Origin of the sequence: Marinisporobacter balticus (assembly GCF_004345705.1) — a bacterium.
In the GTDB taxonomy this organism is placed as follows: Bacteria; Bacillota; Clostridia; order Peptostreptococcales; family Thermotaleaceae; genus Marinisporobacter; species Marinisporobacter balticus.
Window position 1 is genome coordinate 1 of sequence record NZ_SLWV01000029.1, and the last position, 47,306, is coordinate 47,306.

Here is a 47,306-nt window from a genome sequence, read left to right on the forward strand (position 1 = left end):
TATTAATAGTGACCAAGGTAGCCAGTTTACAAGTCATGAATATACTTCACTTTTAAAAGAAAATGATATTCTCATAAGCATGGATGGAAAAGGACATTGGGCTGATAATGTTATTGTGGAAAGATTCTTTAGAACTTTGAAATATGATGCTATTTATATTTATCATTATGGCACACCCAAAGTGCTTAGCGCTGGTATTAATAGATTTATGAAATTATACAATGAGGAACATCCTTACCAAGCACATGATTATCAAACACCTTATAAAGTTTATTATAGATTTAAAAAAGTAACTTAACAAGCTGTATTTCCCTGATCCACAATTTTAGCTTCTTGTGTTCCTAAAGTGAAGGCCTAGGCCTAAAGCTGAGAGAGTGACGTCTCTTTCCTTGACTTTGTAACATATCCAGCTACAGGCTAGCTAAAGGGAATTACTACTAAATGTTGTTTTAATAAGCCCATTGAGCAAATGTGAAAATATGGTTCATTAAGAATTTTAAAATAGTTGTCTTGACAAAGGGACCACTATAGAATTTACGCTTACCTTTATAAAATAAATAAGGCACAATTTGCTATTTATCAGCAGATCGTGCCTTATTTCGTATTTTACGCTATTTGTTCCATCGCTTACTCGATATATTTTAGTTCCTTTTTATTAATTTATAAAGCTTTAGCAAATCACTTTACTTGAATTTTGTCAACAACAGGTGTATTTTTACCATCATTTGTATATAGCCCAAAACAATATTGATACCTTATCGCATTTTCTGTGTTAACTTTTTCTTCATTTTTTACTTCTATCCAATCTGTCCAATTTTCATTTTGTTTTCTTGTTCTTATCCAAGTCTTAATATTCGTATTTGATGGTTTTTTTTCTTTCCATTTTAAAGTTACTGTTTTTGTTTCTTCATTTAAAACCATTTCATTTGATGTATACCATCCGTGAGGTATTTTCATTTCATAATTTTTTTGACTATATAAAATATCACTTTTCTCTTCATTAGTGATTGATGGAATAAACACAACAGCTCCATTTTTCATGTTTTCTACCTGCATATATAACTTTAAATTAGCCTTATCTAGTCCATCTAATGCTTCTTTACTAATACAATATTCTATTTTTTTCTTATTTTCACTTAGTTTATAAATTATAGTAGATTCTTCATTTTCTATCCATCTTCCTCTATCATCATTCCAAACAAAGAACTTATCATTTTCTACTTTAAAATTCACCCCTGATGATTTCTCCCATTGATCTTGCTTATAGCCTTTTTTATAGTCACCGTATACATCAATGAACATAATATATTTATTTCCATCCTCTTTATCAAATTTTATTTCTTCCTCTGATTCAAAGGCTACATACATATTTTTACGATCATCTGTAATAGATATTTTCTTTATCGTATTATTTGCATAAGTTCCCCATTTATGTTCAGAACCCCAAAAGCTTATACCATCGTGTTCTACATCTTCATAAAATGGCTCCCCCTCGTCGTCTTCCCAAGTTACTGTTTCAACATAAGAAGGTACGCCTTCTAATTTAATTTTAACTTTAAATGCAACAAAATTTATTTTTTTATAATCATTTGATTTAGAAATATCGATCCAGTCCGTCCACTCTCCATTATACTTTTTATACTGGATATAATAATCTATACTTCCTTCTCCTCCACCATCCCAATTAATTTCTTTCATAATCACCTTATTTTCATCATCATCTGCTGAAATAACAGGACTAATCCAAGTTCCAACACCTTTTTCTATTAACTTAAGGACACCATATCCATCGTCATCTATGATTTCAATATTGTTAAATTGTCCGTCACTGTAGTTTTCAGGATCTATATACCAAGATTCATTTTTGATCTCCTCTACTTGTTTCGGACTTTCATAACAGACATCCACATTCGTCCAATCGTCAAAATTCCCATCAATTTGTATCGCTTTATCATACCAATAAGCTGGTTCCTCTCTTTCTAAATCATAAGTATGTCGATATAGATCTACCGTAGCAACTGCTCCTGTAAAATAACCTTTGTTTTCACCTTCTCTTTTTAATAATAACCCTATTGGATTATCCATTTTCTCCGTGTTATACACAATTTGCATATTCGGATGTACATAATCATATGCATAATAGTTCCATATTTTTGATGTCAAATACGTATACATATTTTTATTTTCGTCGCCTTCGTCTCCAAAGGTATGCGTTAATACTTTTACGGCATTTCCTTTTTCATCTACTTTTTCTAACAAATAGTCTCTTTTTGCATTGTTGTAATTCCATATATGCGGGTTACTTTCTTCTTCTTCATTATTCTTAGACATATCCCAGTAATCATATGTATAACCAAAAGTTAGAAGTATATCCTTTATTTTTAAATCACTAGCACCATTGAATGTCATTCTTAATTTTAAATATTTGGAGTTTTGATCAATACCATTCCAATATCTAGGTCTACCTTTATAAGCATCAGACAATTTTTCCCATGTGGTTTCATTAAATGGTAATGCTTCTCCAATCCAAGCTTCTACCTTACAAGTCTCATCTGTAGCTCCTGATCCAAACCATTCAAAATATCCCCAATCATATCTACTCTTTTGGTCTTGTGGAAGCACCATTTTATCCATATCTATTGTAATATCAATTGCACCATTAGCACCATCTACAATAGATTCTCCATCAAATTTACAACTCCCTTCTAAATGCCAATCTGAAAGCATCAAACCGTAATTTAAAACGCCATTTTCGTTTATTTCTCTACCAGTTTTGATACTGCTCCACTTTAAAGCATTACTTTCCCAATAAGTCAAATAATCCTCCCACAAATAGTAATCTCCAAGTTCTGCATAGGCTCTACTTCCATTGACAACAGTTTCAAATCCTATATGTTTCGTATATTCTGTCACTTCTTTTAATCTATCATAAAATATTTTCACTTTGTCTGGTTGACTATAAGCATTTCGTTCCCAATAAGCTATATCACATTCATCTAAAAATATACCATCCGCTAACCCTCTACTTTTTAGCAGATCGATTTCTCTTTTAATATTGTTCATAGCTACATCCGTATCTTGAAAGTTACTTCCAAAAGCTATATATTGAAATATTTTACAACCTTGTGCTCTTACTTTTGATACATTTTCAAAATCTGTATCTGAAACAATCATAAAATCATATTTGGAATAATCAGAGATTTTACTCATGTCCAATCTTCCATAATAAATTAAAAAATTATTGACAGGATTATATTTTTTATCTAGTGAAAGTTGTCCATTCGTATTGATAATGCCTGCGCTTTTGCTATGTTCTGCTACATATTCTTTCGGAATTTCAACCCTTTCTTCTTCCACAGATAAAGGATCTATATTTGGCTCTGTTGCATAACAACTCGTCAATTGAAAAACAAGAAGAATTAAAGAGCTTATTATCAAAATTGTCTTTTTATTCCGCTTCATTATTTATCTTCCTCTCCATTCATAATTTTTTATAAAGCAAAATGTCAGCGCTTTCATTCAATATTTTTCTCCTTTTGAAGCGCTGACATTGTTTTTTAACCAATGAGCATTTAATTTCTGTTAATATTATAATATATTTTGATTCTAAGGTAATTTTAATAGTGTCCCTACAAATATATTATTAATATCATCAATATTATTTAATTTTTTTATTTCTTCAATCTTCTCTTGTGTACCATAAAACTTCATACTAACAGAGAATAATGTTTCTCCTGGTTTTAATTTATAAGTTAAAGGGACTTCAATTTTTTGCTTTATAGGTCCTCGTGAAGTATTAGGAAGCTTTAATCTAGTACCAACGCGTAAATTACTTACATCCTTAATATTATTTAATCTTCTTATTGCTTCTACCATTCCATTATATCCATAGAATTTCCTGCTAATCAAGAATAATGTATCTCCTGGTCTTACCTTATATCTCATATATATAATTTTAGGTTTAATATTATTTTCAACAACATTTTCATTTTTATTTATTTCTTCTTTCGGTATAGTCTGTGATACTTCATTTTTTGTTTCCTCTGTATCTTTAGTTCCTTCTAATTCAAGCTCTGACTCGGATACTTCGCTTATATTATCTGTATCTAATTGTTTTATTCCATAATATTTTTGTCCATATTCATCTCTTTCTATATCATATGCTATTTGCGTATTTCCTTTTTTATCTCTTGCGATCACACGCCAATAGCAAATGGTATTTTTAATATCTTCAACTTCAACCACAACCTTTAAATCTTTGATATCTTTGATCTGCTTTATTATATTAGAAAAATTTCTATCATAGCTTAATTCAAAATCATAATATAACTGATCTCCTTGAATATCATATGCTTTATTCCACTTAAAAATATATCTATTCTTATTACGCTTTGGCTCTAACAAGCAAAATGGCATTGGATTTTCTAATAATTCATAATACTGAAATTTGTTTCTTTCTGTCATGTTAGAAATATCTTCATATTCCCTTTTATATTCATCTAACGTAACCGGTAAATATTTAAGGTCAGATAATTTTGTAATATTCGATAACAAAATATCATAATAACTATCTAAAAATTTTTGTGTTTGTTCTTTATTTATAATACCCGACAATTCTTCAATTTTTTTATTCAATGCTTCCACATTTTCCTTCTCTTCAAAAAATCTTCTATGCAATACATTATCCCAATATACAGACAAACCTTTTTGCCATTTAGGTCTATTTTCTTCAAAATTCCACGCTTGATCATAATCCCATGGCATAAAATACCATTTTTGTCCATTTAGAGGACTATATAGAAAAAAATTCTTTGAAGAAGTTTTATAATTGTCAAATAAAATATTTACGGCTATCCATGTTAAATAATTTTCTTTATCAAAATATTCATCTACAACTCCATTAATATCTTTACTATAATCATTTACAGCCTCTAGCATGTTGATCAATTTTTTATGATCTTCATTGCCATTAATTTCTAAAACTTTTTCAAATTTTTTCTTAGCATATCGATTATCTTTTTTATCCATTATAACATCTGGATATCTTGAAAAGTTAAAACTTTCCGCTTCATATAACTGCCCATTAAGATCTAATTCATGGTTTTTCAAAAACAATTTATTGGGTTGTTCTATCTGCGTAAACAAACCATAATCTTCAAATTTCATTTCTTGTTTTTTCTTTGTTAAATCCTTTACATACAATGTTACAAATCTCGTTCTAAAGCTTGTTATATTCGGTATCATCTTAAAATAATCAAAGGATAATTTATTGCGTATTCTAAGCGAATCAAAATAATATTTGTTTAAATTAATAATATTTTGGTTGTGCCATAAGCCTTCTCTATCAAATAATCTTATTTTAAATGAACTTTGAGGTGCTTCTTCAGATTCTTTTCCTCTTATTTCGATAGATGCATTCGGTTCTCTCGTAATAATAGCATGTTCCAATAAGTTTTTTTCTCCACTTTCGAAAAAAATTTCCTTTTTTCCTTTGTCACTCTTATTTACAATCGTAACATATAGCTTCTCTGCTTCTACTTGTTCATCCTCTTCATATATATAGTCCGCATCTTTTATACCCATATTTTTAAGTGGATTTTTCCAATTCTCTGCATCATAGCTTTCCTCAAAAACAGCTTTGCTATTATATTCTACATAGAGATAAACTCCCAAAACTAGCATTGTAAAAGTTATAATAGCAATAATGCCCATTTTCATCCAACGCTTCATAAAGTCTACCTCCATTTCAATAAATTATTCTGCATAATCTCCATTATATTTTACTAATATCGCACTATCTACCCCTTCTATAGATGATAATGTTTCTACAAAAGAAGTATTCTCTCCTACTCTTTTCAACTCTAACGTTAGTTCAATCTTTTGATTTGAAACAGTTTTTGACTTTAATACATATTGTAATTTGTTTAAAATAGGTAATATACTCTCCTTTACACGATCTTCATACTTAATAATGAGTAAATATGTGCTATGCTGAAATTTTTTACTTGACATGACGATCAAAACCATTCCTATGAATAATGACCCCCCTACTGAAACAGTATATATTCCTGCCCCTGATGCGATTCCTGTTGCAATTGCCCAAAACATAAAAACAATATCCTTAGGATCTTTTATAGCAGCTCTAAATCTAACAATACTTAGCGCACCTACCATACCTAATGACAATACGATGTTTGAACTAATTGTCATAATCACGAGTGACGTGATCAGTGATAATAACACAAGTGATGTGTTAAAACTATGACTATATACAACACCTTCAAAGGTAATTTTATAAATATAAAATATAAACAATGAAACCAATAGCGTAATCGATAGGCCTATTAAAATATTAATCATCGACAAATCTGAGAAATTTGCTAATTTTAGTACGCTCTTTTTTATAATATCTTGAAATCCTAAATTATTCATTCTTTCCTCCTATGATAAGTTTTCTTTATTTATAATGATCAATCATTTTTTTACACATTACATATTTAGATGCTGCTGAAATATTATGATGATCTATTTGCAGTAGATTCCTAACATGATTTGGCAAAAAAGAATCATATTTAACCTCCATAATCATGATTGGTTTATCGAAGATCGTCTTCATTGCAATATTTTTATCAAATATATCAAAAGAATTGATCCCTACACTTAAATTTTTATCAAAAGTAATCCTTACATTGCCAGCCTCTAAAATATATGCTTCTCTTTCATAATCTACGATCACTACAGGTTTTAATAACTTCGTTTTAATTTCAACATAAAATTCTTCAAGCATTCTACGATTCGATTGTATTAAAAATTCATTTTTTCCTTCTAATAGCTTATAAAATTCATTTTTAGTAATATTGATTGTGTCTTTGTTAATATACATTCCATACTTACTTTTTTTTTCTAATTTTATGGATTGATCCGTAATATTATATATACGAATTCTATATTTTTTTCTTTTAAATACGCCTAATTCTTTTTCATTAAAAGCACTATTATACACATCATCAAAATACAAGCTCCGTATATGATATCCATCATCTATAAGCCCATGTTGATCTCTTTTTAAACTACCTAAAAGCCGTTCTTTTAAATATCTATATTCATGCATATTTATAAAATATTTCAATTCATGTCTTAATGATTTTTCACCGTATTTCATTTTATCTCCTTTTTCATAAACAATAAAATTTATTCTTTATGAACAATTAATTTCTTCGTTCCTGTTATAATGTCCTCCTCAAAATGATTGTCAAATGCTTCCTGCCAATTTCCCTTTGTATCATAAGCGATTACTTTCCAATAATACTGACCATTTTCTAAATTTTTAACATTGCAACTTGTATTTTCTAAATTTTTAAAGGTTGCGACAATATTTTTAAATTGATTGTCTTTGCTTAATAAAAAATCATAAGCTATTTCATCGTCATCAATGTCATAAGATGCTTCCCATGTGAAAGTATATCCTTCATTTTCATATATCGGTTCTCCAAGATAAAATGGCATTGGATTCTCAAGCGATTTATAATAATATACTTTATTTTGCTCTGTTATAGAAGAAAGTCCATCATATTCACGCTTGTATTGTGAAATTGTATTTTTTAGATAGTTTCTATCTGGTGCTACTAAAACATTTTCTTTTACAACTTTATAATAGTTTTCTAAAAATTTTTTAGTATTTTCCTCATTAATAATACTTGATAAGTCTTCAATTTTTTTACTAAGTTCATTCACATTATTTCTGTCTTTAAACAATCTATTAAATAAGACCATCCCCCAATAATTAGATACTCCTCTTTGCCACTTTCCTCTATAAGGTGTATTTGTCCACGCCTTATCATAATCCCATGGAATAAAAAACCATTTATTTGCATTCAAAGGACTATACAATAAAAAGTTTCGACTAATCGTATCATAATTATCAAACAAAATATTGACAGCAAGCCAAGTCATCAAATTATCTCTATCAAAATATTGGTCTACTACTTCATTTATATCTCTCCCATAATCATTTACAGCATCTAGCATTTCTATTAGCTTTTCATGATGATCATTTCCCCTGATCTCTAATATCTCCTCAAATTTATTGCTATCATAGGTAATATCTTCTTTTGTTTTTATATGATCAGCATATCTATAAAATTCAAAGTTTTCTATTTTATAAAGGTTTGCATTTTGATCTAAATTGTGTCTTTTTAAAAACTTTTTATTCGGTTGTTCAATAAAAGTATAGAGTCCATAATCTTCAAATCTTTCAACTGATTTTTTTGATGATAAATCCTTAATATACAATCTAACAAACCTCGTTCTTAAACTCACAAAATCGTCTAACAACTCAAAATAATCATAAGACAATTTATTCTTTATTCTCAAAGAATCTGGATAATGTTTGTTAAAATTAATGGTATGAAAATCAATCCACTTTTCAGTATCTTTAAATAATTTTATCTTGTATGATTTCTGTGGGTACATACGCGCCGTTTGTCCCCTTAATTCCATCGTAGCATTCGCTTGGTCATATGCATTCCCATTACTAGGTTCATGTGCTTCAAAAATAATTTTAGCTACTTTATCAAAAGCATCAGATGTATAATCATAGTCCATATTTTTACCACTATTATTTAATTCTTCAAAATTCACAGTTTCTTTATTTTTGGGTGGCAATACCGTAATATAAATTTTATCTACATGCGTATCATGATCTTCTTTGTATAAATCTTTATTATCCGTAAGTTTAATATCATTGAGTGGATTATCCCATTGTTCTTTTTCATATTCTTGTTTTTCTAAGTACTCTTTATCTAATTCTTTTTGTGTAATCTCGTTTCCTTTTTCTATCGATACCCCTGCAAACATAATCATTGATATCAATATAAAGAAAGCTAAGCTAAGGCCCCACGGAATATTTCTCATCTGAAACTAGCCTCCTATTTTATTCATTTTATCAATAAAATGACTCAGCTTCCCTTCATCAGCTTCTTTAAACCCAGTCTGAATACAAAAAACATGGTATTCAATATCGTTAAAATATTTTTCAAGCTCCATAATAGCAAATACCAAAGACACTAACCCTGACATAAAGAAACCTAAGCCATAGCTATTTTGCCCTATATACATACTCATTAGTGTAAATACAAAGCTAGTCATAACAAAACTTAGTGTCACGAAACATGCTGCTTTCTTATGATCATAGTAAAGCAGTATTGTCATAATTACAAACATAATGATGACACAATAATATCCTAAAACTAAAATGCTATAAATATTTATCATATTTGAAGTAAATCCTATAAACGGCAATAATTTAATTCCTACAATTAAAAAACCAATAGTAAATACTAGTTGTATCTTCATAATATAAACAACTTCTCTATATACAGCTTTTATCATCTGTCTTTTTGCTACTTCAATATCTTCATATGCACCTCGATGATTTATTAATGCAAAATAATTTTTGTATTTTTCATAAAAGCCCGTTTCAACCTTTACAACAAATATGATCATCGTTGGAATACTACTTAAAAATGCATATGCTGCAGGTATATCATATAATGGTGTATAAACATAAGTCCCTTCTATGATTCGATTGATTTCAGGCATCATCCAAAATGCAAAATTATGCACATATAAACCCATTGTAAAAAATAAATTCGTTAAAAATATCAAATAAAATCTTTCGAAATATTTTATAAAATTAAAATATAATAAACTTTTTTCTCTAAAATACTTTTGAATTTCATTTGCTAATATAATGATTACAACTAAAATACACAAATCAAAACCAATCACTACAGATAAAATTTCATCTACACCTTTGTATTTTATAAGTATATATCCTGTTATAAGTCCTAATATTGTTCCATATAAAAAACTAAAAGCAACTTTTTTAAATTCTTTAATAGCTGATACATATACCCCTAATATCATCTCAACTGTAAGCCCTACAAACAAAATATAAGAAAAAATTTTATATACAATATCAATAGGTGATCGATAATAGAATAAAATTCCTATAATACCACAAATGATAATAATGGTTGTGAGTGACCCATAAAGTGCAGGTAAAATATCTTCTTTTTTTTGCATATATAATCGATCTGATAAATAACGTGATAGCATCATACAATAACCACTAGATATAATCACCGCAAAAATAAATGCATACATAATCGTTACTTGTAATAGTTCTCTTTTATTCGTTTCTATCCCTATATATTTTAACAGAAATTGTAACATCGTTATCACCAAAACACTAATAATAATAGGTCCTACAGTAACAAATGTAGAGTATAAATATGCTCTTATCGTAGAAAGTAATCCTTTATCTTTAAAAAGTTTCTTCAACTCAAATCCTATTCCTGCCACAATTATTCACTTCCAAGCTTCTGATATAGATTTTTATAGTGCATTATAAAATCTTCTTTTCTATATAAATCTGAAATTCGATCGTACCCATTTTGTCCCATATTCAGCCTTAGATTTTCATCATTGCATAATTTTATGATAGATTTTGCTATACTGTTATAATCCATTACATACTCTACAAACCCAGCATTTCCATAACCATCATCTCTACCATATAATAAATCCTGACAATCTCCTACATTTGTAGAAACATGAGGCTTTCTTGCTGCCATACCCTCCATAAGTGCAATAGGCTGTCCTTCACTTATACTGGTTAATACAAGCATATCCATTTTTCCAATATACTCTGTTATATTGATCGCACCTGTAAAATGTACATCTTCTAAATTCATATATTTTGCCATTTGCAAACATTCTTCATAGTACTCTGGATCTTCTTCAGTAGGTCCCATTATATAAAATACAGCTTCTTTGATTTCCTTTTTAACAAAGCTAAAACTTCGTAGCATCGTCTTTATATCTTTTATTGGAACCACTCTAATAATCGCTCCAATGTTAATAATACTTTTATCTTCTTTAGTAGGTAAATCATAAAATCTTTTAATATCAACACCATTTGGTATAATACAAATTTTTTCTTCTTTTGCACCTAATTCTATTTGTAATTGTTTATTGTTATTGAATAAAGATGTTATAACATCTGCGTTATCGTAAGCACAATGAGACAAATTATAAAAATATTTAATCCACATATCTTTATAATATCCCTTTACCCAGTCAGCTCTGATAATTTCTTCTTCTCTTTCTCTTGTATATATCCCATGTTCTGATAATATGTAGGGTTTATTAAATAAATATTTTCCATAACTTGCTAATACGCCAGCATATCCAGTAGAAACGCTATGATATATATCCGCTTCTGGTAAATTCTGCATCAACAAATAAAACAAACATAAATACATTGAACGGATTGTCCAAATAAATTCTGTAAAAGGTGTATATGGATATTTTTCGATGTATGTATTTTTGATAATATCAAATACATTTTTGCTCATAAAAAAATCTGCTATATTTTTAAAACTTTTCTCTTTAAAAATTTTAAAAATATCATTCCAAGAAAATTGTTCTCCATTCATAAGCTCTTTTATCGCTTGATACTGTTTTTCTTCCAGCTTATATCTTTTTCCTTTTTCTTTTCCCCTAAGTTCTATTTCATCTAGAAAAACATCCTTGATTTCTACAATATTTTGAGGTAATTGATATCTATATTGACCTTTATTCTTAGATTCTGCACTAATCGCATAGATAATAAATTCATGTTCCGGACAAGATCTAGCTAATGTATCAATCCAGCTAGATACCCCTCCTAAAACATAGGGATAACTACCTTCTGCAAATATGCAAATACGCATTTTATCACCTTCTATAGTTTATTTTACATATCGATTCATTTACCTTTACTAAATAAATATTTTCATCTATTTTCTCTATATCACAATCTTCAAGAGATTCTATCTCTTTTTCAGTCCTTAGAATGAAGTACGCTTCATCATAAAAATTATTACAATAAATCTTCATATAATGATCTCTCATTTCATATTTAGGTTCACATTTTAAATACTTCATCATTGCATTTGCACCATCCGACGCAGTCATTGCTCTTAACCATCTATAATTATTGAATAAATCCTTATTGAGTTGCGTATAGCTTTTAAAAAGTTCTCTCCATCCTTTACCGTGATTTCTATTATCATCTAATACATCGTCTGGGTGAATAAAATGAGAAAAACATCCATAAGCTGTGATGCCATTTAATATGCCCCACCTATTTTCATCTGAATTTTCACCTCCAGAAGTAAGTCTTGGCAATTCAATCATGCCATCAGCGGATACTTGAAATTCTTGTACATACGAATCAGGATCTCCATCTCCATTATTTACTGATGATACGATCTTAATATCTGTGTTTGATTCTAAAAGTGCTTTCTTCCCTTCTGGATATAATATATTCGAAGGGGGAACATACACGCGAAACGCATAATTTGGAAAAGCCTTTTTCGCTAATTTGTTTACCTCTTGTATAGATTTTATCATCACATCTTTATTTCCCCAGGGTTTATAGCCAAGTTCTTGATCAATAAACGCTTGCGTTGATAATGGCTGATGATTATAGCCATGTATTCCTATTTCTCCACCTGCATTCAGTAATTCTCTACCATAATAAACGAGATCCTTCATATTTAAATGAAAGCCATCTGGTGTTATATTTTCAACATCATCATCATAAGTTCCAATAATAACGCCTGTATATTTCAAATTATATTTATATGATAATTCCAACATATCTGGCCACCAAACATCTCTAAAAAACTCTGGTACTGTCCCATCAAATTCATTTTGAATATTTTTATTTTTCCCGAGTGGAAAAGGTGCTGGAAAATCATCTATAATACTAATTTTCGTATTCATAATTGGATAAATATAATCTTCTTCAAGTAAACTAAGGGCTCCTGCTATAAAGCCTTTACTCGTTTTATCATCTAACATCGTGCCATTAAAATAGACAATATTTCCTTGTCCATAAGGTTTTTTCCACAACAATTGTGTACCTTCTATAGACTCTGCATATCGCTTACAATCATTTGTTAATGTCACTGTTAAAGATGCGTTTTCCATTAATCTTCTTTCAGTTATTTCAAATCCTTTCCCTTTAATCATCACATTATCTAATAAACGAATCCCACTTGCATCCACATATTCTCCAGAGTCGAGAATCCCTAATTTCCTACTAATACTTGAAAAACTACCTACATCTTCTAACTTATAAGGAAAAAAAACATTGCCTCCTTCTAAGATATATTTCATAAGATTATCAATATCTTTGAGTCTATTGATATCTTCTATTACCATTATAACCGCATTGTATTCATGATTAATCTGTGAAACATCTTCTACATCTATAAGATCATACTCTTTTTTTGTATAATCAAGTATATTTTGAATATATCTTTTTGAATCCATCAAATATTCTTTTTTTGAATCATATATAACCAAATATTTACGTGAAGGAATATTTTCAAATATCTGCTGATCCATTTGTTTTCCTGATTCTTTATCGTAATCCATAATCGTTATATTTTTATTTGAGTTTAGCTTCATAAGAAATTCTGATCCTGTAATTGAAATTGAAGCTGCCAGAATACTAACAAATAACAATATGAAAAATATCGTTTTTTTATACGCCATTTAACTAGCCCCCAACCAAAATCTAATTATTTCAAGCCCTTTATTAGAAAGTTTTATTGAAGATTTCAATAAATTTTCAAAACATTTTTTGAAATTTTCTTTGTCTTTTATCAAAAAATAATATCTTAAATTCACCATATAAGCATCTTCTGTTTTATAATTTTCAATAAATTCTTCACAATATTTTCTTGCTCTTTCTAAATCTTTTATCTTAAATAAAATATCAATAATCTTTTTATAATATTTATCTTTATCTTCAGTTATTTTTAAAATATTTTCTATTACCTGAATATGTATACCCATAATTATTTTATATTCATATTCGTCTTCATCTAATAAATTACTGTTTATATATTCATCAAGGAACTGAGAATATTCTTTTGATAATTTCTCATCCGTTTTATTTTTTTCATACGCTACAGAAAATTGTTGCAGTTTTAAATCAAATTCTCTCTTTATTTTGTCTATTGCAGATGCTGCATAATGTGATGTTTCAACATCTTCATCTCTCAATGCTATTTTAAAAATATTAATATATCCACTAGAATCTCTTTTCATAGCATCTAATAATTGATGTCTTTTTATTTTTGTATCATTCATAAGCAATGTTTCCTCAAGCGGAACAATTCTAGTATCTCGCTCTATACTAAATCTATCTGTAAACAGTATATGAAACCTTTCTTCCTCATCCTCATCTTCAATGCTTTTGACTTTTCTATTTCTTAATAAGTATAGTATTAAAACCATCAAATGCCCACCTATAGGAAAAAATAGCGCAATCATAAAATTACAAAATCTTTCTTGTTTATTTATTCTATTCATTCCTAAAAAAAACATAAAACCACTTATCAATAAATGTATTTTAAGAAGCAATACCATCATATTCATCCTTTTCTATCGTTTTTGCATGAATATTCATTTTTTCAAACCTTTCAATAAGAAATTTAGACTCTTCTAATTTTGTATTCGATGCCAATACAAATAACTCATCTTTGCTATTTACCCCTACATAATCTAACTCTCTTATTGCATTTTTCAGGTTCTCCCCTATCATTTTACTTCTCCATTGCTTCTCTATGATCTTTAATAATATAAATTGCGTATTATTTTTTTGTTTTGCAACAATTTTACTTTGGAGTAATTTATCAAAATGTGCATGTTTTAAAACAGATGTTCCATCAATATATTTTTCAGCATCAATTGCTTGATCATACTCGTAAGCGCGTATAAGCGATGATGTGATCAAACCCGTGATAACTTTAAAAAGATTTTGTTTATATAAGGCCATAGACTCAAATTCCATAGTATAAATTGCTATTATTGCTACGACTGTATCGTTCACAACAATTGGTGCCATCATCATTGGCAATTCTTCTTTTAAGTTCCTGTTAATAAATATTTCTTTTGTATCTATCAATTTTTTTATTTCAATATAATCGCTTACCTTTATTGATTTAGAAATATTTATATTGCTATCTTTAGAGTTTGATATCAGTCTTAAATAATAGGCGCCTTTAGAAACTGAAAAAATAAATACATCCTTCACTTTCATAATTTCTTCGATCACACCTACCGTTTCACTAAATACTTTTTCCGGTTCTAATGCATCTAATTTGCTTGTAATCTTATATATTTTTCCAAAGCTATCTTCTGCATTTAAAATCTGTTCTTGTAATTCTTTTCTGACTATTTTACTTTCATTATGCATTTCATAAAGAAAATTAAATTTTTCTTTTATTTCTTCTATTTCATCTTGTTTATTTTCTATTTCAACCATTCTATTATCTATAGCATAGCCTAATACAGTTCCTACGAATATATATAAACTAAAATGAATCAACGTATTTGTGTTATAAATGAGAGAGATCATATCATGTCCTATATCTTTATTCTCAAAAATAAATAATAAACAGGATAGGACGATAGATAAAGCTACCTGTTTTGATCTATACACAGTTCCTATAACAATGATATACGCTAATTTAAGATCTACGGAAATTTCTCGGCCTTGTGTTTTAGCATATTCTGATAAAAGTGCTATGATAACAAAGCTTAATATATTTTCAATATATGGCAAGAGTCTTTTGAATAAGTTCTTTTTTTTTTCTCATCTTTTTCTAGATTTTCATGTTCCTTATTATAATGATTTTTATCTTTTGCTAAATTCTTTTCCTTGAAATATTCCTCGTACCATTTATATGTTTTAAAAATCCCTTTATTTAAAGTATACAGCGGTGTCCAATTTAATTCTTTTTTTGCTCTTTTGTTAGATAGTCTCGAGTGTAATATATCTCCTTTTCTTAATTGTTCATGTCTAAAATCTGTATCACCATGCACATTTTTTATTGCATCTATTAAATTTATTAGACTATATTGCGTATCTACAGATACATTAATCACATCACTATAAGAATAATCACAAGATTTGTATATGGCATCTACAACATCCTCAACATATATAAAATCTCTTGTTTGTTCACCCGTACCATATATACACAATTCTTTTTCTAAAAAAAGATTGTTCATAAAAACAGCAACAACACCCCCTTCACCTTTTACTGATTGTCTTGGTCCATATACATTGGAAAACCTAAGACAAACAGTTTCTAATCCATATGTGTTTTTCCATAATTTGCAGTAATTTTCTCCTGTTAATTTACTTACCCCATAAGGAGATATCGGATTAAGCGATGTATCCTCTATTAAAGGTATCTCTTCATTACTTCCATATACTGCAGCCGATGATGCCAATATAAATTTTTTCACATCATACTTGCTTGATAGTTCTAACATATTGATTAAGCCCAAAATATTTGCCGTAGCATCAAAAGATGGTTTTTCTACTGACGCCACTGCATCAATATGCGCTGCTAAATGTATAACTACATCAAACTTAACATTTGAAAAAACTTCTTGGCACTTACTATCTATTACATCTAATTCATAAAACTTATGCTTTATTTTCACATGATCTTTATCTCCTGTTGAAAGATTATCAATTATATAAATTTCATATCCTTCTTTATAAAATCTCTCAGTAACATGAGATCCTATAAATCCGTATCCCCCTGTGATAAGAACTTTCATTTTATTTCCTCCTATGCATTCATCCCTTAAAATATCAACCTATGTATAGTAGTCATATCATTATTGGTTTTTATTATAAATTTTGTTTTATATTATATTATATGATATTATAGGATATTTTGTCTAGTATTGTCGATGATCGACTTAATTTCAGGTTATCCTAGTCGCCTTTTTAAATCTATTTCTTTCCTTCACATCTATATATTTCAAGTCCCTGCCCCATAAATTTTTCTTCATACTCCGTAGTAATATTTTCTTCAAATTCACTTTCTTTCAGATTGAGAGAAATATTTTTTAGTTTGAGATCTACATTGCAAAATTCATTTAATGAAAACTCAAAGAGCTTTTCATTATCAGTTTTAAAATGAATTTCTCCTTCATTGGTAAGGATGTTTTTATAAATATCTAAAAATCGGTGATGTGTAAGTCTTCTCTTTGCCCATCTTTTTTTAGGCCATGGGTCACAAAAGTTGATAAATATCCTTTTGAGTTCTCCATCATCAAAATATTCTCTTAATTTGTTCGCATCTGCCCATATAAAAAGAATATTCTCTACACTCTTTTCATATGCCTTTTCAACAGCTTTTAATAATACTTCTTCCTTCATTTCTATTCCTATAAAATTAATATCTTTATATTTTTGTGCAAGGGTTGTCAAAAACTTTCCTCTACCCATGCCTAACTCTAAATAGATAGGATTTTCATTATCAAATTTTTTCCCCCATCTTCCCTTAAATTCTATAGGATTTTGAATTACATAATCTGTATAACTCAGTAGCTTTTTATCTGCTCCTTTTTTCTTTCTTCTTCTCATGTTCCTCTCCTTATTATAAAATATTTAAAATCAACAATGCTTTTATATTTTCATTTCAGAAATTTTTCATTGCATCTTTTCTCAAAACAGATTGAATATCTCTTGACATAAATCAAATCCTTATTAGCCTCTACAATCTATTATACATAAAATAAACAAGATATAAACCCTATCTATTTGTAAAAAAACAGATAGGTGAATCTATTGATTCACCTATCTATTAAGATGCAGTTTCTTCTTTTTTCTTTTTTGTTGTTCTTTTTTTGCTTTCAGAAAGTACTAAAGTCGGTTCAGTTGCATTTTCAACAGTATCCTTCGTAATTACACATTTTTTAATGTCCGTTCTTGATGGAATATCATACATAACATCTAGCATAATTCCTTCAGCGATCCCTCTTAAGCCTCTTGCCCCCGTTTTTCTTTCAATTGCTTTTTCCGCAATAGCCTTGAGTGCTTCTTCATCTATTTCTAATTCTACACCATCCATTTCAAAAAGCTTTTTATATTGTTTTACCAAAGCGTTTTTCGGTTCGCTTAGTATTCTTAACAAAGCTTCCTTATCTAGTTGATGTAGTGTCACTACAACTGGTAATCTTCCAACAAACTCTGGAATAAGTCCATAGCGTAACAAATCCTCTGGTCGAATTTTATCCAGTAACGTGCCCAAATCTTTTACTACTTTACTTTGAATATCTGCTCCAAAGCCCATGGCTTTTTGTCCTATTCTTTTTTGAATTACTTTTTCTACACCGTCAAAAGCACCCCCACAAATAAACAATACGTTCGTGGTATCAATTTGAATAAATTCTTGGTGTGGATGTTTTCTTCCTCCTTGTGGAGGAACACTCGCTACAGTACCTTCTAAAATTTTAAGAAGGGCTTGTTGTACCCCTTCACCGCTTACATCTCTAGTGATAGAAGGATTATCAGATTTTCTAGCAATCTTATCAATCTCATCTATATAGATGATCCCTTTTTCTGCTCTCTCCACATCATAATCTGCTGCTTGAATAAGCTTTAGCAAAATATTTTCCACATCTTCTCCTACATATCCTGCTTCTGTTAAAGATGTAGCATCAGCAATTGCAAAAGGTACATTTAATATTTTTGCCAAGGTTTGTGCAAGTAATGTTTTCCCTGACCCTGTTGGTCCAAGCATCAAAATATTACTTTTCTGAAGTTCAACATCATCGTTTTTTCCTTGATGATTAATTCTTTTATAGTGATTGTACACTGCAACAGCTAATGCTTTTTTTGCCTTATCTTGCCCAATAACATATTCTTCTAAAACCTTTTTTATTTCTTGTGGCTTTGGCAAATCTGTCATCTCTAGTTCAATGGTTTCATCAAATTCTTCTTGAATAATCTCTTGACATAGTTCGATACACTCGTCACAAATATATACACTAGGACCAGCAATCAATCTTCTTACTTGATCTTGAGATTTACCACAAAAAGAGCATTTTAACTGTTTCTTTTCATCAAATCTTGACATCCTTTCACCTCTCTTTCTTATTTCCTAGAAGTGATCACCTTGTCTATCAAACCATACGCTACAGCATCATCTGCTTCCATGAAATTATCTCGATCTGTATCTTTTTCGATTCTTTCTAGTGGTTGGCCTGTTCTCTCACTTAGGATTTTATTAAGTGTACTACGCGTTTTTAAAATTCTTTCAGCATGAATACGGATATCTTCAGCTTGCCCTCTCGTACCACCCAAAGGCTGATGAATCATGATCTCTGCATTGGGTAGTGCATATCTTTTTCCCTTTGCACCAGCTGCAAGTAAAAAAGCACCCATGCTCGCAGCCATACCAATACATATTGTAGAAACATCGGGCTTTATATGCTGCATTGTATCATAAATTGCCATTCCAGCAGTAACACTTCCCCCTGGACTATTGATATAGATCATAATATCCTTATCTGGATCTTCAGCTTCTAAAAATAAAAGCTGTGCTACAACAAGACTAGCAGTATGATCGCTCACTTCATCTCCTAAGAATATAATTCTATCTTTTAAAAGCCTAGAATAGATATCATAGGATCTTTCTCCTCGATTGGTTTGTTCCACAACCATTGGAATTAACGCCATAATATAATCCCTCCCACCCTTATAATTTATGCAATTTTTGCATTTTCTACTAAGAAATTTATTGTCTTTCTGTCTTTGATACTCGCTTTGATATTTTCATAATCAAAAGTTCTTAATGTCTTTTTGAATTTCTCTAATTCCATTTTGTATTGTATTGCGTAAGTTTCTAATTCAATATCTACTTCATCTTCAGTTACTTCAATATTTTCAAGATTCCCAATTGTTTCAAGAGTTAATTGCGTCTTCACTCTATTGTATGCATCTTCTTTCATTTGCTCTCTCATATCTTCCATTTTTGTTTCTGTATATTGTAGATATGTATCTAAATTTAGCCCTTGATATTGTAACTGATGCCCAAATTCATTTAACATATCATCTATTTGATGTTCTACCATGATTTCTGGTATATCAATTTGTACATTTTCCGTTACTTTTTTGATTACATCATTCTTTATCTCTTGTTCTGCCTTATTTTTTGCAGCTTCTTCTTGTTTATTTTTAATCTCTTCTCTTAGTGCATCTAATGTATCATGCTCGCTTACATCCTTTGCAAACTCATCATCAAGTTCTGGCATTTCTTTTTCTTTTACTTCATGTACTTTTACTTTAAATACAGCATCTTTTCCAGCTAATTCTTTTGAGTGATATTCTTCTGGGAAAGTTACTTTTACTTCTACTTTTTCTCCTATTTTTACGTCAATTAATTGCTCTTCAAATCCTGGAATAAATTGACCTGATCCAATTACTAGTGTTTGCTTTTCTGCAGTACCACCTTCAAATTGTTCAACTCCTACAAAACCTGCATAGTCCATAATTACTGTATCTCCTGATTTTACAGGTCTTTCTACAGCGATCAATCTTGCATTTCTCTCTCTTAAACTTTCAATTTCCTTTTCTACATCCTCGTCAGTAACATTATACTCTTTTTTTTCCACTTCTATACCTTTATAATCTCCAAGCGTTGCTTCAGGCTTTACTGTTACTGTCACATTAAGCACTACATCTTGCCCTTTTACAATATCGTCAACATCTAAAGAAGGTCTGTCTACTGGCTCTAACTTATGCGCATCTATAGCATTTTCATATGCTACTGGCCATACTGCATTAATTGCTTCTTCATAGAAAACTTCTACACCATACTGCATTTCAATAATTTTTCTTGGTGCTTTTCCTTTTCTAAATCCAGGAATGTTAAACTTTCCTTTCATTTTGCTATATGCCTTTTGTATCCCTTTGTCAAATTCTTCAGCTGTCACTATGATCTTTAAGGTTACTTCATTATTTTCTTTTTTTACAACTGTTGCACTCATTTCTTTTTTTCCTCCTCTATCACTTAATATTCTTCATAGACTATTTGGATTTTTAGACTTTTTAACCTATATATTATAACATAAAATTTCTATGTCAACTATTTTTTTAAAACTTTACGAAAGTAATTTCGCATATTATTTAGTCAGTTTTGCCATTGCGCGAAGAATATATTCACACTTCAAAGACCAATGGGCATCCATTGGTCTTTAATTTTATATACACATTATATCATGATGTAATCCTTATGCAATCTTTTTTGATAAATATTTCAATATGTATCCACAATAAAATAAAAGCAGAACCCCTCTTTTCATTCTGCTTTTATCATCTATTTTTTTTCTTCTTCATATTTTCTCCATCTATTATTTTTTCTTTCGTCTATTCATTATCATTAATTCTCTTGTAATAAAGTTCTCTCATATAAATCGCATTTACCACAACGGTCACAATATCCACCTATATAATGAATACATGTAACAACACCACATTTTTCTAAATTATTCATTACTTCTTCATTGTAATTATTTTTCCTTATATTTTTAGCTTCCATATTTTTTAGCCTCCTTGTTTTTTTAATCTCACCTATGATTAGTCTTCTTGTATAAAAGTTCTTTCATAAAAGTCACAGCCTTTACAATTACTACATAATCCCGCTACACAGTGAATACAAGTGATTGCACCACATTTTTCTAAGCCCTTCATTCTCTCAGTATTATAATTCTCTTTTCTCATATTCTTTCCCTCCGTTAAACCATAGTTTGTATTTAAATATATTATAATGCACGTATACAGAATTGTCAATTGTATACGTGTATTTTTTTTTACATCAGTTTTGAAGTCATACATGCATTTTTGTCAAAAATACAACAAAAGCTAAGAATCAATTGATTCTTAGCTTTTGTTCTTCTACCTAATCCTCTATACAGCTTTCCCACTTAGCAATTTCTTTTAATCGATCTATGATAGGTAAATGTTGGGTACAAGCCTCTTCACACTTCCCACATTCTATACAATCTTTTGCACTTCCTTTACGGACTGCTAAAAATCCCCATTCACATACGCGCTTTAATTCCTTTTTAAGTTCTTCTTCACTTTTTCCAAACATCTGTTTTTCATTATAAAACTGCATATAAGCAGGTACAGGAATTTCCATTGGACAATCCCAGCAATAGCCACAACCTGTACATACTGTATTCATATTTCTTCCTAAACGACTCTTGATTTTTTCTAAATCATATGGTTCAAAAGTGTTTCCTTCATCTGCAATGCGACAAGCCATATCAATTTGTTCCTTTGTAGTAAATCCATTTAAAGTTACTGTAATTTGAGGAGATGCAATATTAAATCGAAGTGCTGCTTCAGTGGGTGTCTCCCCGTCTGTACTTAGAAACGAAAGTTCTTTTTCATGCTGTGGAATAGTCCCTCCACCTAAAGGGTTCATGGCTACTACCCCATATCCTTTTTCATAAGCATTTAAAACCCCATCCCATCTATAAGGAAAATTCAGAATATTGACTCCTAGGAGCACCCCCTCAAATTTCTCTTCATCTAAGATATGTTTAATTTCATGTCCTGGTTGATGGGAAGAAAAAACAATATGATCAATTAATCCTTCTTCTTTACAAGCTAAAAGTCCTTCGTATTGGCCACCTGGTTTCATAGCAAGCTCATAGTTGCTCATCTTTCTAAGACACCATACATGATAAAAATTAATCTTATCTACGCCAAGTCTTTTGATGGATCGTTTCACCGCATCCTTCGCTTTCTGAGCCGTATCATACTGTATAGGCATCCCTTTTGTAGAAACATAAAAATCATTTGGCATATCTTTAAAGGCAATGCCAAAAATCTTTTCACTTCTATCATCACAATACCCTGGCGCTGTATCAAAATAATTGATCCCTTTACTACTTGCATATCTTACAATTTCAGCATTTTCCTCATCACTTTTTGAAAGATCAAACCGCATCCCACCAAAACCTACAGCAGAAACCTTTTTTCCAGTTTTCCCATATTCTGTATAAATCATCCTTCTCTCACCCTCCATCATCTAGGGACAATTAAAATAAATTTCCTAATCTTGTTTGTTATCTCAATTACTTTTTCTTGTCCCTTATTCAAATCTATATGCCTTCCAATTTTAAATTATTTCTTTAATCCCATTAGATCATTCATTCTGTTTTAAAACAAAGAGACATTCCTTAGATTACACCCTTTCAAGGAACATCTCCTATTTTATTAATATTTCATCAAGTAGTCAAAGATAATTTTTCCAACCATATGCTATAACTTTCAAAAAATATATTTTTAATAGTATAATCTACACAAGGTTTAAAATACAGTTTTTCACATTAAACATTCACGCGTTAATTTAAAAAACAATTTATTTTATTTGCATCACATAATTCTAATTCTTTCCAATCTATATTTTCTCCCACATGCTCTAAGCGCTTCAGAATTTTTTCCAGTATTTCAATAGTTTTTCTATCTAACTTATCCATACTATCATCCTCCTCATGTATGTCTACTTCGACAAATAAGTCAGAATTCCTACATAAATCATTCGACAAATAAGAATTTTTTACTATTTTTTATATAGCACGTATATTTTTCTTCTGCTCATCCATTGCCAATTCTACTAAAAGCCTTAATTTTTGAAGAATTTCAATATTCTCTTCTAAGCTCAAACCATCCACTGTCAATGCTCTCTTTTTCGTACATCCATCTACCCCTCCTACTTCAACCATACTTTTTAATAATTTTATTTCTGTATACATATCATGCAGTAACATGCTATCACTTAATAAAGAAAGGGCTGCTGTTAGAGCATGTCCACCCCAGTTAGATACCCCTGCTACTAAAAGGCAATCGCAACTTAGTGCTGCACATATTTTTTCTCCTTGATGCACATAATGTACAACAAAAGATCTAACTTTTCCCATTCCCACTTCATTTCCACCATCCCCAACAGCGAGCGTCGTTATGCCGCGTTCTATTGCTCTTTCAAACAAGATGTCCGTATTAGGGACGATATCACTAAGATCTTCTCCTCTCATAGAATAACAATGTCCATCCTTTGCTCTTCCAGGTCTTTCTATTGCTATGATATGGGATGGCTTATAATCTTCTATTAATTGGTCGCAAAAGCTTTTAGCAGCCTTATGGGGTACACTTTCTACAGGCGCACAAATTTTTTTCACCACACAACACCTCTCCAAAATCTCTTTAGAATATTTATCTGTTATAATTACTACTTTTTTGCCTAATTGTTCTAGTGCACCTGCTAAAGATATTGCCCCAATCGGTCCATCTGTTTCTCCTGTAAGCGTATCTCTTATACAAAACCCCGTAACAATAAAAACTGTTGCACTTGTCCATAACTCCCTGGCTCCTTTTTCAAGTTCTCCTACTAATCTAATTTGATCCATTCCTCTTTTGTCCAAATTTTTTCTAACGATCTTCTCTATTTGTTCAAAATATTTTTTATACAAGGTCATCTACTCCTTTTATTCAATTTATTTTGTATTGATAAATCTTTTATGAAATCACATTCCTGTCTTATATTACAAAAATACATAAAGACCCAGTGCAATTTATTAGCCACTGGGTCTTATTTGCCGATATATATAGAGACAAATCCATATACTGAGCGAATAAAACAGTTTATTAAGTTATTCGTAACGACTATATCTTCGACTTCACGCTATTCGTCTGAATCATTATATACTTATTTCGTGCATCTTTTACAGCTGCAATCACTGCCTTTTGCGCCATTCCATGAAATCGATCTTGTATTTCACCAATGATATCATCTATATCATCAATAAGATGATAACCTATCAATATAGCTTTGATAAAATCACTGGTCACATCTCTCACCATATTACAAGTTAAGTCCATGATTTTTCCACTTTCTCTTTCTAATATAATTCCTACAAATAGTATATCATACAATGCTGCAATTGGATCATTTTTACTGATTTTTGACGTTCCTAAAATATAAATTGTATTTTTTTCATACACCAATCATTGATCCTCCTCTATATATTATTTATGCATTCTAACAAATTTGTTCTGAACTTTTTTTTGAATTTTCATCTACATTGTTATATTTTTATGATGCTTATATGTTCATTTCATCATGTACCTTTCTTCGCTACTATGTTCTCATTTTAACATTTTATCTACTATAACACCATTCCTATTATATATAATTTATGTATTTCAAATACGATATAACAAAGGTTTATTAAGAAATTTTTAGAATATTTAAAAATAAAACCCCAATACAAATGTATTAGGGTTTTATTTATTGGCACGCCCTGAGGGACTCGAACCCCCGACGCCTAGATTCGAAGTCTAGCACTCTATCCAACTGAGCTAAGGACGCATGCTATTTTATAATAATATGATTAAAGTTAGCACATAAATGCTAACTTTAATCGAATTGGAGCGGATGATGGGAATCGAACCCACGCTATCAGCTTGGAAGGCTGAAGTTCTACCATTGAACTACATCCGCAAAGATGGTGACCCATCCGCGGCTCGAACGCGGGACACCTTGATTAAAAGTCAAGTGCTCTACCAACTGAGCTAATAGGTCGTATGGCTGGGGTAGCAGGACTCGAACCTACGGATGCCAGAATCAAAATCTGGTGCCTTACCGACTTGGCGATACCCCACAATATTTGGGGTGGGTGATGGGGTTCGAACCCACGCATGCAGGAGCCACAATCCTGTGTCTTAACCACTTGACTACACCCACCATATTTTATGGAGCGGATGATGGGAATCGAACCCACGCTATCAGCTTGGAAGGCTGAAGTTCTACCATTGAACTACATCCGCATATTTCATTGCCCCAACAAGATAATATAATATCACAATATTATTAGCTTGTCAACTTTTTTTATATAAATATAATTGGTCGGGGTGGCAGGATTTGAACCCGCGGCCCTCTGGTCCCAAACCAGATGCGCTACCAAACTGCGCTACACCCCATTTTTTGCTAACAAACATAGTATAAATCATATTCAGTATAAAGTCAAAAACCATAATCTGAGTTTAACATTATTTATATGGTTTCTCCATTGTTTTTCTTTATCATTGCATGTTTTTCTCGTTATAACAACGTTTTTTGATACTTTCATTGATTTATTATTAACAAAATATCTTAAGGTTATACTTCAATAATACTACTAATCACATTTTCTCCTTCAATCTCAATGATTCCATAAGAAGCCCTAGAACCGTCTCTAGGCAGACTAAGACTTCCTGGATTCATAAGCAATACCCCATCATGTTTTATATTCACAGCCATGTGTGTATGTCCAAACAATACAATATCACACCCTAATTCTAATGCTTTATAATAAATTTTATTTAAACTCATCTTCACACCATATTGATGTCCATGTACTAAGAAAAGCTTATGTCGTTCGAGTTCTAAAATAATCTCCTTTAGCGCTTCTTCTCTGTCACAGTTTCCCTTTACAGCTGCTACTTTTATATTCATGTATTTTCCAAGAAATATGGCATCTTCATAGTGATCTCCCAAGTGGATCAATAAATCAATTTCATTCATTTCTGCCATAATATCTTGTGCTACTTCGATCCTTCCATGGGTATCACTCATTACCACAATCTTCAAGGTTCATTCCCCCTATAATAGATATGTCAATTTTTCTTTTAATTTTTCCAATGCTTTAGCTCTATGACTCATTTTATTTTTTAATTCTGGTCCTAATTCTGCAAATGTTTTATTGTACTTTGGCACAATAAATAGTGGATCATATCCAAATCCATTATATCCTTTTTCTTCAAATCCTATGCTACCTTCACATTCTCCTCTAACGCTAATTTTTCTGCCATCAGGAAATACAACAGAAATAACAGATACAAAGCGTGCCTTTCTTTTTTCAACAGGTATATCTTTTAGCATATCCAATAGTTTTTTATTGTTCTTATCATCTGTGGCGCCTTCTCCAGAGAATCTTGCTGAATATATCCCTGGTTTATTGTTTATAGCTTCAACTTCTAGTCCTGAATCATCTGCAATGGAAATAGCTCCAGTTTTTTTCATTACTTCCTCTGCTTTTTTCATAGCGTTTTCTTCAAAAGTTTCCCCATCCTCTATGATCTCCAGTTGTTCTAATCCAACTTCATCCATAGCTTTTATTGCCAGTGGAAAATCTTTTAAAATCTCTTTAATTTCTTCTAACTTATGTTTATTTTTTGATGCAATAACTATATTATTCACCCATACCTCCTCCTGACTCTTCTTTATTTGATGCCCCAATTAGTTTTCCTAATTTCCCTAGTGCTGTTTTTTGCATTGCTATTAATTCTTCGTTCCCTTTTTCAGCTAACGCCAAAAGATTATTTAATTCTTGTCTACTAAAAGGTGCTTCTTCACCCGTCCCTTGAATTTCTACAAATTCTTTTTTATCTGTCATAATCACATTCATATCTACTTTTGCGTTTGAATCTTCTTTATAGCACAAATCCAGTAATGCCTCTCCATTTACTACTCCTACACTTACAGCTGAGACATAATTTTTTATAGGTAATATCTTGATTTGTTTTGCCTCATACAGTTTGTGTAATCCTTGTACAAGTGCTACAAATGCACCTGTTATAGATGCTGTTCTTGTACCCCCATCTGCCTGCATCACATCACAGTCTATCCATATCGTTCTTTCTCCTAAAGCCTCTAAATCCACTACAGAACGTAGTGTTCTTCCAATAAGTCTTTGAATTTCTTGCGTTCTTCCATCAACTTTTCCTCTACTTGATTCTCTTATTTTTCTTGTTTGTGTAGATCTCGGAAGCATTCCATATTCTGCTGTAATCCATCCAGTACCCTTCCCCTTTAAAAATGGTGGCACGCGTTCTTCTATAGAAGCTGTACATATTACCTTTGTATTTCCCATCTCTATAAGTACTGAGCCTTCTGCATAGGCTAAATAGTCCTTTGTTATTGTAGCTTTTCTTAATTCATTTTCTTTTCTACCATCAAATCTCATGTTTTCATCTTCCTCTCGTATTCCTTATAACTCTAAATTATTTTACCACACTATTCTAGGTATTGCATCTCACATTATTTTATCCCTTTATAAAGTCATTTATCAAAAATATATTCTTATTCTATCCATCTTATAAAAAGCTAGTAATTTTCAAAAGGACTCCTATTTTTTCATAGAAGCCCTTTTTTACTTGTTCGGAAAGTATAGATTTTTTAGAATATAGATAACTAGCGCATCTTAAACATTTTATGCTAAGCCAATTCTAAAGCAATTTCTATCATATCTGTAAGTGTTTTTTCTCTTTCTTCAGCTGTGGTTTCTTCGAATGTAACTAAACTGTCACTTACAGTTAGAATTGTCAGTGCATTTGCACCTAACCTTGCTGCATTCATGTATAGTGCTGCTGCTTCCATTTCTACCGCCAACACACCCATATTAGCCCATTTTTTCCAAGCATCTCTATCGTCATTATAGAAAACATCACTAGAAAGTATATTTCCTACCTTTGTATCAATCCCCTTTTTATCGGCTGCTTGTTTTGCCTTTAGTAGCAATTCAAAGCTAGCTGTAGGAGCATAGTTTCCTGGTACCCCATAGTGATGATCATATCTTGAATTTGATGAAGCACTCATCGCTAAAATTACATCCCTTACTTTTACATCTTTTTGAAAGGAACCACATGAGCCGATACGAATCAAATTTTTCACATCATATTCAGTGATCAATTCATATGAATAAATACCAATCGACGGCATACCCATCCCAGTTCCTTGAACTGAAACTCTTTTTCCTTTATACATTCCTGTGTAACCATACATTCCACGTACTTCATTATAACACACAACATTTTCTAAAAAGTTTTCAGCTACATATTTTGCACGCATCGGATCTCCTGGTAAAAGAATCGTTTCTGCAATATCTCCTTTTTTTGCTCCTATATGGACTGTCATTTGCATTCCTCCTCTAACTATATTCACATTCATTTTATACCATTTTTTATTATTTATCCATTATCTATATTTTAAAAAAAAAGCAATGGAGCTCTCCACTGCTTTTTTTACTCATATTGATTTGCAAAAGTTGGTACAGCCATAGGTTTTTCTTTACTTTTGTCTCCTATTTTCAATTCCTTTCCATCAACAAGAAGCTTCACACCAGCAATATCTGGATACTGCTCTTTTATCGTCAAACCAAATGATTTTGCCACACTATCTGCTGCTTGATCATTTTCTACAATATCTAATATTTCTTCAGAAAGATTGATACAAGCTATGCTATCATTTACATCTACACTTACTATATGGGTTCCCTTTGGAATCTCACTGTAAAGCCCTAGTCCTTCTGGAGGACCTTCAACTAAAGCATCTAATGCGTCTAGTAAATTTACGGAAGCTACTGCTTCCTTTTCTACAGCCTTTGTAACCGGTACAAAATAAGATTCTAATCCATTCGTTGTTCCTTCATAATATACAACCACTTTATCTTCACTAGGTGTAGCACTTACATAATTAATATTATCTCTTGTGATTGCTTGTGCTACATTTGTATCATAGGTAAGCGTTGTAGGGATTTTCCCATCAATCATAATTTGAACACAATCAATCGTTGGAAATTCAGTCAATGTATATACAACAGCTTTAACCAATGCTGCTTCTTCTTCCTTACTAAAGTAATTTAGAAAATCACTACTAAAATCTACTTTACAAAGTCCTTCTCGAATACTCATTCCTTTTATTTCTGTATTTGCTGGAATAACTGGAAGTAATCCAATTTCCTCAATATCCTTTTTGTTTGTTGGACTATCCACTATTGCTCTTAATGCTGTTTTAGCGATTCCCCGTCCCTCTGTCCAAGGTAGTTTTTTCATAACAGGTACTAAAAATCCTTTTTCATCTTTATAATATAGCACTGTATTTCTAAGTGTATCATCGTTTTGTGTATCATCAAAGCTTTCAATAATATTTGAAGCAGCTTGATCTCCATCTTCAAATAAACCTTTCACCATGCTAATCGGATTTGTACATCCAACTAAACTTACCACCATACATATTAACAAAAAAATTGAAACTACTCTTTTCACCTTCATCCGCTTCTCCCCCCCAATAACTATCTATATAAAATTATATTAAAGAGGGAAGGATACTATGTCTAAAACCAAAAATTTGACTTATTTTCTTTTCATTCTCTTCAAATAGCCTCCACGGATATGTTTTGTATCCATAATAGTGATAAAAGCACCTTTGTCAAATTGATTCAATAGTTTATTCAATTTAGGAAGCATATTTCTTTGTAGTACAATATTAAGAATGTACCTGATACCATCTCGTCCATATCCTTGTATCACTGTAACACCAAAACCTTCATTTCTTAATACTTCAACTAACCCTGTTTCATCTTCCTTTGTGATTACTTGTGCTGTTACATCTCCAATTGCCATCTTTTGCTCTAAATATACCCCCACAATCTGTCCTGTACCAAATCCTAATGCATATGCAATTAAATTCCCTATATCATTTAGCTGGGTCATGATTTTTTGTAGTACGAAAATATATATAAGTATTTCTACAACCCCTAGAGCAGCAGCTTGATACTTCTTCCCACGGACCAATAGAATTGTACGAATAACTGAAATAGATACATCCGCAACTCTTGAACCAGCAATTAATAAATACCCTAAAAATACCCCCATAATTTTCCCTCCTAATATTTTCTATTTATACTCCCCACTCATTATATACGGATTTCTATCTTTCGAGAATACTATTCTTTATAATATTATAATGAACGCATTAAAATTATTTTATTAGCAAAGGAGATGCCAAATTAAGGCATCTCCTCCATATTATTTTAATACAATTTCATCAAAATATCTTTTTATACCATTAAATAATGCTTGTGCTGATTTTTGTCTGTAACTTTCTGTAGCCGCTAATTCTTCTTCTCTCGCATTACTCACAAACCCCATTTCTGCTAAGACTGCTGGCATATTCGTTTCTCTTATAACAACTAAGTTTGGTCTGTCCACAATGTTTCGATCTGTAGCATTTAAGCCCTTTACCATTTCCTCTTGAACAATTCTCGCAAAAGTTTTATTATCTCTTGGGTCATTTTCAAAATAAAGAGTTTGTACTCCTGAAACCTCTTTATTAGGTGTCCAGTTATAATGAACGCTCACAAACGCATCTGCATTTAATCCATTTGCTACTTCTGGTCTTCCATATAAATCAAGGGTGGTATCATCTGTTCTTGTCATATACGTTTTAAATCCAGCTTCTTCTAATAATTTATTCAGTCTTAATGCTGTATCTAACGCCAGATCTTTCTCATTCATCTTTAATCTACTACCATGAGTACCTGGATCTTTTCCTCCATGACCTGGATCTATTACAACGAGTTTTCCACTATACCTAGAAGCCCCAATATTTCTGTTTTCTAGTTCTATTGTAATTTCATTCGTAATCTGTTCTCCTTTAACTCTATAGCCTGTTCCATCTGTTAGTTTTACACTTATGTAGTAGTATTCATTATCTACTGAATCATTAATACTGATCGTCTTTATCATATGATCATCAATATTTAGTTGTGTATTTTTTAACTCAATTTTATCTCTTGGAACTTTTAGCATAAGTTCATTATTGTTTTGAACATAATCTATGTAATATTCTCCTACACTTTCTAATACTAATTTTAATAAAGATTGATTAATATCTTGCTTTTGATAGTCAAACCCCTGCAACGGCTTATTATTCACATAAACTAATATATCTGTATCTTCACTGTCAACAAATATATTTTCAAAGTTCTGTCCTTCTTCAAGATCTAAAACAACTCGAACAATTTTATCATCTTTATCATAATTGTTATCTGGTGCAAATTGCGCCGTTCGAATTCTTTTAATCCCACTAGTTGAAACAGAAACTTCATTACTTTCAACTTTAAGTTTTGCATTTAGAACATCTACCACTACTTTATTTCCTAAATTCATAATATTATATATTGGTACCTCTTCTGTGTGAATGACAATTGCCTCCGCATTATTTCTTTTTTCTACTTTTATATTTTTCACACTATTTAAAAATTCAACCTTAATGCCTCCTATTTCTTTATCATAAGAAATATGATAGCCTTTTGGCATCTCCAAATCAATTACAAACCTCGTTATATTCCTAGGACTATTTTCAAATATAGATCCTCTAATAGCCTTAATTCCATCCATATTAATTGTTTTGTTCAACAAGCCGTTACTTTCTTCAAAAGAATCATCTTTTATAGCAAAATTTGAATTTGGAATATCTAAAACCAATCGATCATAGCTACCATATTTGCTTCCCTGCAAATACATTGAAGTAAAATCAACCATCCCTGTAGTCTTAATCACCATCTGCGAAATCACTTTTGTGTCGTCATATTCAACAGATATTATAGATTGTTTTGGGAAATCAACGGTCGCAGTAGTCGTCTCTTGAATCCACCCTACATCCATACCAAGCTGTTCCGCTACAAATCGCAAAGGTACCATGGTTCTAAAATTTCCTTGATAGCCTAAAAGTTTTGTTGGCACATTGTTTGGAAGATTCACTTTTTTTCCATTCACACTGGCTACAGCGCTGTCTACCGTTAGTACAACAATCTTTTCTCCCGTTGTAATTGTAGCTTCACGTTTTTCTTGATTCCATTCTATTTTTGCCCCTAGATTTTCCACAACAAATCGGATAGGCACCAAAGTTCGACTTTTTTTATTGATGGTGTAAAGAAGAGGTGGTACATCTGTATAAACATCTTTTCCTCCCATCAAAAGATTTACACTTCGTACTTTCTGTGTTTTTGTAGACATGCCATCTACAACTTCTATATTACTTTGCTCAAGTTTCACTCCAAAAGTAGTCGTATACATACTAAAAACGATTGTAAATACAAGCAAAATTGACATTATACGCTTCATTATTTATCCCCCTAATTATAATACTTCATCCCTTTGCTCAAAAAAGAACAGAAATATTTTATTTTCGACACTTTTATCTTCCTTCTTACAGTTATATCATTTTAATAAAACTCCTGTCAATTTCCTTATTCTATTTGTAATTGAGATGTAATAATATCTTTAAATGTATATATTGAAAAAGAGATGCAAACTTGATGCATCTCTTTTTCCTTCTATTGTACTTCATCAAAATATCTTGTGATCCCGTTAAATAATGCTTGTGCACATTTTTGTCTGTAGCTTTCTGTATTGGCTTTTCCTTCTTCCGTGACATTAGATATAAATGCCATTTCCGCTAAGACAGCAGGCATATTTGTTTCTCTTATGACAACTAATTTAGGTCTATGCACAACCCCTCGATCTATAGCTTTTAATTCTTTTACCATTTCATTTTGAACAATTTTGGCAAAAGTTTTATTGTCTCGTGTAAGATCATCTCCATTGTAAAGTACTTCTACCCCACTTATTTCTTTGTTTGGATGCCAATTATAGTGAATGCTTACAAATGCATCTGCATTTAATCCATTTGCTATTTCTGTTCTTTCATATAATCCAACATACGTATCATTATCTCTTGTCATATACGTATTAAAACCAGCTTCCTCTAATAACTTACTTAATCTTTCTGCTGTATCTAATGCTAAAGCCTTTTCTTGTAAATTTAATCTACTACTATGAGCCCCTGGATCTTTTCCACCATGACCCGCATCAATGATAATCATTTTTCCATTATATTTAGAATGATCAACTTTACTATTCTTAAATGCTACTTTGATTGCATACAGTTCTTCATATTCTGTTTCAATTTTATATTCTGTTCCATCTGTCAGTTTTATTTTTATATCATAGTACGTTTTATCTGCATCATCAATCTCTATAGATTTTACCATATTGTCATCAATATTGAATACAGTATCTATAAGAGCCATTTTACTTTTAGGTATTTTTAGTACAAGTTCTTTGCTTGCAGCATTATACTCTGTATCATATTTGTCTTTTTCTTCTAATGATAATGTGAGCATAGACTGGTTTATACTTTGTTTTTGATAATCAAATCCTTGTAGTGGTCTATCATTTACATAAATAAGTATATCCATTCCTTCGTGTTCAACAAATATATTTTCAAAGCTTTGTCCTTTCTCAAGGTCTAGTACAACACGCACGACTTTATCCTCTTTCTCATAGTTGTCATCTGGAACAAATTGTGCTGTTCGAATTTTTTTGATCCCTTTTTGAGAAACGGTAATCTCCTCTTTATTAAACTTTAATTTGGCATTTAAAACATCTACAACTACCCGCTCGCCTAAGTCTATAATATTATACACTGGAACCTCATCTGTATGTATAACAATTGCATCTACATTATTTCTTTTTTCTACTTTTATATTTTTTACAGTATTTAAAAAATCTACCTTAATCTCATTCTTTTCTTTATCAAAAGAAACATCATATCCCCTTGGCATTGCTAATTCGATTGCAACTCTTGTTATATTTCTAGGATTTATATCAAGCGGTGAAACACTAATGGTCATAATCCCATTATCATACACTTTTTTTCTTATGCCACTACCGTCCTTCCGAAAGGATTGATCATTTATATTAAAATTCGCATTAGGTATATCTAAAATCAACCGATCTGTCCCTCCAAATTTACTTCCAGGTAGATAGATTGGAGAAACATTTACCGTTCCCGTCGTTTTGATCACAACACGCGGTGTATCTTTATACGTAATGGCTTCAATGGAAGTTATAGATTGCTTTGGGAAATCAACCGTTGCTGTAGTGGTTTCTTGTATCCAGTTTACATCCATTCCAAGCTGCTCTGCTACAAAACGTAAAGGAACCATGGTTCTAAAATTCCCTTCATATCCTAAAAGCTTTGCTGGAACGTTATTAGGAAGTTGCATTTTTTCACCGTTTACAATGGCTGTCGCACTATCAATTTTTAATATAATGCTTTTTTCTTCAGTAGTAATTGTCGCTTCACGTTTTTCTTGGTTCCACGCTATATTTGCACCTAAGTTTTCAACTATAAATCGAATAGGAACCAACGTACGGCTTTTGTTATTAATGGTGTAAAGAAGTGACGGAACGTCTGTATATATATCTTTTCCACCCATTAAAAGGTTTACATGATATACTTCTCCAGTCTTTCCAGTAACCCCATCTGCAATCTCTATAAAAGTTCTTTCTATCTTCAAGCCAAAAGAAGTCGTAAACATTCCTAGAATCATAATAAGCACAATAAAAACTGATACGATACGTTTCATTATTTGTCCCCCTAATTTCATCACAGTAATCACCATTTTTAAAATTACATACGCTAGATCTCTATATTTTACAATTTTTCTTCTACATACAGTTATATCATCTTTATAAAACTTATGTCAACTTCTACGCCTCTATTGTAATTTAGATTTAACATACGCTATATATTTCCAAAAATATAGACCTATTTGAACAAATCTGCATTATTTTGCATATTACATCCTTTTCTCTTATTTAAATCATTGGACACAAAATATTTTTTTCCATTCTTCTACACACAAAATCCTGTGATCTGAAAGAATATATTCTATCCGAATATCTTCAGGCTTAATAGAATGGTTAACAAGTACTTCCGCATCATACCCTTTCTTTTTATCTATTCTTACCTTTAGATTTTCTTCAAAACTCAATGATGTTTCCCAATATTTTTTTAACAGCCTTTTTCCTTTGGTTTCTAAATAATGACTACATGCTTCGAAACCTTTTATATTTCGGAGTATGTATGGCTCATAGATTTCATTGGCACAATTCTCATTTGCTATCCAGCATTTTTTAGGGTTTATTTTAATAGACAGAATCGCACTATGAGAATGAAATTTATGGGTTTTGGGATAGTTCATACTGGCAAAGATTGCCCTACTTCTTATTACCCAATTAGGTACTGCGTCTGACTTTTGTTTATCTATACATTGATGAAATCCATCATATTTTGTTTTATAGGTTACTTTATCATCAAAAACAATCCCTGTTCTTAGTGTTTTTTTTAAATCTGTAAGACTAATAATATGATAAATTACACCCGTCTGTCCATAATCTAAAAATAACATAGGTGCACCTCCTAAAGATTCATTCAAAATAAACGCACTCATCTTGGTCATTATTTCAAATATTTTCTTTTCAGTAAATAAATATTTATTTATATACTGTGACCTTTTAAATTATTCTATACTTAGAAATTACTTTTCTTTATTCATATATACATTTTTTTCAAGACATGAATTTTATTTGATTTTCAAATAATATACATAGGAGGCGATGTATCGGATGACTAACATTAACTGCGTTCTACCCTGTTTCTTTGAACTTGATGGAAAATGCAGACTTACGCATGTAACTGCTTTATCTTCAACTCCCCGTGCTGAATGTTTATATTTTGTGCCTAAAAAACAATCAACACATATGCAACGACCTATCAATACACTATATAACAACATTTAAACTTTCTATATCACCCTATTATTTCGAAAAACTCTTTTATACAAACTTGCTTTGATACGATTTACTCAAAATTTTGATTTAAAATAGAAAAAAGATGATAATTTATACCATCTTTTTTCTATGATTATTCTATCGATGCCTGCCCAAAGAACCAATGACCCATCTTTGTTCTTTGCCAGTCTTTCACTCTTTCTTTTACCATTAGCGGTCTTGTGTAGTAATAAATAGGCATAACAATATTTGTCTCCATCATTACATCTTGTGCTTTATATAATAATCCGAATCTTTCTTTTCCTGTCAACAATTTTGAACCTTCAATAAACTCATCATACTCTTTGTTATTCCACTGACAGTCATTATTTCCTGAATAGGATAACCACAAATCAAGCATAGTCATAGGGTCTGCATAGTCTCCTAACCACCCAGCTCTTGCAATTGTAAAATTTCCATGATGTCTTGCATCTTGACATACTGCCCATTCTTGATTTTGAAGTTTTACATGAATCCCAAGATTTTGCTTCCACATTTCTTGAACAGCTTCCGCAATTGCTTTGTTCGCTTCTTGTGTATTATAGATTACTGTAATCTCTGGAAAACCCTTTCCATCAGGGTATCCAGCTTCTGCTAATAATTTCTTCGCTTCTTCTATTTTTGCACCATTTGGATCTATATAATAATCTCCAGCAACCTTTTGAAATTCATTTCCATCTGCATCTAATAATCCCGGTGGTGTAAATCCTGTAGCAGGTAATTGCCCACCCTTTGCAATTTTTTCGCAGATAGCCTTTCTATCGATTGCCAAAGTCAATGCTCTTCTCACTCTTATATCATCTACAGGTTTTTTATTTACATTGAATATGTAATAATAGGTTCCAACTTGTGGCCATATTGCAAAAGTTGGATCTTCTGCTTTAAGTCTTGGTATTTCTTGCACTGGAAGCTGATCAATCACATCTAATTCATCCGCTTCATAAGCTGTTAGCGCAGTTGATTCTTCTACAATCATAAGTGCTTCTATTTTATCAATTTTCACTTTATCTGCATTCCAGTAGTTTTCATTTCTCTCAAGAACAATTCTATCTCCCATAGCATACGCTGTTACTTTAAACGGCCCATTTGAAATAGCTTTTTCAGGATTTCTAGCCCAGTTTTCTGGATCTTTTTCTACTACGTCAGCTCTTACAGGCATATACGTATAAAATCCTGTTAAAGCAAGAAAGTAGGGTGTTGGTGCATTGAGTGTAACCTCTAAGGTCTTATCATCTTTTGCAGTGATTGCTACATCTTCAAGCGCTCCTTTTCCTTCATAAGCATCCTGTGCGCCCTTTATGTAGAATAATTGGAATGCATATTCAGCAGGCTCTGGAACCAAATTAGGATCTAATGCTCTTTTCCAAGCATATTCAAAATCTTGTGCTGTCACAGGCTTTCCATCTGACCATTTTGCATCTCTTAAATGGAAGGTGTAAGTGAGTCCATCTTCAGATACATCACAGCTTTCTGCTATAGCTGGCTGTAGTTTTCCATCAATTTCTCTCATTAACCCTTCAAAAGTATTATTGATCACATGCCCACCATCAGCAGCACTGTTTAACTGTGGATCTATTGTCTTAGGCTCTGTCCTTAAATTCCATATTAATACAGATCCTTCTTTCGTTTCTTCGCGTGTTGCTTGTTCACTTTGATTTTCTTGTGGCTCTGTTTGATTATTGCCTCCACATCCTGTAACTGTGGTAATCATTAACATCATTACCAAAATCAACGTCAAACTTCTTCTTACCAATTTTATCCCCCCTATTTTTATTTTAATCTTAGAATGAATTTTTTTATCACCTCCATTTGTATATCTATAATTTAAAAACCTTCATGTAACATAAATATAAGAACTACAGCAAATGACAAGCTGCTGTATGCCCTTTCCCTAAGTTTTTCATTTCAGGTTCAACCTCGCTACATTTTTTCATTGCATATTTACATCTGCTACAAAACCTACATCCCAAAGGTGGATTGATCGGACTTGGCACATCCCCTTCTAGTAAAATGCTTTGTCTTGTTTTTAATATCTCTGGATCTGGAATAGGTATAGCTGATAAGAGTGCTTTTGTATAAGGGTGAGCAGGATTTTTAAATATTTCATCACGATCTGCAATCTCTACTAATTTCCCAAGATACATTACCCCAACCCGATCAGATATATAACGGACCATAGATAAATCATGGGCAATAAATAAATAAGTAAGTCCCAGTTCTTTTTGTAAATCCCCTAACATATTTACAACTTGTGCTTGTATAGAAACATCTAATGCAGATATAGGTTCATCGCATATAATAAACTCAGGCTTCACTGCTAGCGCACGTGCAATCCCTATCCGCTGTCTTTGTCCTCCACTAAATTCATGGGGGTATCTTATTGCATGATCAGGATTTAATCCCACTTTCGCTAGCAAATCATGAATGATCTCTATTCTTTCTTTCCCCCCTGCAATTTTATGGATATCTAAAGCTTCTCCAATAATATCCCCTACTGTCATACGTGTATTTAAAGATGCATAAGGGTCTTGAAAAATCATCTGCATTTTCTTTCGAAATGGATGTATTTCTTTTTCAGGCATTTTCCCTATTTCTACGCCATCAAAGATGATTTCTCCACCTGTAGGTTCATATAAACGAATAAGTGTTCTTCCTGTAGTGGATTTTCCACATCCAGATTCCCCTACTAGTCCTAATGTCTCGCCCTTTTTAATATAAAAACTTACATCATCTACTGCTTTTACACATTGTATTTTTTTTTCGAAAAACCCCTTTTTTATTAGAAAGTATTTCTTTAGATTTTTCACTTCTATACATATATTCTTATCTTTTTTAGAAAGATGTACATTTGTATTACTCATGATATACTCCCCCTCTTTACGCCAGTATCCACTTGGATTTTAGGAGCATCTTCATGGAGTAGCCAACATTGAGACCGATGATTTTTCTCCGCCTCAAAATAAGGCGGCATCATTTCTTCACAAACTTTCATTGTGTAAGGGCATCTCGTAGCAAATGGACATGCCTTTGGCGGCTTTAATAAATCTGGTGGTGATCCTTCTATGGGTACTAATCGCTTATTTTCTCCCAAATCTAGTCTTGGAATTGATTTTAATAACCCCATGGTATAAGGATGTTTTGGATTATAAAATATTTCTTCCGTTTTTCCTTCTTCCATAATAAGCCCACCATACATAACGAGAATCCTACTACACACATCTGCTACAACCCCTAAATCATGCGTAATCAAAATAATAGATGTATTAATTTTTTCCTTCAAATTTTTCATCAGTTCTAAAATCTGTGCTTGTATGGTAACATCTAATGCAGTTGTTGGTTCATCTGCTATAAGCAAATTTGGTTCACAAGAAAGGGCCATGGCAATCATTGCTCTTTGTCTCATTCCACCACTAAATTCATGAGGATAATTGTCTACACGCTTTTCAGGTGAAGGAATACCCACCAATTTCAATATTTCTATTGCCTTCTCTCTTGCTTTTCTTTTGCTTAATCCTTGATGTCTTCGAATGGCTTCCATGATTTGATTGCCAATTGTATATACAGGATTTAAAGAAGTCATAGGATCTTGGAATATCATCGCTATTTCATTGCCACGAATACTTTGCATCTCTTTTTCAGGCATATTTGTAATATCTTTTCCATTAAACGTAATCTCTCCACCTACAATCCTTCCAGGATACTGAAGCAACTTCATAACAGACATGGATGTAACACTTTTTCCACTTCCAGATTCTCCAACAATACCAATGGCTTCTCCTTTATCTAAGTAAAAACTTACCCCTCTTATGGCTCTAACTTCCCCTACATGGGTAAAGAAAGATGTTCTAAGATTTTTCACTTCTAATAATCTTTCGCTTCTCATATTATCCACCTCTTTTCTACTTACGAAGTCTTGGATCTAGGGCATCTCTTAAACCATCCCCTAAGAAATTGAATGCCAACATGGTAATACATATCGCTGCTGATGGAAAAAATAACTGATACGGATAAGATCGAAGCCCTCCTAATGCATCACTTGCGAGAGAACCCCACGAAGACATCGGTGCTGAAACCCCAAGTCCTATAAAGCTTAAAAAAGATTCTGTAAATATAGCACTAGGAATCATCATGGTCATTGTAACAATAATAGAACCCATCGCATTTGGAATTAAGTGTCTAAACAATATTCTCCCTATACTCGCCCCTAAAGTTTTCGCTGCCAATACATATTCTTGCTCTTTTAGGCTCAGTATTTGGCCCCGTACAATCCTTGCCATTTTGACCCAATAGATTGTTCCAAGGGTAATAATGATACTTTTAAGACCAGATCCTATTACCACCATTAAAATAATTGCATATAAAACTAAAGGAATGGTGGAAATAATATCTACAATCCGCATCATAATATTGTCTACCCGTCCACCCATATATCCTGAAATGCCTCCATAAAGAATCCCTATAAAAAAGTTAACAATCGTTGCAACTACAGCAACAACTAATGAAATACGTGCACCATACAATACCCTTACATACAAATCTCTCCCATGTGCATCTGTACCAAATAAATGGTCTTCACTAGGACCTTCATTCCCTCTTAAAAGATTTTGATCAGAATAGCTATATGCAGAAAACCAAGGACCCACAATAGCCAATGCAAAGATCAAAATAATCATCATAAGTCCTAACATAGCCAATTTATTTCTCTTAAGTCTTCTCCAAGCATCTTGCCAATAGGTCATACTCGGACGGTCTATTTTTTCTTTTTCACGTTCTTCACTACTTATTGGTTGCCACATTTCATGTGAAATACGACGCATCTTCATCTCTTCATCTCCTTCCTACTCATCCATTTTGATCCTTGGGTCAATCAATCCATAGGTAATATCTACAAGTAATACCATAACAACTAAAAAAATAGCATAAAATATAGTGATCCCCATGAGTACTGTATAATCCCGATTCCCTACACTTTCTACAAAATGTTTTCCCATTCCAGGAATAGCAAATATTTTCTCTACCACAAATGATCCTGTTAAAATTGCTGCCACAAGGGGCCCTACATAAGTTACAACAGGAATTAATGCATTTTTCAATGCATGTTTTCCCACTACCACAAATTCGGATAACCCTTTTGCCCGTGCTGTTCGAATATAATCCTGCTGTAATACTTCAAGCATACTAGACCGGGTAAGTCTTGCCACAAAGGAAAGAGAAAATCCACCCAAAGCAATTACTGGACCAATATAATGTTTCCAGCTTTTTAATCCGTAAGAAGGAAGCCACCCAAGTTTGGCACTAAATATATAAATAATTAACGTTCCTAGTACAAAGCTTGGTATCGTTACCCCTAAAGTTGCTAAAAACATAGCCAATTGATCCTGCCATTTATTTTGTTTCAATGCTGAGATAATTCCTATTGGAACCCCTAAAATAAGAACAAGTAACACGGACAATCCACCAATTTTTGCAGAAATAGGGAATCCTTCTTCTATCAATTTATTTACGGTTACACCTGTACGCTGAAAGGAAGGTCCTAAATCCCCTTTTATGACACCACCTAAATAATCTACATATTGTCTCCACAAAGGCTGATCCAAATTAAACTTAGCTTCTAAAGCCTTCATAACAGCAGGAGGCAATGCCTTTTCTCTTGTAAAAGGTCCACCTGGTATAGCATGCATTAAAGCAAAAGTAATGGTAATGACCAATAACAAGGTAATGCCCATAGAAAATACTCTATTTACAATAAATCTTCCCAAAATTATCACGCTCCTTTACAATCTATTTACACTTGTTTATTACCTTTATATAGTCTATGCCTTCTTGTCCTATTCATGATAACTATTTTTAGATCTTATAAACTTCACTCAACAAAATACAAATCGTTTTTTAATAATCATAATTTTCTAATATAACCAAATATTATATATTAAAAAATATACACAAAAAATAAGGACAGGTTTTCATCCCATCCTTCATTCTCAAAAAAAATATAGAACTAGTAGCATACTAGTTCTATAACATCATTTATAAAATATTTATATAATCAGCTTTCCAAAATCTTCTTCGCTGATGACCTTAATGCCCAACTGATTTGCTTTGTCTAATTTAGATCCAGCTTCAGCCCCTGCCAATACATAACTTGTTTTTTTGCTTACACTTCCTGAAACCCTGCCACCTAAATCTTCTATTATTTTTTTTGCTTCACTTCTATTATATTTCTCTAATGTTCCTGTCAATACAAATGTTAGTCCTTCAAATTTTTTTTCTATATTTTCAGTATTTTCATCATTAGTCTTAAGCGATTTCATATTTACCCCAGCATTTCTTAACTTCTCTATCATCTCAAGGTTTCTTTCTTCTTTGAAAAATGCCACAACGCTCTGTGCCATTTTATGTCCAATCTCAGGAATGACGGTTATTTCTTCATCACATGCCTTCATCAAAGCGTCCACACTTCCAAAAACATCTGTTAAAAGCTTAGCTGCTCTTGCCCCTACCAATTTAATCCCTAACCCAAAAATCACGCGCTCTAAATCATTCTTTTTAGATTTTTCAATCGCTTCTATCAAATTTTGCGCAGATTTTTTTCCCATTCGCTCTAACGGAAGAAGATCTTCTCTTTTTAAATAATATAAATCTGCAGCATCCTCTATTAAATTGTTCCCCAAAAGTAATGTAACAATCGACTCTCCAAGGCCATCAATATTCATCGCATCTCTAGATACAAAATGAATCAATCCTCTTCTTAATTGGGCAGGACAAGCAGCATTCATACATCTTGTGACTGCTTCTCCTTCTAAACGAACAGTTTCTTCTTTACAAATAGGACAAATACTCGGCATTTTAAATATTTTTTCTTCTCCTGTTCGTTCCTCCAATAACACACGTACCACTGCTGGTATAACATCTCCTGCTTTCTCTATAATTACCGTATCTCCAATGCGAATATCCTTCTCGCTAATATAATCTTCATTATGAAGCGTTGCACGACTAATCACAGAACCTGCTACTTTTACTGATTCAAGTTCTGCTGTTGGTGTTAATGCACCTGTTCTTCCTACTTGAACAACAATATCTTTAACAACCGTTTTTTGTTGCTCTGCTGGAAACTTATACGCAATAGCCCATCTTGGGCTCTTCGATCTTGTGCCAAGTTCTTCTCTTTGAGATAAATCATTTATTTTAATAACAAGCCCATCTATTTCAAAATCTAGGCTACTTCTTTTTTCTGACCATTTTTCACACTGCTTGGTAACTTCTTCTATACTATTATGAACTTCATACATAGAAGTTTTAAACCCTAATCTTTTCAGATATTCAAAGCCTTCTGTATGCTTATCTAAAGTCTTATTTTCAATTTTTTGGATATTAAAAACAAATATATCCAGATTTCTTTGAGCTGCAATTTTAGGATCAAGCTGTCTTAAAGATCCAGCTGCTGCATTTCTAGGATTTGCAAAAATCATCTCTCCATTTTCCTCTTGTCTTTCATTGAGCTTCAAAAACTTTTTCCGGGGGATATAGACTTCTCCCCTTACTTCAATATCTATAGCTTCCCTAAGTTTCAACGGAATCGTCTTTACTGTACGCAAATTCTTAGTGATGTCTTCTCCAACGATACCATCTCCACGAGTAGCCCCTTGAACAAATTTACCTTTCTCATACTTCAAGCTTACAGACAATCCATCTATTTTAGGTTCTAAAACGTATTCAATCTTTCCATGAATAGTTTTTTGAATACTTCTATCAAAATCAAATAAATCCTCTTTATTATAAGAATTACTTAAACTAAGCATTGGAACACTATGCTGTACTTGTTGAAATACTGATAATGGTTCTCCACCAACTCTTTGGGTTGGGGAATCCTCACTCATAAGTTCTGGGAATTGTTTTTCTAATGCTATTAATTCATTCAACATCCTATCATATTCATAATCTGTAATTTCTGGATTATCTAATACATAATATTTATAATTATGTTCATTTAACATTTTAATTAATTTATCCACTTTTTGATGTGCATTTTCTTGATTCACAAAGATCCTCCCTTCGTTAGCCGTTACTTAAAAATTGCATTATACAATTTTTAAGTATTTTTTATATCCTAACTTTTACATCTAGATTATCGTAATAGGCGCATACTCCATGACTAATTTCTTAATTCCAGCATTGTCAAAAGCTATGGTCAATTCTGTATCTTTTCCTTTTTGTTTTACAGATATAATCGTACCTATTCCAAATTTATCATGCATCACTTTACTCCCAGCCTTTATTTCCTTTGATGCTGTACCCGGAGTGGCTTTAGGGGTATCTTTTAGGCTTGCACCTCTATAGATTCCTGCTGCTGGCGCTAAGCTCTGTCTATCTTTTTTCATGATTTCTTCTTTATCTCGATCAATCAGTTGTTCTTCAATTTCATCAATAAATCTGGATATAGGATTATAGTTAGTTTTTCCATATAATGTTCGCATCCGTGCATGACTTAAGAATAATATTTCTTCTGCTCTCGTAATTCCAACATAACAAAGTCTTCTTTCCTCTTCAAGGTCTTTATCATCATTTAAAGCTCTTGATATAGGGAAAATCCCTTCTTCCATTCCTCCAAGGAATACTACTGGAAACTCTAGTCCTTTTGCACTATGAAGCGTCATCAGTACCACAGCATTTTCTTCATCATCCATTTTATCTAAATCTGAAACCAGTGAAATATTTGATAAAAATTCTTCTAATGTCTTGATTTCACTATTTTTTTCAAAATCCATAGCAACAGATAAAAATTCTTGTAAGTTTTCTATTCTTGACTGTGCTTCTACTGTATCTTCTTGCTTAAGTTCATCCATGCATCCTGATTCTTCTAGTACCATTTTGATCAGTTCTGTTACGCCAATACTTTCCTTTTCTAAGCCATACTTACTAATGATTAATACAAATTTTTTAATTCCTGATATGACTCTTTTTGAAAACCCTTGTATCAATTCATCCTCTAATAATACACTAAATAGACTTTCTCCCGTTTCATTTGCAGCTTCTTCTAATTTCTCGATGGTCCGATTTCCGATTCCTCGTTTGGGGACATTGATCACTCTTTTTAAACTTACATCATCTACAGGATTTTGAATCAAACGAAGATAGGCAATAATGTCTTTAACCTCTTTTCGATCATAAAACTTTAGCCCTCCATAAATACGATAAGGAATGCTTGATTTCATAAGCATATCTTCCACTACACGGGACTGGGCATTTGTTCTATACAGTACTGCAAATTCCGAATAATTTCTTCCATCCGTATTTACCATATCCATCATTTGCTTTACGATAAACTGCGCTTCATCATGCTCATTGGTTGCCTTATAGTATCTCAACTGATTTCCAGCATCTTGTGAAGTCCATAATTTTTTACGCTTTCTTCCTCTATTGTTTTGTATGACACAATTCGCAGCATCTAATATATTTTGGGTTGAACGATAATTTTGTTCTAATTTAATTACAGTAGTATTTTTAAAATCATCTTCAAAGTTTAAAATATTTCTTATATCTGCCCCCCTCCAACTGTAAATGGACTGATCATCATCGCCAACAACACATAGATTTCCGTGTTTACCTGCAAGCATATTGATCAATTTATACTGAAGTTGGTTTGTATCTTGATACTCATCCACCATGATATACTTGAATTTATTTTGATAATAAGAAAGTACCTCTTTATCATTTTCAAATAATTCTACTGTCTTAAAAATCAAATCATCAAAATCTAGTGCGTTGTTTTTCTTCAGTTTTTTCTGATACCATGCATAAATTTCTCCGATTTTCTCCATCTGAAAATCCCCAGCATATTCTTTTATGAATTTCTTTGGGGTAAACATTTTATCCTTTGCCTCACTAATTCTATGTTGTACCATAGGTAGTGGATAGTTTTTATCATTAATATCTAATTTTTTATAGCATTCCTTTAAAACGACCTTTTGATCCGTACTATCATATATAACAAAGTCACTGGTATATCCTATTTTTTCAATATCACGTCTCAATATTTTTACACAGGAAGAGTGAAAGGTACTCACCCATATATCTGTACGTCTTCCTAATAAATCTTCTACCCTATATCGCATCTCTTTTGCAGCCTTATTTGTAAAGGTAATAGCTAAAATACTTCCTGGATAAACCCCTAGTTTGTCTACCAAATAAGCTATCCTATGGGTCAAAACCCTCGTTTTTCCCGATCCTGCACCTGCTAATAGAAGAAGTGGCCCTTCTGTTTTTAAAACTGCCTCCCTTTGAGGAGAATTTAACATGGATAAATCCATAAGTTTGCTCCTTTCTTTTGCACATTTTTTCAAATTTGACCGTCTATATGTAGCTTTTTTATTATCATTTAAAGAACTTCGATAAAAAATAGTATATCATATTTTCCGTTGTTTCAGTAGGGGAAGGGAACATTCGTTTCATACAGAAACGCTAGATTGTATGAAACAAACACAATCTAGCGTTTAACGAAAAGTATTATATAATTTTAAAAATATTCCTGTGATTAATGAAAAGATAGTACTATGATTTGTAGTTTTGCAAATATAAATCCTATTAAAATTAGTAACACCGTCATTAAAGAAACCAAAAAAAGATTTGATTCTGTTTTTTGTACAATGATAATATAGCGCTGAGGGGCATATGCCTTCTGGAATATTGTGAATCGCTATAGCTAATGCTATAAAAATACTTATTTTAGAGTCTGAAACGATTCCAATAGCGATCACCATTCTTAGAGGGGAAAGTCTGAAATATATCAAGATAACAGTCCAATAAGTTTATGGGCATAGCAAACAAGCCATTGAAGATGACTTTAAAAATCAATTTACTTTCTATT

At 31.8% G+C, this 47,306-nt stretch carries 38 protein-coding genes and 7 tRNA genes; 1 reads left to right on the forward strand and 44 read right to left on the reverse strand.

Annotation, left to right across the window (positions count from 1 at the left end; translation table 11 throughout):
- Positions 1-298: integrase core domain-containing protein (locus EV214_RS15295; protein ID WP_165916407.1), on the forward strand; the 298-nt coding region annotated here is incomplete at its 5' end.
- A 380-nt stretch (positions 299-678) separates the two neighbouring features.
- Here EV214_RS15295 and EV214_RS15300 read toward each other — a convergent pair.
- From EV214_RS15300 to pcrA, 44 genes are all read right to left on the reverse strand, one after another.
- On the reverse strand, positions 679-3,462 hold the full coding sequence (locus EV214_RS15300; RefSeq protein ID WP_132247301.1) for a hypothetical protein: 2,784 nt from the start codon (positions 3,460-3,462) through the stop codon (positions 679-681).
- 144 nt (positions 3,463-3,606) lie between these two features.
- A complete protein-coding gene (locus tag EV214_RS15305) occupies positions 3,607-5,730 on the reverse strand; it encodes a CotH kinase family protein (RefSeq protein ID WP_165916408.1) in 2,124 nt (707 codons plus the stop codon).
- Positions 5,731-5,754: 24 nt separating this feature from the next.
- The gene (locus EV214_RS15310; protein WP_132247305.1) at positions 5,755-6,432 is read right to left on the reverse strand and encodes a DUF4956 domain-containing protein; all 678 of its coding nucleotides are present in this window, start codon (positions 6,430-6,432) and stop codon (positions 5,755-5,757) included.
- A 25-nt stretch (positions 6,433-6,457) separates the two neighbouring features.
- On the reverse strand, positions 6,458-7,162 hold the full coding sequence (locus EV214_RS15315; protein WP_132247307.1) for a polyphosphate polymerase domain-containing protein: 705 nt from the start codon (positions 7,160-7,162) through the stop codon (positions 6,458-6,460).
- Positions 7,163-7,191: 29 nt separating this feature from the next.
- A complete protein-coding gene (locus EV214_RS15320; protein WP_132247309.1) occupies positions 7,192-8,913 on the reverse strand; it encodes a CotH kinase family protein in 1,722 nt (573 codons plus the stop codon).
- A gap of 6 nt (positions 8,914-8,919) precedes the next feature.
- Entirely contained in the window at positions 8,920-10,365 is a 1,446-nt protein-coding gene (gene pelG, locus EV214_RS15325; protein WP_165916409.1) for an exopolysaccharide Pel transporter PelG, read from the reverse strand.
- Between the two features lie 2 nt (positions 10,366-10,367).
- Positions 10,368-11,777 (reverse strand): GT4 family glycosyltransferase PelF, encoded by a 1,410-nt coding sequence (gene pelF, locus EV214_RS15330; RefSeq protein WP_132247313.1) that lies wholly within the window; start codon positions 11,775-11,777, stop codon positions 10,368-10,370.
- A 4-nt stretch (positions 11,778-11,781) separates the two neighbouring features.
- A complete protein-coding gene (locus EV214_RS15335) occupies positions 11,782-13,611 on the reverse strand; it encodes a DUF2194 domain-containing protein (RefSeq protein WP_132247315.1) in 1,830 nt (609 codons plus the stop codon).
- Positions 13,612-14,358, reverse strand: coding sequence for a hypothetical protein (locus EV214_RS15340; RefSeq protein ID WP_132247317.1), 747 nt, complete (start codon positions 14,356-14,358; stop codon positions 13,612-13,614).
- 115 nt (positions 14,359-14,473) lie between these two features.
- Positions 14,474-15,688, reverse strand: a complete 1,215-nt coding sequence (locus EV214_RS15345; RefSeq protein WP_132247319.1) for a hypothetical protein — start codon at positions 15,686-15,688, stop codon at positions 14,474-14,476.
- Positions 15,664-16,698, reverse strand: a complete 1,035-nt coding sequence (locus EV214_RS15350) for an NAD-dependent epimerase/dehydratase family protein (protein WP_132247321.1) — start codon at positions 16,696-16,698, stop codon at positions 15,664-15,666. Before EV214_RS15350 ends, EV214_RS15345 begins: the two co-directional genes overlap by 25 nt.
- A gap of 178 nt (positions 16,699-16,876) precedes the next feature.
- Positions 16,877-17,512 (reverse strand): tRNA (guanosine(46)-N7)-methyltransferase TrmB, encoded by a 636-nt coding sequence (trmB, locus tag EV214_RS15355; RefSeq protein WP_132247323.1) that lies wholly within the window; start codon positions 17,510-17,512, stop codon positions 16,877-16,879.
- Positions 17,513-17,732: 220 nt separating this feature from the next.
- Positions 17,733-19,007, reverse strand: coding sequence for an ATP-dependent Clp protease ATP-binding subunit ClpX (gene clpX / locus EV214_RS15360; RefSeq protein WP_132247325.1), 1,275 nt, complete (start codon positions 19,005-19,007; stop codon positions 17,733-17,735).
- Positions 19,008-19,024: 17 nt separating this feature from the next.
- Entirely contained in the window at positions 19,025-19,609 is a 585-nt protein-coding gene (gene clpP, locus EV214_RS15365) for an ATP-dependent Clp endopeptidase proteolytic subunit ClpP (RefSeq protein ID WP_132247327.1), read from the reverse strand.
- A gap of 26 nt (positions 19,610-19,635) precedes the next feature.
- Positions 19,636-20,919 (reverse strand): trigger factor, encoded by a 1,284-nt coding sequence (gene tig / locus EV214_RS15370; protein ID WP_132247329.1) that lies wholly within the window; start codon positions 20,917-20,919, stop codon positions 19,636-19,638.
- A 392-nt stretch (positions 20,920-21,311) separates the two neighbouring features.
- Complete coding sequence (locus EV214_RS18835) at positions 21,312-21,470, reverse strand: hypothetical protein (RefSeq protein ID WP_165916410.1); 159 nt, start codon at positions 21,468-21,470, stop codon at positions 21,312-21,314.
- 38 nt (positions 21,471-21,508) lie between these two features.
- The gene (locus EV214_RS18840) at positions 21,509-21,652 is read right to left on the reverse strand and encodes a hypothetical protein (RefSeq protein ID WP_165916411.1); all 144 of its coding nucleotides are present in this window, start codon (positions 21,650-21,652) and stop codon (positions 21,509-21,511) included.
- 178 nt (positions 21,653-21,830) lie between these two features.
- On the reverse strand, positions 21,831-22,949 hold the full coding sequence (locus EV214_RS15375; RefSeq protein ID WP_132247331.1) for an aldo/keto reductase: 1,119 nt from the start codon (positions 22,947-22,949) through the stop codon (positions 21,831-21,833).
- Between the two features lie 337 nt (positions 22,950-23,286).
- A complete protein-coding gene (locus EV214_RS19415; RefSeq protein WP_279233139.1) occupies positions 23,287-23,421 on the reverse strand; it encodes a hypothetical protein in 135 nt (44 codons plus the stop codon).
- 90 nt (positions 23,422-23,511) lie between these two features.
- Positions 23,512-24,411, reverse strand: a complete 900-nt coding sequence (locus tag EV214_RS15380; protein WP_165916412.1) for a DUF4392 domain-containing protein — start codon at positions 24,409-24,411, stop codon at positions 23,512-23,514.
- A 193-nt stretch (positions 24,412-24,604) separates the two neighbouring features.
- Positions 24,605-24,943, reverse strand: a complete 339-nt coding sequence (locus EV214_RS15385; protein WP_243116688.1) for a DUF3870 domain-containing protein — start codon at positions 24,941-24,943, stop codon at positions 24,605-24,607.
- A gap of 290 nt (positions 24,944-25,233) precedes the next feature.
- Positions 25,234-25,310, reverse strand: a tRNA-Arg gene (locus EV214_RS15390).
- Positions 25,311-25,368: 58 nt separating this feature from the next.
- Positions 25,369-25,442: transfer RNA gene (locus tag EV214_RS15395), tRNA-Gly, on the reverse strand.
- 5 nt (positions 25,443-25,447) lie between these two features.
- Positions 25,448-25,523: transfer RNA gene (locus EV214_RS15400), tRNA-Lys, on the reverse strand.
- 3 nt (positions 25,524-25,526) lie between these two features.
- A tRNA-Gln gene (locus tag EV214_RS15405) sits at positions 25,527-25,602 on the reverse strand.
- 7 nt (positions 25,603-25,609) lie between these two features.
- Positions 25,610-25,685: transfer RNA gene (locus EV214_RS15410), tRNA-His, on the reverse strand.
- A gap of 9 nt (positions 25,686-25,694) precedes the next feature.
- A tRNA-Gly gene (locus EV214_RS15415) sits at positions 25,695-25,768 on the reverse strand.
- Positions 25,769-25,844: 76 nt separating this feature from the next.
- Positions 25,845-25,921 (reverse strand) — tRNA-Pro (locus tag EV214_RS15420).
- 178 nt (positions 25,922-26,099) lie between these two features.
- Positions 26,100-26,561 (reverse strand): metallophosphoesterase, encoded by a 462-nt coding sequence (locus EV214_RS15425; protein ID WP_243116689.1) that lies wholly within the window; start codon positions 26,559-26,561, stop codon positions 26,100-26,102.
- Between the two features lie 21 nt (positions 26,562-26,582).
- A complete protein-coding gene (locus tag EV214_RS15430) occupies positions 26,583-27,179 on the reverse strand; it encodes an XTP/dITP diphosphatase (RefSeq protein WP_132247339.1) in 597 nt (198 codons plus the stop codon).
- Positions 27,172-27,945 carry a ribonuclease PH gene (rph, locus tag EV214_RS15435; RefSeq protein ID WP_132247341.1) on the reverse strand — a complete coding sequence of 258 codons (774 nt, stop codon included), beginning with the start codon at positions 27,943-27,945 and terminating at the stop codon, positions 27,172-27,174. Before rph ends, EV214_RS15430 begins: the two co-directional genes overlap by 8 nt.
- A gap of 251 nt (positions 27,946-28,196) precedes the next feature.
- Positions 28,197-28,895, reverse strand: a complete 699-nt coding sequence (gene deoD / locus EV214_RS15440; protein ID WP_132247343.1) for a purine-nucleoside phosphorylase — start codon at positions 28,893-28,895, stop codon at positions 28,197-28,199.
- Positions 28,896-29,002: 107 nt separating this feature from the next.
- On the reverse strand, positions 29,003-30,031 hold the full coding sequence (locus EV214_RS15445) for a GerMN domain-containing protein (protein WP_132247345.1): 1,029 nt from the start codon (positions 30,029-30,031) through the stop codon (positions 29,003-29,005).
- Between the two features lie 81 nt (positions 30,032-30,112).
- Positions 30,113-30,634, reverse strand: a complete 522-nt coding sequence (locus tag EV214_RS15450; protein WP_132247347.1) for a DUF2179 domain-containing protein — start codon at positions 30,632-30,634, stop codon at positions 30,113-30,115.
- A gap of 153 nt (positions 30,635-30,787) precedes the next feature.
- Complete coding sequence (locus EV214_RS15455) at positions 30,788-32,887, reverse strand: N-acetylmuramoyl-L-alanine amidase (RefSeq protein WP_132247349.1); 2,100 nt, start codon at positions 32,885-32,887, stop codon at positions 30,788-30,790.
- A 212-nt stretch (positions 32,888-33,099) separates the two neighbouring features.
- Positions 33,100-35,196 (reverse strand): N-acetylmuramoyl-L-alanine amidase family protein, encoded by a 2,097-nt coding sequence (locus tag EV214_RS15460; protein WP_165916413.1) that lies wholly within the window; start codon positions 35,194-35,196, stop codon positions 33,100-33,102.
- 237 nt (positions 35,197-35,433) lie between these two features.
- Positions 35,434-36,021 (reverse strand): hypothetical protein, encoded by a 588-nt coding sequence (locus tag EV214_RS15465; RefSeq protein ID WP_132247353.1) that lies wholly within the window; start codon positions 36,019-36,021, stop codon positions 35,434-35,436.
- Between the two features lie 515 nt (positions 36,022-36,536).
- The gene (locus EV214_RS15470; RefSeq protein WP_207669709.1) at positions 36,537-38,195 is read right to left on the reverse strand and encodes a peptide ABC transporter substrate-binding protein; all 1,659 of its coding nucleotides are present in this window, start codon (positions 38,193-38,195) and stop codon (positions 36,537-36,539) included.
- Between the two features lie 103 nt (positions 38,196-38,298).
- On the reverse strand, positions 38,299-39,303 hold the full coding sequence (locus tag EV214_RS15475; RefSeq protein ID WP_132247355.1) for an ABC transporter ATP-binding protein: 1,005 nt from the start codon (positions 39,301-39,303) through the stop codon (positions 38,299-38,301).
- The gene (locus tag EV214_RS15480) at positions 39,300-40,325 is read right to left on the reverse strand and encodes an ABC transporter ATP-binding protein (RefSeq protein ID WP_132247357.1); all 1,026 of its coding nucleotides are present in this window, start codon (positions 40,323-40,325) and stop codon (positions 39,300-39,302) included. Before EV214_RS15480 ends, EV214_RS15475 begins: the two co-directional genes overlap by 4 nt.
- Before the next feature lie 16 nt (positions 40,326-40,341).
- A complete protein-coding gene (locus EV214_RS15485; protein ID WP_330571325.1) occupies positions 40,342-41,265 on the reverse strand; it encodes an ABC transporter permease in 924 nt (307 codons plus the stop codon).
- A 15-nt stretch (positions 41,266-41,280) separates the two neighbouring features.
- Entirely contained in the window at positions 41,281-42,210 is a 930-nt protein-coding gene (locus EV214_RS15490) for an ABC transporter permease (protein WP_334295691.1), read from the reverse strand.
- A gap of 270 nt (positions 42,211-42,480) precedes the next feature.
- Positions 42,481-44,481 carry an NAD-dependent DNA ligase LigA gene (gene ligA / locus EV214_RS15495; protein WP_207669710.1) on the reverse strand — a complete coding sequence of 667 codons (2,001 nt, stop codon included), beginning with the start codon at positions 44,479-44,481 and terminating at the stop codon, positions 42,481-42,483.
- An 81-nt stretch (positions 44,482-44,562) separates the two neighbouring features.
- Positions 44,563-46,749 carry a DNA helicase PcrA gene (gene pcrA, locus EV214_RS15500; RefSeq protein WP_132247361.1) on the reverse strand — a complete coding sequence of 729 codons (2,187 nt, stop codon included), beginning with the start codon at positions 46,747-46,749 and terminating at the stop codon, positions 44,563-44,565.
- Between the last annotated feature and the right edge of the window lie 557 nt (positions 46,750-47,306).

What these genes read in the sequence shown, in the direction of transcription:
- EV214_RS15300 (WP_132247301.1), bottom strand. Translation starts at nt 3,462, where the DNA reads ATGAAGCGGAATAAAAAGACAATTTTGATAATAAGCTCTTTAATTCTT.
- EV214_RS15305 (WP_165916408.1), bottom strand. Translation starts at nt 5,730, where the DNA reads ATGAAGCGTTGGATGAAAATGGGCATTATTGCTATTATAACTTTTACA.
- EV214_RS15310 (WP_132247305.1), bottom strand. Translation starts at nt 6,432, where the DNA reads ATGAATAATTTAGGATTTCAAGATATTATAAAAAAGAGCGTACTAAAA.
- EV214_RS15315 (WP_132247307.1), bottom strand. Translation starts at nt 7,162, where the DNA reads ATGAAATACGGTGAAAAATCATTAAGACATGAATTGAAATATTTTATA.
- EV214_RS15320 (WP_132247309.1), bottom strand. Translation starts at nt 8,913, where the DNA reads ATGAGAAATATTCCGTGGGGCCTTAGCTTAGCTTTCTTTATATTGATA.
- pelF (WP_132247313.1), bottom strand. Translation starts at nt 11,777, where the DNA reads ATGCGTATTTGCATATTTGCAGAAGGTAGTTATCCCTATGTTTTAGGA.
- EV214_RS15335 (WP_132247315.1), bottom strand. Translation starts at nt 13,611, where the DNA reads ATGGCGTATAAAAAAACGATATTTTTCATATTGTTATTTGTTAGTATT.
- EV214_RS15340 (WP_132247317.1), bottom strand. Translation starts at nt 14,358, where the DNA reads ATGGTTTTAATACTATACTTATTAAGAAATAGAAAAGTCAAAAGCATT.
- EV214_RS15350 (WP_132247321.1), bottom strand. Translation starts at nt 16,698, where the DNA reads ATGAAAGTTCTTATCACAGGGGGATACGGATTTATAGGATCTCATGTT.
- trmB (WP_132247323.1), bottom strand. Translation starts at nt 17,512, where the DNA reads ATGAGAAGAAGAAAGAAAAAAGGAGCAGATAAAAAGCTACTGAGTTAT.
- clpX (WP_132247325.1), bottom strand. Translation starts at nt 19,007, where the DNA reads ATGTCAAGATTTGATGAAAAGAAACAGTTAAAATGCTCTTTTTGTGGT.
- clpP (WP_132247327.1), bottom strand. Translation starts at nt 19,609, where the DNA reads ATGGCGTTAATTCCAATGGTTGTGGAACAAACCAATCGAGGAGAAAGA.
- tig (WP_132247329.1), bottom strand. Translation starts at nt 20,919, where the DNA reads ATGAGTGCAACAGTTGTAAAAAAAGAAAATAATGAAGTAACCTTAAAG.
- EV214_RS18835 (WP_165916410.1), bottom strand. Translation starts at nt 21,470, where the DNA reads ATGGAAGCTAAAAATATAAGGAAAAATAATTACAATGAAGAAGTAATG.
- EV214_RS18840 (WP_165916411.1), bottom strand. Translation starts at nt 21,652, where the DNA reads ATGAGAAAAGAGAATTATAATACTGAGAGAATGAAGGGCTTAGAAAAA.
- EV214_RS15375 (WP_132247331.1), bottom strand. Translation starts at nt 22,949, where the DNA reads ATGATTTATACAGAATATGGGAAAACTGGAAAAAAGGTTTCTGCTGTA.
- EV214_RS19415 (WP_279233139.1), bottom strand. Translation starts at nt 23,421, where the DNA reads ATGGATAAGTTAGATAGAAAAACTATTGAAATACTGGAAAAAATTCTG.
- rph (WP_132247341.1), bottom strand. Translation starts at nt 27,945, where the DNA reads ATGAGATTTGATGGTAGAAAAGAAAATGAATTAAGAAAAGCTACAATA.
- deoD (WP_132247343.1), bottom strand. Translation starts at nt 28,895, where the DNA reads ATGACAGTCCATATAGGAGCAAAAAAAGGAGATATTGCAGAAACGATT.
- EV214_RS15445 (WP_132247345.1), bottom strand. Translation starts at nt 30,031, where the DNA reads ATGAAGGTGAAAAGAGTAGTTTCAATTTTTTTGTTAATATGTATGGTG.
- EV214_RS15450 (WP_132247347.1), bottom strand. Translation starts at nt 30,634, where the DNA reads ATGGGGGTATTTTTAGGGTATTTATTAATTGCTGGTTCAAGAGTTGCG.
- EV214_RS15455 (WP_132247349.1), bottom strand. Translation starts at nt 32,887, where the DNA reads ATGAAGCGTATAATGTCAATTTTGCTTGTATTTACAATCGTTTTTAGT.
- EV214_RS15460 (WP_165916413.1), bottom strand. Translation starts at nt 35,196, where the DNA reads ATGAAACGTATCGTATCAGTTTTTATTGTGCTTATTATGATTCTAGGA.
- EV214_RS15465 (WP_132247353.1), bottom strand. Translation starts at nt 36,021, where the DNA reads ATGTTATTTTTAGATTATGGACAGACGGGTGTAATTTATCATATTATT.
- EV214_RS15475 (WP_132247355.1), bottom strand. Translation starts at nt 39,303, where the DNA reads ATGAGTAATACAAATGTACATCTTTCTAAAAAAGATAAGAATATATGT.
- EV214_RS15480 (WP_132247357.1), bottom strand. Translation starts at nt 40,325, where the DNA reads ATGAGAAGCGAAAGATTATTAGAAGTGAAAAATCTTAGAACATCTTTC.
- EV214_RS15485 (WP_330571325.1), bottom strand. Translation starts at nt 41,265, where the DNA reads ATGAAGATGCGTCGTATTTCACATGAAATGTGGCAACCAATAAGTAGT.
- pcrA (WP_132247361.1), bottom strand. Translation starts at nt 46,749, where the DNA reads ATGGATTTATCCATGTTAAATTCTCCTCAAAGGGAGGCAGTTTTAAAA.